This is a genomic window from Glycomyces tenuis DSM 44171 (genome assembly GCF_000427885.1).
Classification (GTDB): Bacteria; Actinomycetota; Actinomycetes; order Mycobacteriales; family Micromonosporaceae; genus Glycomyces; species Glycomyces tenuis.
Genome location: NZ_KE386601.1, coordinates 1 through 50,064, shown reverse-complemented (window position 1 = coordinate 50,064; position 50,064 = coordinate 1). Strand labels below are relative to the sequence as shown.

The following is a 50,064-nucleotide window of genomic DNA, read 5'->3' as shown; positions in this document are numbered from 1 at the left end:
CCGGCTCCTGACCGGCATGGAGGACCTGCGGCTCACCGACGACGAGAGCGTGCCGCTGTTCGACCGCCTCACCGCCGGGCCGCTCGCGCCGGTCCCCACCGGCCCGAAGATCTCGATCATCATGACGTGCTTCCGGCCCGGCCCGGAACTGCGCACCGCGATCCGATCGGTGCTGGAGCAGACCTGGCAGAACTGGGAGCTGCTGCTGGTCGACGACTGCTCCGGCCCCGAGCACCGGCCGCTGCTCGCCGAGTGCGAGGCCCTCGACCCGCGCATCAAGCTCCTGGTGCTCCCCCGCAACTGCGGCACCTACGTGGCGCGCAACCACGCGCTCGCCCAGTGCTCGGGCCGGATCGTCACCGGCCTGGACTCCGACGACTGGGCGCACCCGGCCTGGCTCGAGCGCCAGTCCCTGCCGATCCGGGAGGACCCGGAGATCATCCTCTCGATCTCCAGCGCCGTCCGGGCCTTCGACGACCTGACCGTGTGCCGCTCCTCCCGCTCCATACACAGCGTCCGCTCGACCTCGATCATGTTCCGCCTCGCGCCGGTCCGCGAGCACATGGGCTTCTTCGACGAGGTCCGCAAGGGCGCCGACACCGAGTTCCGCATGCGCTTCGCCTCCGTGTTCGGCGACCGCGCCGTCAAGCGGCTCACCGAGACGCCCATGGCGATCGTCCGCCTCTCGGAGGCCAGCCTCACCTCCTCGGAGTTCGGCATGGGCTGGATCCACCCCTACCGGTGGGCCTACCAGTCCGGCCAGAAGCACTGGCACCAGCAGATCCGCCGCGGCCGCAGCGAGGCGTTCATCCACCCCGGCCGCCCGGAGCGCCCGTTCTTCGCGCCCGCGTTCATCCGCAGCGGCGAGCGCGACCTCGGCCCCTTCGACGAGGTCCACGTCGCCGACTGCCGCTACGACAGCGACGCGCTCGGCGCCGCCCTGCTCGCGGCGGCCGCGGCCGCCGAGCGGGGCCGCAAGGTCGGGCTCCTGCACCAGGAGTCCCTGCTGCGCCCGCTGGGCAAGGACCGCCGCATCCGGCCCTCGGTGCTGGAGGCCCTGCACCGGCACGACATCGCCTACCTGTGCCCCTCCGACGAGTTCGACACCGCCCGGCTCGTCGTCGCCGAGCGGTCCCTGTGGGAGGGACGCGAATCCGAGTACGCCCTGCGGCACGGCGGCGAGGTCGAGTTCGGCTCCGGCAGCGCCGAGCCGCACCAGGACCGGCTGCCGACGCAGCGCCGCCGCCCCGCCGAGCCGTCCGAGCCCGCCGGCGCGATCCCGCCCCGCCGGCGGAGGTACCGCAGACTCGCCGGCATCGCCGCGACCGCCCTGCTCGCCCTGTACGCGCTGGCCGTCGTCGCCTGGCTCGCGCTCGGTTCCCAGGCCGGTCTCGCGGTGGGCTTCGCGGCCGTCGCCGCGACCCTGTTCGTCCTGTGCATGCTCGCCACCGAGCCCGGTTTCCGGCGGCTGCTCGGCCTCTTCCGCAGAAAGTTCGCCCGATGAGTCTCCGCCGCGCCGACGGACGCCCGACCCTGCTCGCCACAGCCCTCGCCGCGGCCGCCGCGCTGGCCGCGGCCGTCGCGGTCGTGGTGGCCCTGACGTTCCTGACCGGCCCGGAGGTGTACCTGCCGGCGATGGCCGCCGTGCTGGGGGTCGAGGTCCTCGTCGGGCTCTCGCTGCTGCTGCGGCGGCTGAGCCGGCGCCGCCCCGGCAGGCGCCTGCGCAGTGTCGCCAGCGGGCGCCCCGAGATGTCGCCCAAGCGGCGCCAGCGGGCCCTGGAGACGGCGCGGACGGCGGCCGGACGGGCCGAGCACGGCTTCCTGGCCGACTCGGAGAAGCTGCTCCAAGACGTCGCCGCCGACCCGGCGCAGCCGCGCGAGGCCCGCGAGATCGCGGCCCGGGCGCTGCGGACCGTCGTGACCGCCGCGGCCGCGCCGCGCCGCGAGGAGCACTTCGACGTCGTCATCGTCTCGAACTTCAACCTCCCCGGCGGCACGACCGCCAGCAACGCCAACGAGATCGGCCTCCTGGCGGAGGCGGGCAAGCGGGTCGGGCTGCTCCACCACCCGCTGTACGCCTCCAACACGGGGCGGCCGGTGAATCCGAAGATCGAGGAGCTGGTGGACGGGGAGTCCGTCCGCTACGTCCAGCCGCGCTCGAAGGTCTCCTGCGAGCTGCTCGTCATGCGGTTCCCGCCGTTCGCCGAGCGCCTGCGCGACGACCTGCCGTCCATCGAGGCGCGCGAGTCGATCCTCGTGGTGAACCAGGCCCCGATGTCGTACTACGACGCGGTCGGCGGACGCAAGCCGATCTGGGACCCCGCACTGGTGCACCGCACGCTGTCGGACTGGATCGGCCCGCACCGGTGGTTCGCGGCCGGACCGGCGGTCCACCGGGTGCTGGTCGAGCACCACGGCGAGGAGCTGCGGGACGTGGCGCTCGCCGCCGACTACTGGTACCCGACGCTCGACCTGGCGCGGCTGGGCCGCCGCGGGCCCGAGGCCCCCGAGGGCCCGGTGGTGATAGGGCGGCACTCGCGCGACCACCAGTCGAAGTGGCCCGAGCTCGCCGCCGACCTGCGCGCCTGCTACCCCGAAGGGCCGGACTGGGAGATCCGGGTGCTCGGCGGCGCCCGGGCGGCCGAGCGGATCCTCGGCAGGCTGCCGTCGAACTGGACCGTCCAGGGTTTCGACACGGCGCCGGTGGGCGAGTTCCTCACCGGGCTGGACTTCTACGCCTACTACCCGCACAGCGCGCTGCTCGAGGCCTTCGGCAGGGCCCCGGTCGAGGCGATGGCCGCGGGCGTGCCCACGGTGCTCCCGCCGGCCTTCGAGGAGGTGTTCGGCACCGGCGCGCTCTACGCGAGGCCGGAGGAGGCGCGGGAGCTGATCACCGCCTTGGCGGGGAACCCGTCGGAGTACACCGTGCAGCAGAAGCGCGGCATCGAGGCGGTGGAGCAGCGGTTCGGCTTCGAGGCGCACCGCGAGCGGTTCCGGTCGGTGGGCGTCGAGCTGTGACCGGAACCGCGGGGTGACGGTCTAGGCGGCGGGCCTGGTGATCGGCCATTCGGCCGGGTAGGGGAAGTTCCTGGTGAGGTTGAAGCAGCCTTCGTAGACCTCGTTGAAGTCGAAGTTCCACTGGCAGGTGATCTGGATCAGGTGCCGCCCGGCGAACAGGTAGTGGTTCTGCTGCTTGATCTCCTCGCCGATGTTGGCGTTGCGGTAGACGCCTTCGTAGCCGTTCACCAGCGTCGGGAGGTGCTTCCCGTGCGAGAGTGTGTTGCCGCGCTCGTCGTCGTAGGGCAGGATCAGCGCCACTTCGGCGTTGTAGTCGGCCGGCTCGGAGCCCTCCGGCAGGAGATAGGTGGTGACCCACAGGCGCGAGTCCGCGTGGCCGCCTTCGAGTGCGAAGCCGTAGGTGGCGTGGTCCTCGACGACCAGGGCGGGCCGTTCGACGTCGTCGGCGACGAATCCTTCGGGGGCTTCGAGTTCGAGTTGGAACACCTGCTCCACGGCCTCGTGGGCGGTCATGCTCGGGGACGGCTCGACGGCCTCCTCCGACGCGGAGGCGGCCGGGGCCTCGGGGTTCCCCTCGTTCTCGGCGGAGCATCCGGCGCCGAAGACGAGCATGACCGCCGCTGTGGCCGTCAACCGTCGCATGGGCATGGGGTTCATCCTCTCTGGGGGTCGCACAGACCCGATACTAGCAGGGGCGGGCACGCCTCAAGGGCCGTGAGCTTTGGCGATGCCATCCTCTGTACACATTCGGGAGCGCCCGGATCGGCGCATTCCACCCGTATCGATCAGATGGCGGGCAGGGCTTCGAAGAGGACCCCGGTCAGTGATCTCGCGTACGGTGTGCTCATGTGGTGCTTGTCTCGGTAGACGCTGATGTCGCCGACGATCACGGGGCACTTCCCGTCGAGGCAGAGCCATTGCTCGGTGTCGATGACCGTGGCGCCGGCGGCCTCCTGCGCTTCGAGGCCCGCGGCCCTGAAGTCCTCGTTGACGATCGCGTAGGGTTCCTCGCTCACGCAGGTCGAGACGGCGTCCGAGTTGAGCGAGATGCAGTCCGGACCGGAGAATTCGCCGGTGGCCCACGGGGTGTCGGTCAGGGCGACCGTCGTCCCGGCGGATTCGCCGATCCGCTCGAGCGTCTCGGTCCACCCGTTCGCCCACGCCGTGGCCTCGTCGCCGTTCGGCCCGGACAGGTCCACGGCGTCGGAGCTGCCGAGCACCACCATCTCCGGCTGGATCTCGTCGATCTCGTCGAAGACCTCGGCCTTCCAGTCCCAGCACTCGACGTATTCGCCTTCGTGCACATCGCTCTCCATGCGCACCGACACGGGGGTGCAGGAGCTCTTGGTCCGGTTGATCAGGCTCCAGCCCTGTTCCGAGGCGATCGCTTCGAGCGCGGGGAACCATTGGGCCGCATGGGAGTCGCCGAAGAGCACCACCTGCGTGTCCGAGTCCGTGTCACCGTAGGCGCAGCCTTCGGGCAGCTCGACCGTTCCGGTGTCGAGGTGGCATCCGTCTCCATAGGTGACGGGCCGGTCGGCCTCGGTCTCGGATAGGGGCGGGGTCAGGCCCTCGGGCGTCTGCTCGATCTCCAGGCCGTCGCTGAGCTGCTGCTCGAGGGCGGTGAGGTCTTCGACCTCTTCGACCGCTTCGAGGTCGACCGGGCCGCTCTCCTCGGCGGTCTTGGAGAAGCCGAGGGTGAGGGTGAGGATCATGGCGACCGCGAGCAGGGAGCACAGGACGCCGGTGGCCAGGCCCATGATGTTGCCCTTGAGGAGCTTCGCGGTGCGGAAGGGCGTCTCGATGTACTCGTAGGAGAGCTGGGCGACCGCGAAGGTTCCGGCGAGCAGGACGACGTTGAGCAGCAGGCCCGGCTCGGCGCCGATCGCCAGGGGGCCGAGGATGAGGATCGGCCAGTGCCACAGGTAGAGGCTGTAGGAGATCTTGCCGACGAACTGGAACGGCCCGGTCGCCAGCAGCGATGAGACGAGGTTCTCGCCGCGGGCGGTGCCGGCGACGATGACGAGCATCGTGCCGAGCACCGGCAGGAGCGCGGTGTAGCCGGGGAACGGCGTCTGTTCGGTGTAGAGCACCCCGGAGGCGACGATCGCGGCGAGGCCGACGACGCCGAGGGCCAGGGCCGCGAGCGACGGCAGCTTCTTCCAGGTCTGGAGCGTCAGCGCCAGGAACGCGCCGCCGGCCAGCTCCCAGGCGCGGGTGTGGGCGGCGTAGTAGGCGGTGGACTGGGCGGCGTCGGTGATGAGCACCGAGGCGATCAGGGACAGGACGAAGATGACGACGCAGACGGTGATCGCGAGGTTGAGCATCCGGCGCGGCGCGCGTTTCATCGCGAGCAGCAGGCCGAGCAGCAGCAGCGGCCAGACGACGTAGAACTGCTCTTCGACGGCGAGGGACCAGTACTGCTGGAACGGCGAGGGCATCTGCCCGGCGTTGAGGTACTCGGCGCTCTCGGCGACGAAGCGGTAGTTGATGACGTAGACGATCACGGTGAACGCGTCCTGCATCACCGCTTCGAGGCGGGTGACGGGGAACCACAGCCACGCGGCGAGGGCGGTGACGATGGTGACCGCGCTCGCGGCGGGCAGGATGCGGCGCGCGCGCCGGGCGTAGAAGCCGGAGATGGAGATCCTGCCGGTGTCGAAGACCTCCTTGATCAGCAGCGAGGTGATCAGGAAGCCCGAGACGACGAAGAAGACGTCGACGCCGACGTAGCCGCCCTCGGCGAAGGAGAAGCCCGCGTGCGAGAGCAGGACCAGGACGACGGCGATGGCGCGAAGCCCCTGGATGTCGGGCCGGAAGCCGGTGCCCTCCCAGCGTTCGGGGCGCCGCTGCGGCCTGGGCGGGGCCGGGGCGGGCGCCGGTTGGAACGGCGGGCGCTGCGGGTACGGGCTCGGCGCGGTGGGCCTGACCGTCGAGGCCGGCCCGGGGGTGGTCAGCGGGAGGTGGAGGGTTTCCTCGTCGATAGCCGCCCCTGCGATGCCGCTATGGGGTCTCGGGGGCTGAGGCGAGGTCATAAAGCAACAGTCTCCATCTCGGGGCGGCGCGCGATGCGTCGGGACGCCGAGGCGCTCGGCGGTCCCGGGATGACTTCGACCGGTGCGGCGGCCGGGCCGCGGCGCGGTCGACACCGCAGACCGGGTCGTATCCCATCATCGTACAAACAAAGCGCGATGCGAACACGCCCGCGGTCTGTTGGCTCACAGGGCCTTCAGGACCCTGGGTTCGAGCTTGTAGAAGATCCAGCGGCCGAAGAACAGGAAGAACACCGCGAAGCCCACGGAGCTGCCGAGCTGGTACCAGTCCGGGTGGAAGCTGGGGATCCACACGGCCCGGTGCATCTGGAAGATGCCGACCAGCGGGTTCAGGCTGAAGATCCGGTAGATGAGCTCGTGGTCCTGCAGCGTCTCCGCCACCCGGGTGACCGGGAAGATGATCGCCGAGGAGTAGAACAGGATCCTGGTCACCAGGCTCAGGAAGCGCTGCACGTCCTTGTAGAGCACGTTCAGGCCCGCGAGGATGAACACGATGCCGGTCAGGAACATGGCCTGGACGAGGATGGCGGGGACGAGCCACAGGAGGTTGAGCCCGAAGGTGCCGCCGTAGGCGATCGCCATCGCGACGATGATCGGGAAGCCGACCACGTACTCGGCGAAGCGGGCGAAGACCTTGGAGACGGGGAAGACCTCGCGTGGGACCTTCATGACGGTGATCAGGGCCGCCTGGCCGCCGAGGGACTTGGTGCCTTCGTTGAGGGCGCTGGTGAACCACTGCCAGGCGAAGATGCCGCAGATGATGAACAGCGGGAAGCCGACGCCTTGGGGCAGGTCGCCCTCGCGGGCGAACAGGAAGCCGAACACGAACCAGTAGATCGCGGCCAGGCCGAGCGGCTCGATCAGCGACCAGACGTAGCCCATGACGGTCGACTGGTACTTGACCGCGAGGTCGCGCTTGACCAGGACCGACAGGGCGTGGCGGTGGCGCAGCAGCGCGGTGAAGCCGGTCGTGAGCGGGAACTTCCGCGTCACGCCCTTGGTCTGGGGCACCGGGGTCTTCGAGTGCGGGCTCTCGTCGCTGCGCGCCGAGTCCAGGAACGCCGGGAGCTCGGCGGTGTCGTCGATGTTGCGCCGGATCGGGGAGGCGCCGGCCATCGGCATGTCGCGGTGCGGCTCGGGGCGCGTCGCGTACGGGGCCTGCGGCATCGGCGGCGGGCCCGGAGGCGGGGGCCCGGGAGGCGTCTGCGGGGTCTGCGGCGGGTACTGCGGTGACGGCGGCGGGTAGTGCGGCGACTGGGGCGGCTGCGGCGGCTGGCCGTAGGGCCCGGGGGGCTGCCCGTAGGTGGTCCCCGGCTGCTGCTGGCGGTAGGGGTTGGGATTCGGAGGCGCGTTGTAGCCGCCGGGCGGCGGCTGCTGCTGCCCTTGCGGCTGGCCGTAGCCCTGCGCCGGATAGCCCTGCGGGGCGGCCTGCGGAGCGCCCCCGGGAGGGGGGCTCGCGTACGCCGCCGAACCGGAGCTCGTCGTCCCCGGCGTGTGTCCTGCCGGAGCGCCCGAGGGCCCGGTGCCGTAGCCGCCCTGAGGAGCCGAGGCGCCGGATCGGTCCTCCTCGCCGCTCCCGGGGTTGCCACCGGAGACTCCGTCGGGGTGCGGGCTAATCGAGCTCATGCATCATCTCCGTGAGGTGACGGCTGATGGCCACCGAATCCAGTTCACGATGTTCGAGAATCGTATAACGCCCGGGGCGGGTTCTCGGAGCGCACTCGATCGCAGTGGCGAGTTCCTCCACGGTGAGACCGAGCTCCTCCGGGGTGCGCGGCAGGCCGTGGCGGCGCATGGCGGCGGCCAGTTCCGCGAACAGTGTCTCGTCGCCTCGCAGCCAGGTGCAGAACAGCGCTCCGATCGCGCCCTGCTCGCCGTGGCCGGCCAGGCCGGGGTGGAGCGCCTGGAGGGCGTGGGCGATCTCGTGGCACCCGCCCGAGCAGGGCCGCGAGGACCCGGCCATGCCCATCGCCAGGCCGCCCTGGATGAGGGCGTTCGCGAGGCTGGCGAGGAAGTCGTCGTTGGCGATGGTGCCGGGGTGGCGCAGCACCGCTTCGGCGCCGGTGCGGGCGATCGCGAGCGCGAGGCCGTCGACGGCCTCGCCGGTGACCCGGTGCGAGAGCTCCCAGTCGGCCGTGGCCGAGAGGTTGGTGAGCGCGTCGCCCACGCCCGAGCGCAGCTGCGCGGCGGGGGCGCGGCGGATGAAGTCGAGGTCGGCGAGGACGGCCAGGGGCGTGTGGACGCCGTAGGAGATGGTGGCCTTCTCGCGTTCGAGCGAGGCGACCGGGGAGGCGAGGCCGTCGTGGGCGAGGCTGGTGGCGACGGCGACCATCGGCAGGCCCAGTTCGGTCGCCGCGTACTTGGCGGTGTCGATGAGGCGGCCGCCGCCGATGCCGACGAGGGCGTCGACGCGGTCGTCGCGCAGCCGCGAGGCGAGCTCGTGGGCGCTGTCGAGGGTGCCGGGCTTGATGGTGTGGACGACGGCGTCGGGCAGGTCGAGCCGGGAGGCGATCTCGGTGCCGAGGCCGGGGCCGAGGGCGACGGCGACGCGGCCTCCCGAGGAGATCCGGGTGTCGACGAGCAGTTCGGGGAGCCTGGCGAGGGCGCCGGGGGCGACTTCGACCGCGAGGGGCGCCAGGACGGTGCGGGCGAGCAGCGGCACTAGCGCCCCTTCACGATGGCTTCGGCCGCGGCCCAGTCGGCGTGGTCGTCGACCTCGGTCCAGGCGACGGGGCCGGTGGAGACGGTGCCGACCTGACCGGCTTCGGCGAGGAGCTGGTAGGCGTCCTCGTAGTAGAGGGTGTGGTCGCGGGTGTAGGTGGCCTCGAGGGCCTTGGTGAGGTCGTCGGCGAGGCCGGCGGGGATGAGGCTGACGCCGATGTACTCGCCGGCGGCGGCCTCGGTCGGCTGCTGCTTGTGGATGAGTTCGACGCCGCCGGGCCCGATGCGGACCTTCATGGCCTCCTCGGTGAGGGTCTTGTGGTCGTCGAGGGCGAGCAGGAGCTGCCCGGACTCCTCGGCGGCGTCCAGGAGGCGCTCTTCGATGCTGTAGGGGTGGACCGTGTCGCCGTTCACCAGGATCGCGCCTTCGGCGTAGTGCTCGCGGGCGGTCCACAGGGAGTAGGCGTTGTTCCAGTGGGGCTTGTCGTTGTCGACGAGGGTGACCGTGACACCGTAGCGGGCCTCGAGGGACGGGGCGTGCTCGCGGATCCTGTGGGCGGCGTGGCCGATGGTGACCGCGATGTCGGTGACGCGGACGGCGGCGAGCCCGGCGACGATCGTGTCGAGGATCGTCTCGGTCTCGGTGAGCGGGAGGAGGGTCTTGGGCAGCTCGTCCGTGTCGGGGCGCAGACGCTGCCCTTGGCCGGCGGCGAGGATGACGCCTTTCACTTGCATGTGCCTTCCACTCGAGTGTTCATGGCGGGTCTGAGTTTACAAGCCGCGAAAGGGGGGAGGCCCCGGCCGAGTGTGCGACAGCGCACTCGGCTGGGGCCTCCAACTGGGAAGGGACGGCTCGCGGACGCCACCCGGAGGGGACGTTCGCGCACCGCACCCTGCTCAACGAGCTTCCGGGCCCGGGGTTACGGCCTCACGCCGAGGCGGCCTGCTTGGCGAGGTTCTCCGAGAGGGTGTCGAGGAACTCGTCGGTGGTCTGCCATTCCTGCTCGGGACCGACGAGCAGCGCCAGGTCCTTGGTCATGCGGCCGCCCTGGACGGTGTCGATGACGACCTGCTCGAGGTCGGCCGCGAAGCCGGTGACCTCGGGGGTGCCGTCGAGCTTGCCGCGGTGGGCCAGGCCCCGCGTCCAGGCGAAGATCGAGGCGATCGGGTTGGTCGAGGTCGGCTTGCCGGCCTGGTGCTGGCGGTAGTGGCGGGTGACGGTGCCGTGGGCGGCCTCGGCCTCGACGGTCCGGCCGTCGGGGGTCATCAGGACCGAGGTCATCAGGCCGAGCGAGCCGAAGCCCTGGGCGACGGTGTCGGACTGGACGTCGCCGTCGTAGTTCTTGCAGGCCCAGACGTAGCCGCCCTCCCACTTGAGCGCGGCGGCGACCATGTCGTCGATGAGGCGGTGCTCGTAGGTCAGGCCCTTGGCCTCGAAGTCGGCCTTGAACTCGGCGTCGAAGACCTCCTGGAAGACGTCCTTGAACATGCCGTCGTAGGCCTTGAGGATGGTGTTCTTGGTGGACATGTACACCGGGTAGTTCCGCGAGAGGCCGTAGCGGAAGGAGGCGCGGGCGAAGTCCTCGATGGACTTCTTGTAGTTGTACATGCTCATGGCCACGCCGCCGCCCTCCGGGTAGCGGGCGACCTCGAACTCCATCGGCTCGGAGCCGTCGTCGGGGGTGAAGGTGACGGTCAGGGTGCCGGGGCGGTCGACCTTGAAGTCGGTGGCCTTGTACTGGTCGCCGTGGGCGTGGCGGCCGATGATGATGGGCTTGGTCCAGCCGGGGACGAGCCGGGGGACGTTGTTCATGATGATGGGCTCGCGGAAGACCACGCCGCCGAGGATGTTGCGGATGGTGCCGTTGGGGCTGCGCCACATCTTCTTGAGGCCGAACTCCTCGACGCGGGCCTCGTCGGGGGTGATGGTGGCGCACTTGACGCCGACGTGGTGCTCGGCGATCGCGTTCGCGGCGTCGACGGTGACCTGGTCGTCGGTGGCGTCGCGGTGCTCGATGGAGAGGTCGTAGTACTTCAGGTCCACGTCCAGGTAGGGGTGGATGAGCTCGTCTTTGATCTTGCTCCAGATGATGCGGGTCATCTCGTCGCCGTCGAGTTCGACGACCGGGCCCGCGACTTTGATCTTGGCCATGCGTTCGGTACCTCTCCTAGCGCTGCTCGGTGCGCTGTCCGTGATCGGCTCGGCGTCGCCCCCTCGGCGAGGCCTCCGAGTCGTGCGTGTGCTCGGCATCGCGAGATGCCCTGCTACTAACAGTACGAGCGTACTGGGGCTGTGCCGGCGGCGACAGGCAGGCCCGGGAGGCGATCGTCACAGCGTGGTATGGATGGACGGGGCCCGACCGGGCGAATCGGCGGCTCGCGGGCCTCGCCGCTCGCCGGACGCGCCCGCGCGGCGGTCGACTCCGGTGCTCCGCGACCGAGGAGAGCTGGAAGAACGCCGCCCGCAACGTAACGATTCCGTCTCAGGGCTGGCGTGTGGCATGTCACCGCAGGTAAGTTCGTTAACTAGAAACATTCTTTCCAGTTTGTTTCGGTCCGGTGTTCATCCGCATCGAACAGCGCGGCGGCCGACGCCGGACCGTACCCCGACTCACGCACGAAGGAGTGCCGGTGACAGTTCCGACCGCGCCCCCGCCGACGGACGCGGAGCCCGCCGCCGAGCGGCGGCGGCCCCCCGGCCAGAGCGTCCTCCGGCGCGTATGGACCTCATACGCCTTCCGACGCGTCTGCCAGTCCGTGTTCGTCATCTGGCTGGTCTCGACGATCACGTTCCTGCTCATGCACTTCATGCCCGGCGACCCGATCGAGATCATGGCCGGGCGCCTCAACAGCGCCGGGATGACGCACGACCAGGCCATGGCGACCGCCACGAACATGATCCACTACGACACCACCGCCCCGCTGTGGCAGCAGTACCTCGAGTTCCTCCAGGGCCTGGTCACCCTCGACCTCGGCAACTCGCTGACCAACCCGAGCAGCACGGTCTTCGAGCACGTCATGGAGTACCTGCCGTGGACGCTGTTCGCCGTCGGCGCCGGCGTCGCCCTCGCCGTCACCGTCGGCCTGACCGTCGGCATGATCATGGCCTACCGGCGCGGCTCGGCCTTCGACCACGTCATGACCTCGATCGGGTCCTTCCTCACCGGCGTCCCGAACTACATCCTCATCGCCGCGGTCGTCGTCATCGGCTACACCGTCCTGGAGATCCTGCCGTTCCTGGAGATGCGCGGGCGCGTCACCGCCGGCGTCGAGCCCGGCTTCAACGCCGTGTTCATCGGCGACGCCCTCTACCACGCGATCCTGCCGATCCTCGCCTTCTCGTTCACCGCCACCGGCTCCTTCATGCTCAACATGAAGGCCGCCACCACCGAGGTCCTCACCGAGGACTACGTGACCGTCGCGCAGGCCAGGGGCCTCAAAGCCGGCCGCATCGGGCGCGCCTACGTCGGCCGCAACGCCCTGCTCCCGGTCATCCCCCAGATCGCGCTCGCCGTCGGCACCCTCGTCGGCGGCTCGATCGTCATCGAGCAGGTCCTGGACTACCCCGGCGCCGGGCAGATGCTCATGAGCGCCATCACCAACCGCGACTACCCGGTCGTGCAGGCCGCCGTGATCGTCCTGGCGACCTCGGTCGTCCTCGCCAGCCTCACCGTCGACCTCGTCCTGTCGAAGGTCGACCCCCGCATCAAGACCGAGGAGGCCTGACCATGCTGGAAAGCGCAGCCGTCAGCACGGCGGACACCGCCGCCGCTCCCGCGCCCGAGGCGCGTCAGTCGGCCCTCGGCCAGATCTGGACCGGGCTGACCCGCTCCCCCGCCGGCTTCATCGGCTCCCTCCTGGTGCTCGCCATCGTCCTGTTCTCCTTCGTCGGCCCGCTGCTGATCGACCAGCACAACCCGACCGACGTCTCCAAGATCTGGCTCTCGCCCTCGGCCGAGCACTGGCTCGGCACCCAGTACGAGGGCAAGGACACCTTCAAGATCCTGGTCAACTCCGGTGCCGAGCCGATCTGGGTGGGCGCCCTGGCGGCCGTCATGGCCGTCTTCGTCGCCGTGACCCTCGGCTCGATCGCCGGCTACTTCCGCGGCCGGATCGACTCGATCCTGCTCCAGCTCACCGACGTCACCGTCACCATCCCGCAGTTCCTGCTGATGCTCGCCGTCGTCGCCTTCTTCGAGAACATCCCGCCCTGGGGCATCGCCCTCGTCGTCGGCTCCACCATGTGGGCCTTCCTGTTCCGGTCCATCCGGGCGCAGGTGATGAGCCTCAAGGAGCGCGAGTTCGTCGAGGCCGCCAGGCTCCAGGACCTCGGCGCGGCGCGCATCGTCTTCCGGGAGATCCTGCCGAACATGGCCGGGTTCATCTTCGTCAACTTCGTCATCGCGGTGAACCAGGCGATCTACGCCATCGTCGGCCTCTACGTCCTCGGGCTCATGCCCTCGGGCACCCCGAACTGGGGCCTGATGATCCACATCTCGTGGCGCGACAACTTCTATCTCAACCCGACCACGCTGCCGTACGTCATCGCACCGCTGGTCATGATCGTGCTCTTCACGATCGGGCTGGTCACCATGGGCCGCGGCCTCGACCAGGCCCTCAACCCGCGCCTGAGGGAAAGGTGAGACCGTGACAGAACCGATTCTCAGCGTCCGCGACCTCGAGATCGCCTACCGCACCGGCCGAAAGGAATCCGTCACCGCCGTCACCGGCGTCGACCTCGACCTGTACGAGGGCCAGTCCCTGGCGCTCGTCGGCGAGTCCGGCTGCGGCAAGACCACCCTCGGGCTCGGCCTGCTGCGCCTGCTCCCCGGGCCGGGGAGGATCACCTCCGGCTCGCTGGTGTACCGGCTCAAGGACGGCACCCGCGCCGACCTGCTCACGATGGGCAAGGAGCCGCTGCGGCGATTCCGCTGGAACGAGGCCGCGATGGTCTTCCAGGGCGCCATGAACGCCTTCAACCCCGTCATCAGGATCGTCGACCACTTCGCCGACACGCTCAGGGACCACTCCGGCGGGAAGCGCTGGACGAAGCAGGCCGTCGAGCGGCGCGCCGGCGAGCTGCTGGAGGCCGTCAGGCTCGACCCCGACCGGGTGCTGCCGTCCTTCCCGCACGAGCTGTCCGGCGGCATGAAGCAGCGGGCGCTCATCGCGCTGGCGATCGCCTTGAACCCGCAGGTGCTCGTCCTCGACGAGCCGACCACCGCCCTGGACCTGCTGACCCAGCGGCAGATCGTGCAGCAGCTCCACGAGCTGCGCCGCCAGTTCGGCTTCACGATGGTCTTCATCACCCACGACCTCGGCCTGGCCGCCGAGCTGGCCGACCGGGTCGCCACGATGTACGCGGGGAGGATCATCGAGACCGGCTCGGCCCGGGACATCTTCCACGCCCCGAAGCACCCGTACACGGCCGGGCTCATCAACGCGGTCATGCCGGTCAAGGACGCCGTGCCCGCCAGTGGGGCCACGCCGAGGCTCGAGTCGATCCCCGGCTACCCGCCGAGCCTCAAGGCCATGCCGGACGGCTGCGCCTTCCACCCCAGGTGCGCCTTCGCCACCGAGGAGTGCAAGGCCGCCCCGGTGGCCCTCGAGGTCCTCGCCGAACGCCCCGACGGCATGACGCATGCCGCGGCGTGCCTCCACCACGACCGGGTCCGTCTGGAACGCAAGACCGCGGGCGGCCAAGCGGCCTCGGCGGAGAAGGAGCCCACCAATGTCTGACGTGCCCACCCGCGGCCCCGAAACGGCGGGGTCCGAGCCGCTGCTGAAGCTCTCCGGTCTGGAGCAGGTCTTCGACACCGGGAAGGGCGAGGTCCCCGCCGTCGGCGGCGTCGACCTGGAGGTGCGACCCGGCAAGGTCCTGTGCCTGGTCGGCGAGTCCGGCTGCGGCAAGACCACCACGGCCCGCGCCGCCGCCGGCCTGACGAAGCCCACCGGCGGCACCGTCGCCTTCCGCGGCAAGGACGTCAGCCGGATGAGCTCGGCCGAGCGCCTCGCCTACCGCCGCGCCGTCCAGTTCATCCACCAGGACCCCTACGCCGCGCTCAACCCCACCCGCACCGTCTTCTCGACGCTCACCGCGGGCCTGCGCCGCCACAAGCAGGTCAGGTCCAAGGCCGAGGCCCGCGAGAAGGCCGGTGAGCTGCTCCGGCTCGTCGACCTCACCCCGCCCGAGTCCTACCTGGACTCCTACCCGCACCAGCTGTCGGGCGGCCAGCGCCAGAGGGTCAACGTGGCCCGCTCCCTGGCGATGAACCCCGAGCTGCTCATCTGCGACGAGTCCACGTCCATGCTGGACGTCTCGATCCGGGTGAGCCTGCTCAACACCCTCGGCAAGCTCCGCGACGAGCTCGACGTCGGATTCCTGTTCATCACCCACGACCTCGCCGTCGCCAAGTACTTCGCCTGGGACGGCGAGATCGCGGTCATGTACCTGGGGAAGGTCGTCGAGCACGGCCCCACCCCGGAGGTGATCGGGAACCCGCAGCACCCCTACACCAAGGCGCTCATCGGAGCGGTCTGCGAGCCCGACCCGGACCTGGCCAGGGCCAACCGGGCCGCCTCCGAGCTGCGGTCGGCCGACATCCCCAGCCTGACCGCGCTGCCGTCCGGCTGCGCCTTCCACCCGCGCTGCCCGGCCTACGAGCCGGGTCTGTGCGACGACGCCGAACCGCCGCTCATCCGGTTCGGGGGCCGCCCGGCGGCCCCCGGCGCCGCGGGCGGCCGGAGGCTGGCCTGCCACGTGGTCTCCCGCGACCACGGGCGGAGCCCCTCGGACGACCCTGCCGAGTCCGCCTTGGGCTCAGGCTCCCCTCGGGGCGCGGCATGGTCGGCCTGATCGCCAGATTCGGGCTCGGGTTCGGGGTCTTCCTGACTCTGAGCGCGGCCCTCCTCCTGCTCTACCTACCCGCGGGGACGGCGGAGTCCACCATCAGCACGCTGACGGTCGGGCTCGGGGTCTTCCTCGTCCTCATCTCTACAACAGCCCTTTACATGGAAAGGAAGAGGCGATGACCTCTCAGAATTTCGAGCTCTCCCGACGCCGCCTGATGCAGACGGTCGGCATCGGCGCGGGCGCCGTCGCCGCCACCAGCGTCCTTGGAGCCTGCCAGGCCGAAGGCGAAGACGAGGGGGCCAGCGGGAAATTCGTCTACGTCTACCCCTTCGACACCACCACGCAGCACCACAACGCCGCGATCAGCAACGCCGCGCTCCTGGTCGCCGCGCCGGTGGCCGAGCTGTTCCTGCCGCGCCCGGCGCTCGTGGACTGGGGCACCAACGAATGGATCCCTCAGCTCGCCGAGACGATCTCACTGGACGGCACCACGCTGACCGTGAAGCTCCGCGAGGGCCTCAAGTGGACCGACGACAAGGACGTCACCGCCACCGACCTGGTCGGCTCGATCAACCTGCAGAAGCTCAACGCCGCGCAGGGCACCATCGGCTGGGACCAGGTCGTGTCGGCGACCGCCGATGACGACCTGACGGTGACCGTGGTCTACACCGAGGTCTTCCCCGGCGTCGACCACGGCGTCCTGAAGACCCAGGTCCTCCCGCACGCCCGCTACGGCGAGTGGATGGACCAGGCCGCCGAGCTGGTGGCCTCGGGCGTGGTGCAGGGCGACCCCGAGCAGTCGGCGCTGTCCGAGCAGATCGCCGCCGAGGACTTCCTCGACGACGGGATGCCCGTCACCTGCGGCGCGTACAAGTTCGAGGAGATCGGCGAGACCGTCGTGACCTTCAGCGTCCACTCCGACGGCCTGTTCGCCGACCAGGTGAACTTCGACACCGTCGAGGTCCAGAAGGGCGACAACGCCGCGAGCGTGCAGATGCTGCTCAACCGGGAGGTCGACTACTCCACGCAGGTGCTCGGCGCGACCGACCGGCAGACCATCGCCGGAGTCGAGGGCCTTAAGGAGATCTCCACGCCCGGCTACGACGGCATCGGCCTCATGCTCAACCAGGGCCGCTTCCCCGAGTTCGCCGACGTGCGGGTCCGCAAGGCCTTCATGTACGTCTTCGACACCGAGATCATCGGCGAGATCGCCAAGGGCGCCGGCGGCTACTACATCCCCGCGACCTACACGGGCCTGCCCGACCCGCACGCCGAGGGCCTGTTCGACGACGTCGAGCTGGAGTACTACGCCAGCGACCACGACAAGGCCACCTCGCTGCTGGAGGAGGCCGGCTGGACCAAGGAGGACGACGGCTGGCACAAGCCGGACGGCGCCCTGGCCGAGTACGAGATCATCGGCATCGACGGCTGGACCGACTTCGCGCTGACCGGCGAGCAGGCGATGAGCCAGCTGAACGAGTTCGGCTTCACCATCACCTACCGGAACCTGCCCGACGACGGGAACCAGTGGGGCACCTGGGGCGCCGGCGACTTCGACATCGCGGTGCGCCAGTGGGCGAACCCCTTCGTGCCATACGTCTACGGCTCCTGGCAGATGGCCTGGTTCACCGACAACGCGAACACGGCCGACGCCCCCGGCATGGGCATCCCCACCGACGCGGTGGAGACGCAGACCCAGGGCACGGTCAACGTCGACGAGCTGTACCTGAAGGCGCAGAAGGGCACCGAGGCCGAGCAGGCCGAGGCGAACAAGCAGCTGGGCATCGTGTTCAACGAGACCCTGCCGCGCCTGCCGCTGTTCCTGAACCAGCGCGTCACCTACGCCATCGAGGGCGAGCGGGTCGAGAAGGTCGACTCGGGGGCCTACGAGCTCAACGACGTCTACTTCGACAACCCGATCATGATCCGGATCCTCGACGGCTCGATCGAGCCCGCCTGAGACGCGGGCGCCGACCCGTCGGGACGCTGCTCGACGACGCGATGCGGAGGCCGGGCGCCACTCGGCCTTCACACTCCATAAAGGAAATTTTCTGATGGGTCGGAAGCCGGACCCGGGCCGCTACAGCGGCTCGGGTCCCTCCGGTGCCGCGCGTGCACCGAGGCGGGTCTGCGCGGCACGGAACGCAACAGGGCCTTGCGGGGCATCACCCCGCAAGGCCCTGTTCGCGCGTTCGGGCTAATTGGCCTCTTCGGTCTCGCAGTTCTCGAGGACCGGGTTGCAGTCCGGCGAGGTCGTGTCGTCGCCTCCGCCGCCGCCGTCATCCTCAGTAGTGGCGTTGATCGTGACCTCGCTGCCCGGCGCGACCACGTTGCCGCTGGTCACATCGCCGTCGGGGCCGGAGACGGACTCGATGACCGTGCCCTCGGGGTCGCCCGCGATGGTCACGGTCAGGCCGTCGTTCTCCAACTGGCTCTGAAGCTGCTGCGGGGTCGTGGCCTCGTCCCACTCGATCACGACGCCGGTGACGTAGACCGTGACCGTCGTGCCCTCGTCGACCTCGGAGCCGGGGCTGATGTCCTGGCTGTCGACCACGCCCGGGGTGTCCCCGTCGATGACGTACTCGACGGCCATGTCGAGCCCGGCCTCGCCCAGCGTCTCTCCGGCCTTCTGCTCGGTCGAGCCGGTGACGTCGGGCACGACCACCACGCCGCCCTCGGAGACCGTGAGCGTCACCTCGGAGCCCGCCTCGGCCATGGTGCCGCCCTGCGGGTTCTGCTCCAGGACCGTGTTCGGCGGCTCGGTCGAGGACCGCGTCTCGCGGACGACGGTGAAGCCGTCCTCCACGAGGGCCGCCTCGGCCGACTCGAAGTCCTGCCCGACGACGTCGGTCACCTCGACCTCGGCGGGCTCGACCAGGACGGTGAGCGTCACCTCGGTGCCCTCCTCGGCCTCCTCGCCGGCCGGAGGGTCCTGGGCGACGACGTTGCCGATGTTCGGATCCCCGGCCTGCTCGGCCTCCTGCTCCAGCACCTCCGAGGCGACCGTGAAGCCGTCGTCCTCCAATGCCTGGGTCGCCTCTTCCACGGACATGCCGCTCACGTCCGGCACCGCCACCGCCTCGGGGGCCGACATGGCGCGCATGATGCCCCACGCGGCGAGGCCGACCAGCGCGAGCGCGGCGATCACCCCGAGGGCGACCAGCCACGGCTTGCCGCGGTTGGAACGCGGCTCGATCGGCGAGATCGGCTCGGTGGAGTCGGCGCCGCCGATGACCTGGGTGCGGGCGTCGCCGGCCATGACCATCGGCGCGCTGACCTCGCCGCCGCGCGCGGCGCGGATGAGGTCCTCGCGCATCTCCCCGGCCGAGCGGTAGCGGTGGTCGGGGTTCTTCGCCAGGGCCTTCATGACCACGGCGTCGACGGTCGCCGGGACGCTCGGGTTCAGCTCCGAGGGAGGGCGGGCCTCCTCCCGCACGTGCTGGTAGGCGACGGAGACGGGGTTGTCGCCGGTGAAGGGCGGGTGGCCGACGAGCAGCTCGTAGAGCACGCAGCCGACCGCGTAGACGTCCGAGCGGGCGTCCACGGTCTCGCCGCGGGCCTGCTCGGGAGAGAGGTACTGGGCGGTGCCGATCACCGCGGAGGTCTGGGTCATGGTGGCCTGGCCGCTGGCCAGGGCCCGCGCGATGCCGAAGTCCATGACCTTCACCTGGTTGGTGTCGGACAGCATGACGTTGCCGGGCTTGACGTCCCGGTGGATGATGTGGTGCTTGTGGCTGAAGTCGAGCGCCGAGCACATGTCGGCGACGACCTCGCAGGCCGTCACGGGGTCGAAGCGGCCCTCGGCCATCAGGACCTCTTTGAGGGTCCTGCCGTTGACGAACTCCATCACCATGTAGGGGATGCCGTGCTCTTCGCCGGTGTCGAACACGGCCACGATGTTGGGGTGGTTCAGCGAGGCCGAGTTCTGGGCCTCCCGCCGGAAGCGGACGAGGAACGATTCATCGCGAGACAGATCGGCGCGCAGCAGTTTCACCGCCACGTCGCGACCGAGCCGCAGGTCCCGACCTCGGTGGACTTCGGCCATCCCACCGTAGCCGACGACCTCGCCGATCTCGTATCTGCCGCCCAGGAGGCGGGGCTCTGTCGTCATCGCGTTATACGTCCTCGTGTTCCGTTCATCGCGGATCGATTCTAATCGCTGTGGATGGCCGTGAAGCCCGCTATTGGTCGTCGCAGATGGCGCCCGGCAGGCACGAGTCGAATCCGCCGCCGGTCCTGTCGTCCGTCTCCTCGTCAGAGGGCGAGTCGTCGGGTTCCGTGTCCTCGGGCGACTCGGGTTCGGACTCGGTGGTCTCGCTCGTCTCGTTGTCGGCCGGGTCCCCGGTGGGATTGTCGCCGCTCCCGTCGCCGCCGTTGCCGTTCAGCAGCAACAACCACACGATACCGCCTACGAGGACCAGCGCCACTATGCCCACTATGGCGCCCAGGAGGGCCTTGTTCGGTCCGGCGGACGGCGAGGCCGGGACCGGCGCGCCCATGTTGATCTCGCCGTACGGCGGGCCCGCCGGGGACTGCTCTGCGACGCCGGCGGGCGGGCCGCCCATGCCGACGACGCCCGCCCCGGGAGGCGTGGAGGCGAGGTTCGGCATGACCGAGGTCATAGGCGGGGCCGTCAAGGCGGCCCTGGCGGCCCCGGCCATGTCGGCGCAGGTCGCGAACCGCTGCGCCGGGTCCTTGGTCATGGCGCGCTCGACGAAGGCGCGCACCCCCGGCGGGATGTCGTTCGGCAGCGGCGGCATGGGCGTGCGGACGTGGTGCAGGGCCAGCTCGATCGGGTTCTCGGCGTCGAAGGGGCGCCGTCCGGTCAGGCCGTGGAAGGCGACGACGCCGAGCGAGTACATGTCGGAGGCGGGCAGCACTCCGGTGCCCTCGGCCTGCTCGGGGGCGATGTAGGAGGCGGTGCCCATGACCGCGCCGGTGGCGGTGAGGTCCCCCGCGGCCCCGGAACGGGCGATCCCGAAGTCGGTCAGGACGGCCTGGCCGTCACGGGAGCGCACCAGGATGTTGCCGGGCTTGATGTCGCGGTGGATGACGCCGTGGTCGTGCGCGTGCTGGAGGGCCTCGGCCACCGAGGCGATGATGGGCATCGTCTCGGCGGCGGGCAGGGCGCCGCGCTCGGAGAGCAGATCGGCCAGCGAGCGGCCCTCGATGTACTCCATGACCAGGTAGGCGGTGGTGTCGCCGCTGGGCAGCGGGGCCTCGCCGTAGTCGTGGACGCCTACGATGTGGGGATGGGAGAGCGCGGCCACGGTCTTGGCCTCGGCCGCGAACCGCTTGGCGAAGCCGGGCTCGCTCAGCAGTGCGGGCAGCAGCGCCTTGACGGCGACCTTGCGCTCCAGGACGGTGTCCTCGGCGCGCCACACCTCGCCCATGCCGCCCACCGCGATGCGCTCGTGCAGGCGGTAGCGCTGCCCGAGTAGCATTTCGGGGCTCAACACGGCGTGCTCCTTATATCTCGGGGGGGTCGACGGTTCAGTCTAGCTATTCGCCGCTCAGCGCCTGTTCCATGAGGTCGCCGGAGATCTCGGCGGCCTTGGAGGAGCCGCCGTCGCCGTAGGAGTCGAGGAAGACGCACACGGCGACGGAGTCGTCCTCGTCATCGCCCATGGCCCAGCCGTGGAACCAGCCGTGGTTGGCCTCGTCGCCGTCGGCCTCGGTGCTGTGCTCGGCGGTGCCGGTCTTGCCGCCGACGGTGAGCCCGTCGATCTCGGCGCCCGAGCCGGTGCCGCCGTCGACGACGGCCTCCATGATCTCGCGCAGCTCCTCGGCGGTGGAGCTGGAGACGGCGTCGCCGAGGGAGTCCTCGTCGCCACGCTGGACGGGCTCGCCGGCCGAGTTGGTGATCTCGGCGATCACCTGCGGGGCCATGCGCTCGCCGTCGTTGGCGATGGCGGCGGCGATGAGGGCGTTCTGCATGACGGTCTCGCGGACCTCCTGCTGGCCGATGCAGGCCTGGGCCCGGAAGGCCTCGGCGGACAGGTCGCCGGTCTCGGAGGCGACGCTCTGGGCCGTCGTGGAGTACTCCTCGCCGAAGCCGAAGGCCTCGGCCATCTCCCGGATGTCGTCGTCGTCGAGCTCTTCGACGCACAGCTGGGCGAAGGTGGTGTTGCAGGAGCGCTTGAACGCCTCTTTGAGCGTCAGCTCGTCTTCGGGGCACTGGTCGTCGGCGTTGGTGATCTCGTGGTCCGTGTCGGGGGCGGTGTAGCCGTTGCCCGCGGGGACCATTGACTCGGCGTCGCCGCCGTTCTCGATGAAGGCCGCGGCCACGATCGTCTTGAACGTCGACCCGGGCGGGTAGAAGTCCCTGAGGGCGCGGTCGAGGGCGGGGTTGTCCTCGTCGCCGTCGAGGGCGTTCTTGGCCTCTTCGGCGACGACGCCGTCGTTGGAGGAGACCTCGGTCGGGTCCCAGCCGGGGTAGGAGACCTGGGCGAGGACCTGCCCGGTCTGCGGGTCGACGACGACCGCGGCGCCCTGCGAGCCGGTCTCGGCGATGGCGTCGTAGGCGGCCTGCTGGAGCTCGGGGTCGATGGTGAGGTGGACGTCGCCGCCCGGTTTGGGCTCGCCGGAGGCGCTCGCCCAGAAGTCGTCGAGGAACAGCAGCGAGCTGGTGCCGTTGAGGACCTCGTTCTCGACCGCCTCGATGCCGCCCGCGCCGGTGCCGTAGATCCGCGACTTGTAGCCGGTGAGGTTGGCGAAGGCCTCGCCCGCCGGGTATTGGCGCTGGTAGTCGTAGGTGGATCCGGGTTCGGTCTCGACGGAGGTGGCGAGGACGGTGTCGCCGGCGACGATATCGCCGCGCGGGACCTCGTACTCGGCGATGGTGGTGCGCGTGTTGCTGAGGATGTCGTAGTCGTCGTGCTCGAAGAAGCCGACCCAGGTGACCTGGACGATGAGGGCTCCGAGCAGGACGAGCGCGATGACGCCGGTGCGCCGCATGGCGGGGTTCACGATTCGCCTCCCTTCTTGTCCTCGCCCCAGGCGGGCGGCTGCGGACGGTAGTCGAAGGCCGAGTTCGGCGGTGGCGGTGGCTGCGGTGAGGTCGTCCCCGGTCGGGGCGGGCCGCCGTAAGCGGAGTTCGGCGGCGGGGGGCTCGGAGGCGGGCTCTGCGGCGGGCCGCCGGGCTGCCGGTTCGTCGGGTGCGGGGGGCTCTGCGGGCCTCCGGCGGGCGGGCTCTGGGCGCCGTGCGCGGGAAGGTTCTGCTCGGTGCCGGCCGGGGTCTGGCCGCTCGGCTCCGCGCCGCCCTGGAGGGACGAGGGGATGATCAGCTCGGTGGGCTGGTCGCCGCCGGGGACGGGGCCGTCGTCGGCGACGCCCGCCGCGGCCTCGGCGGCGGCGCGCTTGGCGGCCTGCTCGGCGAGGAACTCCGGCGGGGCCTCGGTCTTCTGGAGACCGTAGGAGACCTGCCAGGGCTTGCGGGCGTCGTCGGAGACGCGCACGAGCATCGCGACCAGCAGCCAGCTGCCGACGAGCGAGGAGCCGCCCGCGGCGAGGAACGGCGTGGTCTGGCCGGTCATCGGGATGAGCCCGGTGACGCCGCCGGCCACGACGAACAGCTGGAAGGCCACCAGGAACGCCAGGCCGCCCGCGAGGACCTTGCCGAACAGGTCCCGGCACATGATGCCGGCCTTGAAGCCGCGCTGGACGAACAGCGCGTACAGCAGCAGGATCGCGACCAGGCCGATGAGCCCGGTCTCCTCGCCGAGGGCGGCGAGGATGAAGTCGGACTCGGAGGCGGGGATGAGGTTGGGGTTGCCCGCGCCCGGCCCGTTGCCGAACAGGCCGCCGGAGTTCAGGGCCGCGAGGCCCTGCACGAGCTGGTACGACGAGGGGTATTCGACGCCGTCGCCGAAGACGTAGTTGGGGTTCCACGGGTCGAGCCAGATCGCGACGCGCACCTGGAGGTGGGAGAAGAACGGGTAGAGCGCGACGCAGCCGCCGATGAACAGGGCGAGGCCGATGACGATCCACGAGGCGCGGCGGGTGGCGATGTAGAGGACGGCGAGGAACATCGCGAACAGCAGCAGCGAGGTGCCCAGGTCGCGCTCGAAGATGAGCAGGAGCAGGCTCGCGCCCCAGACGATGATGATCGGCCCGAGGTCCTTGATGCGCGGGAACTGGAGACCGAGGACCTTCGGACCGGCCACGGAGAGCACGTCCCGCTTGCGGATCAGGTAGACGGCGAAGAACACCAGCAGCATGAGCTTGGCGAACTCGCTGGGCTGCACCGAGAAGGAGCTGCCGAAGCGGATCCAGTTCTTCGAGCCGTCGGAGCCGGAGATCGAGTACGGCAGGAAGCCGGGCAGGGCGGCCAGGCCGATGCCGGCGAACAGCAGGATGTAGGCGTAGCCGCGCAGGATCCGGTGGTTGCGCACCAGCGCCAGGAACACGGCGAAGACCACGACGCCGGCCATGAAGTACATCAGCTGGCTGCCGCCTTGGCCCGCGAAGACGCCGGCGTCGGCCGGGAGCGGATCGGTGGTCGTCGCGGTGCGGTCGAGGCGGCGGATGTAGACGATGCCGATGCCCGACAGGAACGACGCGATCGGCACGAGCAGCGGGTCGGCGTACGGGGCGAGGCCGCGCATGATGCCCCACGCCGCCAGGGAGGTCAGGAAGGCCAGGGCGGGCATCATGAAGGTGACCGAGGTGGTCTCCTTCGTCAGCGCCAGGTCGATCGTGAGCTGGAAGGCGAACACGCCGAGCCCGGCGAAGAACAGCAGCAGCAGCTCGCTGCCGACGCGCTTGGGCATGCCGGACAGCGGGGTCAGCGGCGGCTCGGACGGCCCGGCCGGTTTGGCGGTGGCCGACATGGGCTGCGCCATCAGTCCCCCTCACGTCTCGGAAACGACGGGTGCGAGCCTACAGGGGCTCTCAGGTGTCGCGGCAGTCCGTGGAAGCCGCAGGCTGCGTATCGGCGGCGCCGTCCCCAGAGGAGCACAGATCCAGGAGGTTCTCGTTGCCCGAGGAGGAGTCGGTCAGTTCGGCCAGTTCGGACTGGGCGTCTTCCATGCTATCGGCGTCGATCCCGTCTTCCAGGTCCTGCCGGACCTCTTCGACGGCGTCCTCGACGGGCCGCTCGGACTCGATCTCGAGCCAGGCGGCCTCGACGCCGGCGACCTCGACCGGCACGCCCCGGAAGACGCTGATGTTGCCGCCGTCGGAGACGCCGATGAAGTACTGGGTGCGGAGCCACCACAGGCCGCCTCCGGCGGCCATGGCCAGGACGATGACGACGACCAGCAGGGTGCGCCACACCCGGCCGCGGCGCTTCGGCTTCGGTTCGGCCTCGCCGTCGGCGCCGTCGGGCTCGCCGTCCGATTCGGCGTCGTCGCCGCGTTTGAGGGCGGGCAGCACCGCCGTGTCCGATTCGGCGAGCCGGGCGTCGGCGGCGGCGCCGGCGATGATCGGGGCCTGCTCGCCGGGGTCGTCCTCGACGACGTCGGCGATCAGGACGGTCACGTTGTCGGGCGCGCCGGCCTCCAGGGCCTGGCTGACGAGCGACTCGACCGCTTCGGCGGGCGTGGCGGCGCTCTGGAGCGTCAGGGCGATGTCGGCGTCCGAGACCGGCCCGGTCAGGCCGTCCGAGCACAGCAGCAGCCGGTCGCCCACGACGCCTTTGAGGGTCTGGAACGCCGGTTCGACCTCCGAGGCGCCCAGGGCGCGCAGCAGGAGCGAGCGCTGCGGGTGCCGCTCGGCCTCCTCGGCGGTGATGCGGCCCTCGTCGACGAGCATCTGGACGTAGGTGTCGTCGACGGTGATCTGCTCGAAACCGCCCTCGCGCATCCGGTAGGCCCGCGAGTCGCCGATGTGCACCATGTTGAACCACTCGCCGTCGAACCACAGCGCGGTCAGGGTGGTGCCCATGCCCTCTTTGTTGGGGTCGTCGGCGACCATCCGCCTGATGGCCCGGTTGGCCTCGGCGACGGTGTCGGCCAGCTCGTCGGCCACCGACTCCTCCGGCGGCGGCTCGTCGAGCCGCGCCACCGTGTTGATGACGATCGCCGACGCCAGGTCGCCGGCGGCCATGCCGCCCATGCCGTCGGCCACGGCGATGAAATGGGAACCGGCGTAGACCGAGTCCTGGTTGCCTTGCCTCACCACACCGCGGTCCGAAATCGCCGCGTATCGCAGGTGCAAACTCATGAAATCAACCCGTCGCAGTGAGGCACTAGGCCCGCAGCTCGAAAGATGAGCGCCCGATCCGGATCGGGACCCCCAAGGGCACGGGGGTGGGTGTGGAGACTCTAGCGCGTCCCAGGTAAGTGCCGTTCGTGGAGCCCAAGTCCTCGACCATCCACTGGCCGTCCACCGGGACGACGCGGGCGTGCCGGTTGGAGGCGAAGTCGTCGCGGATGACGATCGTGGAGTCGGCGGCGCGGCCGATCGAGATCGGCTGGCCGGAGAGGGTGAACCGGCGCCCGGCCAGTTCACCGGTGGTGACGACCAACCACTGTGCCGCCTGCTGCGGGCGCTGGCGGCCGCCGGGGGCGGGCGGGGCCGAGACCGGGCCGGGGCCGCCGGCGGTGGCGGGGCGCCGCTGGGCGAGCAGGTCCCGCGTGATCGTCCGGGCCGCCGCGAACACGAAGAGCCACAGCAGCACGAGGAAGCCGTATCGGGCGACGGTCAGGACTATCTCGCTCATGCGACGCTCCCAATGGGCAGATGATCGGTCTCGAACACGGTAGCCCACGCGCGCACTGCGACTTGCACCTCGGGCGGCCCGGGCCTGGGGAGGGAAGGTCCACAGGGTCGCGTCGGGGGGCGAATCGCGGGGCCCGGGAGCGGCGTCCTCGCCGGGCCCGCTCGGCCCGCTAACCGGCCTGGAGCGTCAGGGAGGTGGTGCCTATCTGTATGACGTCGCCGGGCTGCATGCTGACGGTGGTGACGCGCTGGCCGTTGACCAGGGTGCCGTTCGTCGAGCCCAGGTCGGTGACCGAGACCTGGCGGCCGTCGAAGTCGACGCGGACGTGACGGCGCGAGATGCCCACGTCGGGCAGCCGGATCTGCGCCTGCTCGCCGCGGCCGATGACGGTCGCGCCGTGCGCCACGGAGAACTGGCGGCCGTCGGCGGCCACCAGCACCGGCCCGGTGGGGGCCTGCGGGTTGGCGGGGCCGTAGCCGCCGCCGGAGACCGGCTGCGACTGGTCGACGCCCTCGTTGAGGGCCGCGACCTCGGCGGTCACGCGGAACATGCCGGTGTCCAGTCCCTCGCCGCGCTCGATCTCGACGATGACGTCGCCGTAGACGGTCCAGCCGTTCTCGCCGATGAACTCGGCCTGGGACTGGGCCAGCTCCTGGGCCAGCGCGGCCGCGTACGGGGCGAGCCGGTCGTGGTCGGGCGGGGAGAGGTCGATGACATAGCGGTTCGGCACCAGGACCCGCCCGCCGGCCAGCACGGCCTTATGGGTCTCGGCCTCGCGCTGCATGGCGCTGGCGATCTCGACCGGGTGCACAACGCCCTTGAACATCTTGTTGAAGGTGCCCTCGAACAAGCCCTCCAGTTGTTTTTCCAAGCGTTGCAGAACGCTCACCGTATCCTCCTCGTTTGACGCCCACCAGGCGGTGACGCTGTCCCTTGAATTACGCGCGTCGACCTCCGATGGTATCGGCTGGTTTCACGCGGCGGCGAGCGGTTGAGAGGCAATGCTTCCGCGAGTCGCCCTCGGATCGTCTGTTCGGAGGAGTCCCGCGTGGGCGCGAGTGCCGGGCGCCCGTCCTCCGGCCGGTCCCGCTCCCGGTCGGCGGCCATGCGAAGAACGGGCGGGTTTGCGCTTGCCATCCGGGGCGCGTATGGTGACGCGGGTGACAGATCGCGACTTTGGTTCATTGATCCGCGACGTGCGCAAACGCGCGCACGTGTCGTTCCGCGAGATCTCCGATCAGGCCGGGGTGTCGAACCCGTACCTCCAGGGAGAGCGCGGTGTGCGGCGTCCGAGCTCGGCCGTGCTGCGGCAGCTCGCGGCGGCGCTGCGGATGACCACCCCCATCATGTACCTGCGCGCGGGACTCGGCTCCGACGAGGGCTCGGCGACGCCGCTGGCCATCGCCACCGACCCGGAGCTCACGGCGAAGCAGAAGCAGACCCTGACCGAGATCTACGACGCCTTCGTGCACGAGAACGAGCGCGCCGCGGGCGTGCCCGTCCAGCGCCGCTGACCTACGACTCCTCGAACGACCGGATCGCCTCGAGCGCCCGGTCGTTGTCCTCGGGCTTGCCGAGCGTGACCCTGACGCCGTCCTCGAAGGGCCGCACCAGGATCCCCTGCTCCTCGCAGTGCGCGGCGAACGGCGCCGAGGCCTCCCCGAACGGCAGCCAGAAGAAGTTCGCCTGCGTGTCGGGGATCTCGGGCACGATCTCGCGCGCGGCGGCCAGCGTCCGCTCCCGCTCGGCCACCACGAGCGCGACGCGGCGCCGCATCTCGTCCTCGGCCTCCAGCGCCGCGAGCGCGGCCGTCTGCGCCAGCACGTTGACCGCGAAGGGGATGACGCACTTGCGCACCGCCTGTGCCACCTCGGGCGAGCCGACCAGGTAGCCGGCGCGCAGCCCCGCCAGGCCCCACGCCTTCGAGAAGGTCCTGAACACGACCGCGTTCGGGCGGTCGGCGTAGCGCTCGACGGCGTCGGGCACGGCCGGGTCGGTCACGAACTCCCGGTAGGCCTCGTCGATGACGACCAGGACCGAGGGGTCGACCGCGTCGAACAGCTCGTCGAGCTCGGCGGCCGTGACGGCCGGTCCGGTGGGGTTGTTGGGACTGCACACGACCACCGCGCGGGTGTCGGGGCCGACGGCCTTGGCCATGGCGGCGAGGTCGTGGCGGTGGTCGGGCGTGTTGGGCACCTGGACGCTGCGCAGCCCGGCGACGGTGGCGGCGATCGGGTAGGCCTCGAACGAGCGCCAGGAGTAGACGACGTCGCAGCCGGGGTCGGCTATGGCCTGCATGAGGTGGCCGATGAGGGCCACCGAGCCGGTGCCGGTGGTGATGCGGTCGGCGTCGACGCCGAGGCGTTCGGCCAGGGCGTCCCGCAGGCGCACGACGGCGAGGTCGGGGTAGCGGTGGGTCTGGCCGATCGCGTCGGCGATGGCCTCGGGGACGCCGGGCAGCGGGCCGTAGGGCACCTCGTTGCTGGAGAGCTTGAGCGCTTCGGGCAGGGCCTTCCCCGGGACGTAGAGCGGGATGGACTCCAGGTCGGCTCGGATGGGCTTGGTCATGCGGCGGGCTCTTTCTCTTGCGGCACCTCGACGACGGCGGTGCCGGGGGATTTGTCGTGCAGGCACTGGCGGAACGGCCGGTCCCGGATGCACCATATCCCGTCGAGGATCCACAGGACCGCGCCGAAGGGGAAGCAGATCAGCGGGAGGGCGGCGTAGGACCAGCGCAGCAGCAGGCGGCCCCAGCCGAGGTTCATGGGCGCCAGGGAGACGACCTTGATGCCCATGACGCGCTTGCCGAAGGTCTGGCCGGTGTTGAGCGTCGAGGGGACCTCGTAGGCGAACCACAGGCCCAGGGCGATGAAGCCGATGATCCACAGCAGACCCGATTCGCTGGGGTACTCGATCTCGGAGGCGGGCGTGCCCCGCATCGCCTCCTCGAAGGCGGGCCGCAGCTCCTGCCAGTACTGGTAGACGAAGTAGCCGTTGACGACGATGTTGAGGGCGAAGACGCAGATGATGTCGATCAGCCGGGCGACGAGGCGCGAGCCGGGGTGGGCGAGGACGCGTCCGGCGAGGATGCGGTGGACGTCGCGATTGGAGATCCAGCCGACGGTGATGCCGAGGGAGCGGATGGGGACGGAGTCGGGCGGCTGGGTGACGCCGGGCGCGCGCTGGACGATCTTGGGCGGGCCTTCGGGCCCGAAGCCGGAGCCGGACAGGGGCGGATACTCGGTGGTGTCCGATGTGGCCGGCTCGGCGGAGGGCGGGGACGGCTCGTCGGGTTCGGGCCGCTCGGGGGGTTCGACGTCGGCCGGGACCGGCTTGCCGACCCAGGCGGAGCCGTCCCAATAGCGTTGTGTGGCTGGGTCGGCGGGGTCGTTGTACCAGCCCGGTTCGATCGTGGTCATTGAGGCCCATTCTTGCAGCCCGAGCCGAGACTTCCCAGCGAGTTCGCGCACAGATGATTCAAAGGCCGAACGGGGCCGGGTGCGGGGCGCCGCTCGGAGGGGTGGAGGGCGCTGCGCGCAGTGATACGGCCCAGTCGGTGTACTACCTCGACTGGGCCGCTCGTGTTACTCACTGCCACATCCGGACCGAGCTACCAAGCGTGAAGTCTTGACTAGCGGTGCCCTACTCCTAGGCGCTGGGCCCGCAGTGCCTCCCGACGGCTCTTGTCGCACGTGGGTACTCGGCGGCTGTGCGCGAATCCTTCGGAATCGTGGAGAACTCGCCTCCGTCGACCCCTCCGGATCCGTAACTCATTTCTACTCGCATACTGACGGGTAGTAAAGGGCTATCGGCAAAAAATCCGAGACGCGTTCGCACAAGACCGGCCGAAACGCCTCGGGCGCCGGACTTCCCGCCGCCGCTCAGAGACGGGCCGCGCCCGCTCCCCGCCCCGCTCCGAGCGGGTGCCGCCGCCCCGGACGGGCCGGACTCGGGCCCCGATCTCGGGGCGTCCGCGCCTCGGCTTCCGGCCGATCCGCCGAATCGGCGTATCGGGTGCCGGGATTGGACTACCTTGCGTGGAATGAGCGCCGCGAGGCGGCTCGGACCCGGCTGAGGAGGGCGCCATGACCACCCAGAACCCGTTCCCCGAACGGCCCGATCACGACCCCGACCGCGGGGAGGGCCACTTCGACTCGGGCTCCCACGGCGGCGGGCCGGTCCCCCCGCCTCCGCCCGCGCCGCCACCGCCGCCCTCGGAGTACGGCGGCGACACCCGCCGCTACGGCGCGGAGCCGCGCAACGGGCTCGGCACGGCCGCGCTCGTGTGCGGCATCGTCGCGCTGGCGCTCGCGCTCATCCCGGCGCTCAACCTCTTCACCTGGCCGCTGGGCGTGCTCGCGATCGTCTTCGGCGCCGTCGGCTGGGGCCGCGTCAACAAGGGGCAGGCCACGAACAAGGGCCAGGCGATCACCGGCCTGGTGCTCGGGATCGTCTCCTTCTTCGCGTTCTGCCTGATCTACCTGCTGCTCGGCGCGGGCTCCAGCGAGTACTACAGCGTGGCGCCGTTCTAGACGTCGAGCCAGACGCCGCGGCGCATCACCGAGACGAGCCGCAGCTCGTCGTCGAGCACGACCGCGTCCGCCAGCTTGCCCGCTTCGAGCGAGCCGACGTCGTGCAGGCCGAGCAGCTCTGCGGGCGTCGCCGCGGCCATCTGCGCGGCGGCCTCCATCGACTGCCCGGCCAGGGTCACCGTGTTGCGCACCGCGTCGAGCAGCGTGATGGTCGAACCGGCGATGACGTCGGTCCCGGCGACGGTCGCGACGCCGTCCGACACCGACACCTCGTGCCGGCCGAGCTGATACGAGCCGTCCGCCAGCCCGGCGGCGTCCATGGCGTCCGAGACCAGGATCGTCCACCCCGGCAGTGAGACGTCGAAGGCGAACCGCATCGTGCCGGGGTGCAGGTGGACCGGGTCGGCGATGATCTCCGAGAAGATCCGCTCGTCGGCGATGAGCGCCGGGATCGGCCCCGGGTCGCGGTGGTTGAAGGCGCGCATGGCGTTGAACAGGTGCGTCGCCGCCTGGGCGCCCGCGTCGATGCCCGCCGCCGTCTGCTCGTAGCTGGCGTCGGTGTGCCCGATGGAGGCGACCACGCCCCTGGAGTCGAGGAACTCGATCGCCTCGATCGCGCCGGGCAGCTCGGGCGCGATCGTCACCATCTTCACCGCGCCGTCCCCGGCGTCGATGAGCTCGCCGAGCTCGGCGGTGTCCGGGTCGCGCAGGACCGAGGTGACGTGCGCACCGCACTTGGCCTCCGAGATGTAGGGGCCCTCGTAGTGGACTCCGGCGAGCGTCCCGTCGGCCACCAGCGGCCGCATCGCCCGTGTCGCGGACAGCAGGAACTCGTGCGTCGAGGACACCATCGAGGCGACGAGCGTCGTCGTCCCCCTGGAGGCGTGGAACGCGGCCGCGCCGCGGGCCGACTCGGGGTCGCCTCCGGCGAGCGAGAAGCCGCCGCCGCCGTGGCAGTGGACGTCCACGAAACCGGGCAGGACCCATCCGGTGGGCTCCCCGTCGCGCTCCTCGACGGCCGCGATGCGGTCGTCCTCGACGACCACCGTCCCGTTCACGACCCCGCCGGGCGTGACGACCCGGCCCACCTTCGGCAGCATGACGCCTTCCACTGGCTCTCCCTCGAATTCGATCCGGCGTGTGACAGCTCACGCCCGTGCGGCACAATAACCTGAGCGCTCGAGCCTCCAACGGGCACGGTGCGCGCATCAGGGACCGTGTTTCGAACACTATCTTGCAAGCCGCGGCCTTCCGCCGCGAAACCGACCCGAGGAGCACCGTGGACCGCTACGCGAGGTGGAACACCTTGCTGGAGATCCTCGCCGAGACCGGACGCATCACCGTGGAGGACGCGGCGAGCCGGCTCGGCGTCTCGCAGGCGACCATCCGCCGCGACTTCGACCAGCTCTCCCAGCAGCAGATGATCACCCGCACCAGGGGCGGGGCCGTCGCCGGAGGCATCTCCTACGACCTGCCGCTGCGGTACAAGACCGCCCGCCACGTCGAGGAGAAGCACCGCATCGGCACCGCCGCGGCGGGCCTGGTCAGCCCCGGCCAGGTCATCGCGCTCAACGGCGGCACGACGATCACCGAGGTCGCCAGGGCGCTGGCGACCCGCACCGACCTGGTGGCGACGCCGGGCTCGACCGGCCTGACGATCGTGACGAACGCGCTGAACATCGCCAACGAGCTGATCGTGCGCCCGCACCTGAAGGTCGTGGTCGTCGGCGGCGTGGTGCGGCCCCAGTCCTACGAGCTCATCGGGCCGCTGGCCGCGCCGATCCTGCGCGAGATCACCCTCGACATCGCCTTCCTCGGCGTCGACGCCATCGACATCAAGCTCGGCGCCACCAGCCACCACGAGGGCGAGGCGGCGATCAACGCGCTGATGGCCGCGCGGGCGCGGAAGGTCGTGGTGATCGCGGACGGCTCGAAGATCGGCGGGCACGCCTTCGCCCGGATCTGCGCCACCGACCGCGTCCACACGCTGGTGACCGACGGCAACGCACCCGCCGAGCAGCTCAGGGCCTTCGAAGAGATCGGCATCCGCGTCATCGTGGTGTGAGGCGCCGCGCGGGTCCCGGCGCTCAGCGGGGGGCGGCGGGATCCGGCTCCGGCTCGAACAGGCTCGCGTTCTGCTGCGGCTCGAACGGCTGGATCTCCTGGACGGGGTCCTCGGCCGGCCGCTCCTTGGGGCGGCCGAGCCGGTCCAGGGCCGCGGCGATCACCAGGCCGAGCACGAGCATCCCGAAGCCGAGCAGGCCGGACCACTGCTGGAAGCGGTCGGTGTCGCCCGCGTCCGAGGCGTAGCTGCCCCACAGGACGTAGACCGTCCAGACCAGGACCGTCGCGATCACGGTGCCGAACACGGCGCCGCGCCTGCCGCGGGGGCTGGTGCCGGCGAGGAACACCGCGATGAGCACGAACAGCTCGAGCGTCACGAAGAAGCTGAACGGGAGCGCCGCGAAGGCGAACATCCCCTCGCCCTGCTCCTCGGTGTCGCGGAAGACCGTCAGGAGGAAGCCGGCGCAGGCCGCCAGGAACGAGGAGGCGAAGACGGCGCCGATGAAGGCGAACACCGTGGCGGCGCCGCGCTCGCCGGAGCCGTCCACCGCGTCCCGCACCGCGCTCATGCGGTCGCGCAGGCCCGGCACGAGGCCGAGCAGGCCGCCGCCCACGGCGACGACGGCGGCCCCGGCCAGCAGCCAGACGCCGCCCGGCGAGTCCCACACGGCGGGCTCGGAGGAGCCGTAGCCGAAGATCCCGTCCTCGACCAGCGGCGCGGTGGCGAGCACCCCGGCCGCGACGGCGATGCCGGCGAGCCACGGCGGCACGCGCAGCGCCAGCACCAGCAGCACGAAGACGAGGGCGGCGGCGGCAGCGGCGGCGGCGGTGAAGCCCAGGCCGATCCACGGGTCGGAGCCGACGAACAGGCCCGGCGCGGAGGCCGCGAGCGCCGCGAGCGCCGGCACGGCGAGGTTCACCGCGCCGAAGCGCAGTGACAGGCCCATCGCGACCGCGACGAGCAGGACCGGCGCGAGGAGCGCCATGTGCTCGTCCACGGCGTCGGTGATCGAGGCGTCGCCGAAGATCTCGTCGCGCCGCTGGTAGACCATGAACAGCGCGTTCGCGGTCAACAGCACCAGGACGGCCTCCCAGATCAGCTGGAAGACGATGCGGTCGCGCGGCGGCTTCGGCTCGGCGAGGTCGAGCGGAGCGGCCTCCACCTCACCGCGGTCGGAGGCGAACGGCACGGTCGCCGAGGTCTCGGGCTGGAAGGGCGCGGCCTGCCCGCCCAGGTCGCCGTTGCCGACGCTGGGAAGCGTCTGGGCCGGCGCGGCGGTGAGCTTCTGCGTCTGGTCGAGCTCCTCGCCGTCGCCGTCGCGTTCGGGGGGTACGTATGTCATGTGCTTGGTCCTCTGTGTGGAGATTAAGAGGCGGAAGTGGTCTGAATCGGGGTCTCAGCGCAGGTAGCGACGGTCGGCGTCATCGTAGCGAGCACCGTCGTAGCCGTCGCCGGGATGGGTTTGACGCAGGTCGTCGAAGGCGCCGGAGGCGCCGAACGGATCGGCGCCGACGCGCGGCATGCTCCCGGTCGTCGCCCACGGGTCGCCGCCGCTGCCGACGGCCGCGAGGTCCTCGTCGTACTCCTCGTAGAGCTCGTCCCGCTCCTGCGGCGCGGCCGGCTCGTCCTCGCGCAGGTCCGACACCTCTCCAGCGCGGCTGGAGGAGGCGACGTCGGCCTCGTCGGGCGTGTTCATGGCCTCGACGAGGCGGGTGACGAGGAATCCGGCGACGATGGCGCCGAGCCCGATCCACCCGGCGTCGAAACTCCAGCCGCGCGATTCGGCCAGCCACATGAAGGCGAGCAGGAGCGTCGAGGCGAACACGGTGCCGCAGACGCCGCCGCGCCGCCCCAGCAGGCTGGTGCCGCCGAGGAGGGCGGCGCCGACGGCCAGGACGGACATGAGGATCGGGTCGGGCAGGGCCGCGGCGCCCTGCGCGGGCGCGCCGGCCCACGCGGCGGTGACACCGGCGGCGCCGGCGAGCGCGGCCGACAGCAGCGTGCCGAAGAAGACCAGGCCGCCGCGCCCGTGCCGCTCCCCCACCGGGGTGTCGCGGATCGGCGCGAGCCGCGTGCGCACGCCGGTGAAGGAGCCGACCAGGCCGAGGAACACCGACAGCCCGACGCCGGCGGCCACGGCCGCGACGACGCCGGTGGTCGGCAGTTCGGCGAGCATGAACGCCGCCGGGTCGCCGGAGGTGCCGGCCCACAGGCCGATCGCGCCGCCGACGGCGCCGCTGGCGGCCCAGCCGGGCACGCGCAGCCACGTGCACAGCGTCGCGAGGACGACGCCGGCGAAGACGGCGGCGCCCAGGCCCATGCCGATGGAGACGACGGTGCCCGAGCTGGAGGCGTCGATGAACATCCACGCCGACAGGAGCGCTATCGGGCCGACGGCGAGGTTGATGGCGCCGACGCGCAGCGAGACGGCGGCGGCCGTCGCCGCCAGGACGAGCGGCGCGAGGGCGGCCATGAGGCCGTTCCAGGAGCCTTCGGCGAACGGGCCGCTCGAGGCCCGGGTGAGCGCGAACAGGACGCCGCCGGCCAGCAGGAGCAGGCCGATCTCCCAGACGACGTGGACGGCCATGCGGTCGGACGGGGGGTCGGAGTAGACGTCCAGAGATGAGGTCGAATCGCGATCATCGCTTCGACTTGGGGTCTCGAACTTCATTAGCGCACCTCATAACGCGCATATGCGGGATGTACCGGATGGGGAAGGCCGGGGTTCGGCTATCCGGACGAGTGGTCCTCGTCCTCCTGCGAGGGGGGAATCCTGCAGGAGTGCTCGAGCCAGAGCGCCGCGGCGGTCAGCGCCGCGCACGAGACGGCGCCGAGGACGGCCCCCGGCAGGTCGTCGGAGGCGGCTTGGAGGCGGTCGCTCTGCACCGCGAGCCAGATGGCGAACCCCAGGTAGGCGCCGAAGAAGGCGGCGCCGCCGATGGCGGCGGCCTTCGCGAGGACGGCGAACCTGGCGATCTGTAGTGCGTGCTCGGGGCCGCGGAGGGTCCCCGTCCGCGATCGGGCCTCGGCCCCGTCCGCGGTCTCGGCGCGCGCCTGCCGCGCGCCCGGGTTCAGCGTTTTCTTCGTGTTCCACGCCAGCCAGGCCAGCAGTACCGCCAGGGCGAGGATGGCGACGGAGTTGTACCAGGCGAGGTCGGGTGCTTGCTGGTAGTAGCGAGCGACGAGGAGCATCGTCAGCGCGGCGCCGCCGAGGGCGCACACCCCGATCGTGGACGGTGCCGTCGGCCGCAGGCTCGGCTGGGGACCGTGCTTGTCGTCACTCATGATGCTCCGACCATAGCGGGTGCAGCCTGCGCAATGCGCGCGCGTCCGCGGCGAGGCTCTCGTCGCGCAGCAGATCGCGCACGCGGCCGGTGCCGGGGAGCTCGGCGTCGCGGTCGATCGCCAGCCAGGGCACCAGGACGAACGCGCGCAGGTGGGCGCGCGGATGGGGCAGCTCGAGGCGGGGCTCGGCGCGGTGGACGGGCCGGCCCTCGTCGTCCCAGACGGCGATGAGGTCGACGTCGAGGGTGCGCGGGCCGTAGGGCCGCTCGGGGTCGCGGACGCGCCCGGCCCCGATCTCGAGGTCTCCGGCGAGTTCGAGCCACTCCTCGGCGCCCCGGTCGGGGTCGGAGGCGATGGCGGTGACGTTGTAGTAGGCGGGCTGCTCGTCGTCGCCGCCCCACGGCGGGGTCTCGTAGAGGTCCGAGACGGCCTCGGGGCGGATCGCGGCGACGGCCGCGGCGAGATTGGCCTCGCGGTCGCCGAGGTTGGAGCCGAGGCTGAGGACGACGCGGCTCATCGCCGTGCCCGTTCGATGGTCACCGAGACGTCGGCGAACTGGTGCGCGATGGGCGCCTGCGGCTTGTGGACGGTGACTCGGGCGCTGCGCACGCGCGGGTCTTCGAGGCAGGCGGCGGCGAGGCGCTCGGCGAGGGTCTCGATGAGCTTGCACGGCTCCCCGGAGACGATGTCGGCGAGCGTGTCGGCGAGCGCGCCGTAGTCGACGGTGTGCGCGAGGTCGTCGGTGGCGGCGGCCTTCGCGGTCGAGGCGGTCAGCGCGACGTCGACGATGAAGTCCTGCCCCGCCTCCCGCTCGTGGTCGAACACGCCGTGGCGGCCGTGCACCCGCAGGCCGGACAAGGTGATGACGTCGGTATCCACGCCACCGACCCTACGTCATTCGCCCTCCTCCTCTTTCGCTTCGGCGCGGCTGCGGGCGACGAGCCATGTCGCGACGGCGAGGATGGCGCCGGCCAGGACGATCGGGATGATCTGGAGGTTGTGGTCGAGCCAGGACAGGAGCTTGACGTATTCGGCGGTGGGGTCGGCCAGGACGACGGCCACGAACACGGCGGCGACGATCCCGGCGGCGGTGAACAGCGCCGAGCGCCACCACACGCCGAGGCCGAAGCGGCGGTTGAGCACCTGCGCGGCGGTGAAGATCCGGTTGGCGCGCAGGATGCGGATGGAGCCGATGACGTAGAGCAGGCGCAGGATCTGGCCGCCGCCGGTGGCGACGACGAGGCTGAGGAGGGTGAGCGCGCAGACCAGCAGCATCCATTTGTGGCGCGCCAGCCAGCGGAGCTTGTGCTCGGCGGCGAGCAGGAGGATGAGCGCTTCGGCCCACAGGACGGCGCCGGCGGCCCAGCCGACGATCTTCCCGGCCAGGGCGAGTTCCCCGTTCGACCAGATGGTCAGGAACACCGCCGGTATGGAGGCGCAGACGGCGATCACCACCGGGAGGGTGAGCCGTCCTTCGATGTGCTGGGCCAGGGCGGTGAGCCGCTGCAGGCGCCGTCGGAGGGAAGGAGGCACCTCACCAAGTTACCGAAGCGGCGCAGGCGTGACGCATCCCCAGGCCACGCCATTTTGAGTATCGTTGCGGTATGCGCAAGTCCACCGTTCGGCCCCGCTCGGAGCGCGGGCGGCTCTCGCCGGAGCGCCGACGCTCCGATCTGGAGCGGCTGCGCACCGAGCGGTTCGACGTGCTGGTGATCGGGGGCGGCGCGACCGGCGCGGGCGCGGCGGTGGACGCGGCGGCCCGCGGCCTGCGGACGGCGCTGGTGGAGGCGCGGGATCTGGCCTCGGGGACCTCGTCGCGGTCGAGCAAGCTGGTGCACGGGGGTCTGCGCTATCTCGAGCAGCTCGAATTGGGGCTGGTGCACGAGGCGCTGACCGAGCGGGGGCTCCTGGCGGGGCGGCTGGCGCCGCACCTGGTGCGGCCGGTGCCGTTCCTGCTGCCGGTGAAGGACGTGTGGGAGCGGCTGTACTACGGCTCGGGCGTGGCGGCCTACGACGTACTGGCGACGGCGCTCGGCTCCGAGCGCAACATGCCGTGGCACCGGCACCTGGGCCGGGAGGCGACACGGCGGGTGTTCCCGGATCTGGCCGCCGACGTGCGCGGCGCGATCCGGTACTACGACGGGCAGGTCGACGACGCGCGGCTGGTGGTGACGCTGGCGCGGACGGCGGCCTCGCTGGGCGCGGCGGTGGTGCCCTCGGCCGAGGCGGTGGGCTTCGTCCGGGAGGGCGGGCGCGTCGGCGGCGTCGAGGTGCTGGATGTGGAGACCGGTGAGCGGCACCGCGTGCGGGCCTCGACGGTCGTCAACGCGGCGGGGGTGTGGAGCGACGAGCTGGCGCGGATGCTGCCGGAGCCGATGGGGATGGCGGTGCGGGCGTCGAAGGGCGTGCACCTGGTGCTGCCGCGGGAGGCGATCGACGGGGACGCGGGCGTCATCACGAGGACGAAGTGGAGCGTCCTGTTCATCATCCCGTGGGGCGGGCACTGGATCATCGGCACCACGGACACCGACTGGCGTCTCGACCTGGCGCACCCGGCGGCCTCGGCCGGCGACGTGGCGTACCTGCTCCAGCAGGCGAGCGAGGTCCTGCGGCGGCGCCTGGACGTGAGCATGGTGGAGGGCGTCTACGCGGGGCTGCGGCCGCTGCTGCGCGGGGAGACCGAGGAGACCTCGAAGCTGAGCCGGACGCACGCGGTCGTGGAGCCGGAGCCGGGCGTGCTGTTCGTGGCGGGCGGGAAGCTGACGACGTACCGGGTGATGGCGCGGGACGCGATCGACCGGGCCGCCGCGCGGCTCGGCGGGGCGGTGCGGGGCAGTGGGACGCATCTGCTGCCGCTGCTGGGCGCGGACGGCTTCGCCTCGTACTGGGACCGCCGCTCGGCGCTGGCGCGCCGCCACGGGGTGCCGGTCCGGGCGGTGGAACGGCTGCTCGGGCGCTACGGGAGCCTGGCGACGCGGGTCCTGCGCTCGGTCGCGGAGCGGCCCGAGCTGGGCCGTCCGCTGCCGGGCACCGACGAGTACCTGCGGGCCGAGGTGGTGTTCGCGGCCGGCGAGGAGGGCGCGCTGCACCTGGACGACGTGCTGACGAGGCGGCTGCGCCTGTCGATCGAGACGGCCGACCGGGGGACGCGGGCGGCGATGGACGCGGCGTCGCTGGCGGGCGAGGTGCTCGGCTGGGACGAGGTGCGCCGGGCCGAGGAGGTGGGGGTCTACCTCCAGCGGGTGGAGGCCGAGCGGCGCTCGCAGCGCCAGCCCGACGACGACGCGGCGGAGGCGGCGCGCCTGGCCGCGGTGGAGATCCGGCGCCTCGTCCCGCTCTCCGAGTCCACATGAGGGTCCCTCAGATCATCGGGCGTTCTTGAGTAGGGTTGGCCCTGCCCCCCATGGAATGAGGACGCCCATGAAACGCATCTCCAATACCGCCCATGTCCTGAACGCGCTGCTGGCCCCCGTCTCGGGCGGGCGCAAGCACCCCGAGCGGGCCTGGCGGAAGGTCGTCGAGCAGGCCGAGGCGAACACCGGCGGCACGCGAGCGGGCAGCGAGTCCTTCATCGATGGCCTGCGGTTCCGGTTCGAGTGCTTCAGCGAGCTGAAGCTGTCGCCGCTCGGCTGGCAGGGCGTGCTCTCCGAGTCGCGCGGGCGGCTGGAGAACCGCTTCCGCATCCAGAAGCTGATCGCCGAGCACCCCGAGATCGCCGACGAGCCGATCGAGGCGCCGATCTTCGTGACGGGCCTGCCGCGCACGGCGACGACGTTGACGCACAACATCATCGCCCGCTCCGAAGGGCACCGCGGCCCGCTGCTGTGGGAACTGCACTGGACGGACCTCGAGGTCGACGCGGCAACCCGCGCGAAGCGGATCAAGGCCGACCAGAAGCAGACGGATTCGCTGCAGAGGCTCTCGCCGATGTACGACCTGATGCACCCGCTGCGCGCCGACAAGCCCGAGGAGTGCGTCTACATCCTCCCGCACGGCCTCCACAATCTGGTCCTGGCGACCATGCCGCGCTACCGGGCCTTCCTCGACGAGCACGACTTCACGGACGACTACCGGTACCTCAAGCAGGCGCTCCAGGTGCTCCAGCACGGTAGGCCGCGCAAGCGCTGGATCCTGAAGACGCCGGAGCACCTGTTCCACCTCGATCTGCTGATGAAGGTCTTCCCCGACGCGAAGGTGGTCTGGACGCACCGGGACCCGGTGACGGTGATGGGCTCGGTGTGCTCGCTGGTGGAGACGACGCACCTGCTCTACGTCAAGCGCCCGGATCTGAAGGCGATCGGCGAGATGTGGCTCGACCTGCTGACCTCGGCGGTCGAGCGGGGCCGCGCGGCCCGCCCGCACCTGCCGCCGGGCTCGCTGATCGACGTGCACTACGCCTCGATCGCCTCGAACCCGTGGGAGTACGTGCCGAAGCTGTACGAGCAGCTGGGCGCGAACTGGACGGGGCAGGACGAGGCGAAGCTGGACAAGATCATGGAGCGCCCGATCCGCGACCGCAGGCACGAGTACTTCCTGTCCCGGTACAGTCTGGCGCCGGACCGGGTGGAGGACGCCTTCGGCGACTACACCCAGTTCGTGACCTCCCTCAACCGCTGAGCGGGCGGCTCCGAGCTCGACTGTGGTCGCTCACGAGATTCGGCAGCAGGTCGAACCCGCAAAAGGTTCGGCCTGTTTCGCCAGGCAGGTCCGGTGGGTCCTTCGGGGCGGCCGTCGAGTCGAGGACGACGGCGGTGATGGGCGGGCGGGCTTTCGGCATGCCCGAGATCAGACGCCGGAAGGTCGCCGACGACCCGAGACCTGAGCCTGCCATGTCCTGAACGAGGACACCCGGGGACGCCATGTGATGTATCAGGACATAGGAAACGGCCCGAACCTGTGGGGGTTCGGACCGTTCATCGTCTTCAACAGCTCGGACCTGCCAGGCCGCCGGTGGGCCGGTTCCACGACCGGCGGTCGGCGATCCCGGGCGCGGCCCCCGCGCCGCGCGGGCCGGCCGAGGCGGTCAGCGGAGTTCTCTGAGCTGCTCGATGACGCCGACGGGGGTCTCCAGGCCCGCGATGCCCTGAACAGGGGTCGACCCCTCGACGCGGATGAGCACCTTGTAGTCGGGGAAGTCGGGTTCGTGGACATCGCCTTCCGGGCTCATCCACTCCAGGACCGTGATCTTCGCCCCGCCTTCGTCACTGAGCCAGTAATCGCCCTTGTACGTGCTCTCCCGGCCCTCGAACTGGCGTCCCAATGAGGATTGAAGTGCCTTCGCGACCGGGAACGGGTCGTCGGTCCTGATTCCGTACAGGATTTCCATGTCGGTGTCGCTTTCTCTCACGTCTTGCGGGGCAGTTGTTCATACGGTGGAACCAGGTTCATGACCGGTGCCAGGGGCCGGTCGCCCGCGAATTCCTTGTCTCGGTACGGCATGAAGCCGAGCGGACGGCCTGCGGTTTTCTGGAGTTCGTCTCGCAGGTCCTTCAGCCCGAGCCTGTCGAGCTGGGCATCCGTCAGCTCGCCGGTCCGCCTGTCACCGTTCCTTCCCCCCGCGCCGGCCTTGATCGCGTCGTCCACGAGCTTCGGGTCCACGATAGCGAGGTCGAAATCGCTCTTCTTGGGCGTCCCGTCAGGGTTCTTCCCTCCGTCGAACGGATGGCCCTTGGTCGGACTCCTGCCGATCGTGGCACTGCCCCCCAGCAACGGGATGGCGTCCGGGTACCCGGCCTTCTCAAGGCCCTCCTTGAACTTCTTGGCGAACGCCTCGAATTCCGCTTGGTCCTTGAATCCCGCCGGCGGCCTCTTGACCGGCTCGTTGATCTTGTCCTGTTCCCGATTCGGATTGTTGGGCGGTCGATTGTTCCCTTGGTTGCCGCCTCGGCCGCCTCTTCTCCGCTTCTTCTTCGGAGGCGCCTGCCAGGCCCTTTCGGCGAGGCTTCTGAACGGTTGGGCGGCCTGCCCGGTGGGAGAGGGGGAGCGCCCCCTTTTGTTGTTAGGCACTGAGCAACCTGTCGATAGCCATTCCGATGAGCTGGTCGATGATCATCCCGGTGATCTGCTTGAAGATCGGGATCTGCGCCAGCGAGGCGCCGAAGGTGACGGCGGCGGTGGCGATGGCCTGCGCGATCTGGAAGGCCAGGAGCGCCAACTGGACGATCACCTGGATCTTCAACGCCAGCACCAGACCGGCGGCCATGGTCAGCCCGACGTTGACCTCGTTGTTCGGGTCGATGGCCTCGGCGATGCTCCGGACCGCGGACTCGGGACCGTCCCACTCGGCTCTGAACGCGTCGATCTGGGCGCCGAGGTTGTTGTCCACCAGGGTGCTCGCCGCGGCATCGAGTGATTCGAGCCGGTCGGAGATCTGGTCGGCCATGGCGGTCCACTCACCGGCCAGATTGAACAGGGACTCCTCGTCCGATTCGGGCCATTCGTAGCCGAGCATGCCCAGCAGTCCGATGAGCTCCGAGGGGAGTTGCATACCCAAGAGAGTGCGCTCCTTGTGTCAAGGGATGGTTCAGGGTCGGGCCGGTCACGTCGATTTGAGGTCGCCCTGAAGCTTTTTGAAGCTCTCGCCGATCTCGCCGTCGGCGGTCTCGTGGTCGTCCCCCATCTCGCGGACCGCCTGCGCGAGGCCGGTCAGGTCCTCGATGTTGGCGGTGAGGCATTCGGTGAACTTGTCCACGCACAACTGGTGCCCGACACCGACCAGCGAACCGATCGTGTCGCCGCCGAAGGCGTCCGCGTACTGCTCGACCATCCCGATGAACTGGTCGAGCATCGCCTGCACTTCGTCCTTGGCGACGTCGAGCTCGTCGGCGGACTGCCGCATCGTCTCAGGTTCGACTTCGAAGCCCGACATGGTCATCGGCCTCCCTGGAGCTTGCTCATGAGCGCGCCGATCGAGTCGTTCATGGCCTGGAACTGCCTCAGCGACGCGTCCTGCATCTGGGCGAACTTCTCGTTCATGGCCCCCATGTCGGGGGCGGGTCCGCCGGCGACGGTCAGCTCGCGCCGCTGGTCGAGCGCTTCGTTCAACCCCGACTTGAGGTCCTCGACCAGCACCTCCGGGCCGTCCTTCAGCGCGCTGAGGCTCATCTTGATCCGCTCGAACCGGCCGTCGGTCCCCAGGGTGATCTTGATGCGTCCGTCGGCCGCCTCGGTCATGATCGGCTCAGTTTGGCCGCCGAGCGATTCGGGTCTCTGCGAATAGGTCGCGCGCAAATCGGCGAGCTGCTGCCCAATCTGGTCTTCTCCGAACATTCGGACCTCCTGCCTCAGCAAGATACATGACAGACATTGACATTAGCCCGGCCCCAGTGCGCCGGGCCGCCGCACGGGGAGCGCTTCCTGCTTGCCTCCCTTGCGCAGTGGCGAACTGCACACCGGCCCCGCCACGCACGGAGGGCTCACACGGCGAGGACGCTCGACTCCTGGGCGCCCTGCTTCGGCATGGTCACCTGCCGCTCTGGAGTTTGCCCAGGACCTGGGTGATCGAGGCCTCCATGGCCTGGAACCGGGCGAGCGAGGACTCCTGGATCTCGGTCAGCGACTTGTCGACGGCTCCCAGGTCGGGGACGGGCTCGTCGGTGCCGACCATCGCGGCCCGCTGGTTCAAGGCGTCGTTGGCCGCGAGCAGCACGTGCTCGGCGATGAAGTCGGAGCCCTCCTTGAACGCCTTGGGATCCACTCTGATCTTGTCGACCCGGCCGTCGACACCGAGGGTCACGCCGATGAGGCCCTTCGCCGACTCGCCCGTCACCGGCTCGGCCTGGCTCTCCTCGGGTGCGGCGGTCACCTGCGCCAGAGCCGCCCGCGCCTCCGCCAGTCGTCGTTCGAACTCGTTCTGTTCGGGCATCGAGGCTCCCGTCGCCGCTTTGAATACGAAACGAAGCCACGATATCCCGCACAAACCGGCCGGACTCGGTCAGGACGCCCGACGCTGGAACGGTGCCGCGTTCAGGGCTTCGGGGATCCGCTGGCACCCCTTGACAAGCTATTCATGCCTTTTGCGTGAGCATGAGACGTCCGGGGTCATGAATCAGGAGGGCGGTCGCTGTTCGCGATGCCGGTGGCGACCGCTTCGTGACCTCCCTCAACCGCTGAGCGGACGGCACGGCTCCATCGGCTAGACTCGTCTTCCGTCGCCCCAGTAGCTCAGGGGATAGAGCGTCGGTTTCCTAAACCGTGCGTCGCAGGTTCGAATCCTGCCTGGGGCACTTTCGCCACCCGCAGACACCAGCCAAAACGGCCCCTGACCAGGGATTTCCCGGTCAAGGGCCGTTGTTGTCGCTAGGGGTATGGGTCCGGTTGAGTCCGGCTCGGGACGGCCGATTCCGGCTCCTCGGTCAGAATATGGTCAGATTTCTAACCGGCCTCTCCCCCGCCTTCACCTGCCGATTCGCCCTGTTCTTTCCGCTCCGCCTCTTCCTCGGCGAGAGCCTGGAGAAGTCGGCGCTTGGCGCGTTTGGCATTGCCGTCGATGCACTTGGCGTAGACCCTGAGCAGGGTTTCGATGCTGTGTCCGGCCCACTCGGCGATCTGGGCAGGGTCGATGTTGGCCGCGAGCCAGCCGGAGACGCAGGCGTGCCGGAGGCTGTACGGCGTCGGCGCCAGGCCGCGCTTCAACTCGGCGGCCGTCAGCGCGTCCGCCCGGATCTGTCGCCAAGCCTTGTTGATGCGGTCGGGTGACAGGACGCCGTGTCGGGAGCCGACGAAGAGACGATCGCCGGGGCCGTAGCCGAACTTGCGGATGTGCTCTCGCAGGTACACGACCAGCCTCGGTTCGATCGGTACGGGACGCACGGTCTTCTCTGAGCGGTGCTTCAGGCGTCGGCGGCTACGGCGCTTGCTGCGATCGTCGTTGAATCTGGTCGGCGCGTGGGAGTCGGCGCGGTGCAGCCGGAACTCGCCGAATTGCTTGCCGTCGTCCTCGTCCTCGGGCGGCAAGTCGACGTTGTCGCGTTCAACGGCGATGGCCTCCTCGGGGCGAAGCCCGGCGAACCGCATGGTGGCGAAGACCGCCACAAGACGCGGTCCAATCTCGCTGTGCTCCGCAGCGGCCGTCAGCAGACGCTCGATCTGCTCTTGGTTGGGTACGACGGCAGGGTCAACGGTGTCGTCGCTCTGCTCGCGCTTCCATGACACGGTCTTCAACGGGTTGACGCGCATCAGGTGCAGTTCCATCGCGTACTTGAAGATCGTGTGGACTGTGGTGCGGCGGCGGTTGGCGTAGTTCGCCGACGCGGCCTTCCCGTTCTGCTTCCGGCTGAGTCGCTCGAGAATCCCGCGTGCCAGGGCGGGGCCGGTCTGCTCATCTTCGAAGGCGGACAGCTTGACCGTGTTCTCTTCAAGCCATGCGATCGTAGCTTTGTGCTGCTCGGGCAGAGCGTCACCCTGGATCCGCTCCCCGAACGCCCACTGTCGCAGTGCGGCGCGGAGCTCGTCATCCGTGGGCCGTTGTTTGGTGGAGGTCAGCAACGCCAGCGTGGCTTCGCTCAGCCCTTCGGCGATGCTCTGACGTTGCCGCCCGCCGATCTCCGCCCATCGTGCCTCGGTGTACTGGAGCGTGAGCTGGTACCAGGTCATCGGGTTCTGCTCGGTGAGCTTCGACTGAGGCAGCCCCGAGTCGACGTCGAACTTTTCGCCGTTGCCGAAGGCGACCACAAGCTCTGACTTGTAGGCGTCGGCGGCGGTCTTGCCGTGGAACGGCGCGCGGTGGCGCTCACCGTCGACCGTCCAACGAACGGTGTAGGTCTTGCCTTTCTTCCGTTTGGTGATCTCGTGATCCCAGAAGGTGACCTTACGGCTCCAGCGCATCAGGCATTCACCTCCATGAGGCAGTCGAGCCACTTCTCGAAGTCGGCGCGGCGGACTCTGACTTGCCCGTTGGGCAGTTTGAAGTGCTTCGGGGCGCGGCCCTTGTTCTTCCAGTCGTTCCAGGTCGACTTGGAGATGTCGAGCTCGTTGAAGATGTCTTGAAGGGTCATCAGATTGGTTGACTTCGGTCGTGTGGGTGTCGGGTGGGTCGTCCCTCGTGACATGCTGGTGTTTCCTTCCTTCTTGGCGGACGGGAGGACGAGGGCCGGTGGCGGTTTACGAGGCCAAACCACCGGCCATCGCCGTGTCTGGGTGCAGGTCGTAGCGGGGCGAGGGTGATCGTCCACGGCCGCCCTTACTGCGGGGTCGGGGCTGCTCGCGCAGGTAGCCGTGGTCGACCAGGGTGGCGACGGCGGCGCGGACCTGGTCGGCGGTGCGCAGGCTGCGGCGGCCGCGCACGCCTCGGTACATCTCGCGCACGCTCATCCCCTGGCTTCCGTGGCGGGACAGCCAGTCGAGCAGTTCGGCGGCCGGGCCGGTGGCGGCGTCGACGCCCATGTAGGCGAAGGTGGCGATGGCGTGGTCGGCGAAGTAGTAGCCCAGCACCGTGGCGCGGTCGATGGTGTCGGCCTCGATCGGCGTGGCGTGGCCGGAGATCGGGTATTCGGCGAGGTGCAGCAGCCCGGCGAGGCGCACCACCGCGCCGGTCCACTTGTTCGCCCAATTCAGAATCGGCTCCCACTCACCGCCGGGGCCAAGCCGCGGTTCCCGCTCCCGTTCGAGGTCGACCACGCGCACCCGCGCCTCGGGCGTCAGCTCCAACACGGCGGCCTCGGTGCGGTGGTGCATGGCGTGGACGATCCCGGCGAGTTTGTTCGCGTAGGCGGTCTTCACAGCGCCGGGGATGGCGGGCGGGCAGGGGTTCCGTGTGCCGACGGTGGAGCGCGGCAGCGAGTACAGGAACCGGGCCATGAGCCCTCGGTCTTCGAAGCCGGGCATGCGCGCGGCCTCGCGCAACACCTCGGGTTGGACGGCCAGTCCGAGCGTGAGGGCCGGGTTGGGGATGTATTCGGCCGGCGCGGACTTGCGAGCCACGCGTAGCAGGTCTCCGGCGTGGCCTTTGAGGAACACGTCCAGGTCGGGCACGCCGGAGTAGCGGCCTGCGATGGTGGCGAAGATGCCGCCTTCGGCCGACAGGATCGCCAGGCGGCCGGACTGCTCGGCGAGCAGGGACTTGGCGGCCTCGGGCGTGATGTCGTCGGCTACGAGCTTGGGCTCGACAGGGATGGCGATGGCCTCGGCGTCGAGCGCGGCCCTCTTGGCCCCGTTGATCGCGTCCGGGTCGCTGGGCGACTTGGAGGCGGCGGCCGTGGCCTGCTCGGCGGCCCGCTTGGCGATGTCGGCCTCGATGACGGCCTCGATGATCTGGGGCCGGATGGTGTCGGCCAGCTCGGCTTCGGCGTCGAGGATCGGCCGGATCATCGCCGCGAACACACTGGATTTGCGGTTGCCGGGCGGGAGCGCGCAGCAGGTGAACAGGTTGGCCGGTTCGACCCAGTCGGGCCCGGCCTGGACGGCCAGGCGGCCTTGCATCGCGGTCGACAGCGCCGCGAGCGCGACCGATCCGGCCAGGTCGGTCGGCGTCTGGGTGGCGTCGGCGACGTGCTCGACCATGTCGCCGACCCAGTCGGGCAAGGCGACAGCAGGGAAGGCGGGCAGGTGCCCGTGCTGTCCGAACGGGATCGGGTCGGGCCATGCCTCGCGGGTGGTGGCGCTGTCGAGGACGGCGCGGCCGGTGGCGAGGACGTCGGCGAGGTCGGCGCCGGAGGCGGCGTTCGCGCTCAGTCGAGCGGCCAGCGCCGTGACCTCCCGTCGCTTGGCGGCCTTGGCGACGATGTCGGCGTAGTAGGTGCCGTTGGCGGCGGTCGGGACGGCCGCGCACAGCTCGTGCAGGTAGGGGCCGCCTCCGGCCTTGGTGAGGGTGCCTTCGTCGGCCAGGCGGGCGGCGATGGCCACGGGATCGGTCGGGTGGCCCTCGGCGTGCTGGGCGGCGATGGCCTCCCAGATCAGCCCGTGGCGCGGGACGTCGAACGAGGCGGCGTCGACGGCAGCGGCGATGGCCGGGACGGTGTCGGCGGCGAGCATCGCCGCGCCAAGCGTCGAGCGCTCGGCCTCGTGGATCGGGTCGGTGTGCTTTCTCATGGCGTGGTGCTCCTTCGGTCTCAGCGGTGGTTGGTGCCGCGTCGGTGTTCGGCGCGGGCTCGGTCGTAGAGGCGGCGTCCGAGGCGGACGCGGTGGCCGGTGCCGTGGCAGCCGTTGCAGTAGCCGTAGGCGTTGCGGCCGTCGCCCCGGCACCACCAGCAGGTGCCGAACGGGAACGCCCAGCAGCGGAGGACGTAGATGGCGGCGGCGAAGGCTAGGAAGGCGATAGCGGTCAGGGAGAGGGTCACGAGCGGTCCTTTCGAGTGGTTTTCGGGTGAGGTCGGGGAAGGGTGCTAGCTGCTAGCACCCTGGTCAGTGCGGGTTTTTGGCGCTAGCGGGCCTGCTATCGATAGCAGCGGGCCCGCTAGCGCTAGCGGCCCTTATCGGCCTCCCGAGCGGCCGCCTCGGGCGGTGTCGAGGTCGGCGCGGGCTAGGCCGCGCCGGTTGACGGCCTTGCCCTCGATGCGGCGGAAGACCCCCTTGGAGGCGAGCCCGTAGGGCTTGACCGCGCCCGTCAACTGCTCGGTCTTGTCCTCATCGGCCAGGGCCGCCCACGGCCCGTAGACCTCGGGGCGCAGGACCGCGAGGCGGTCGACCAGCTCGGCGTTCCACACGTTCGCCTCACCGGCGGGCCACACGGCCGCGAGGTCGTCGAGCAGGTCATGGGCGGGCTTGGCGGCCTCAGTGGTCTCGCCTGCGGCGTGCCCGGCGAGCGTGCCGCGGGCGATGCGCAGGGCACGGGCTCTGGCGGCGATGGCCTCACCCTTGGGGCCGTCGACGAACGCGCCCTTGACGATCAGCGGCTCGTCGGCGGCGCCGACGAGGTAGAACACGCCCCGGTCGCGCTTGGTGAACATCGTGGCCCTCACGCCGTTCTTGTAGGCCGACGTCCCGAGGATCATGTCGTTCTCGACCTGGCCCATCACCCGCAGGCACGCCCGCGTTCCCACGTTCGCCGAGACGCCCGTGGGTAGTGAGTCCTTGTCGGGGCGCTGGGTGGCGAGGAGAAGGATCACGCCGAGTGCGCGTCCGAGCTTGACGATCTTCTCGGCCAGCTCGGCGGCCTCCTTGCCGTACTCGGGGTGGCTGAACAGCTCCTGGCACTCGTCGATGGCGACCACAAGCGGGTGCAGCCCCAAGTCCTTGCGGCTCGCCAGCTCCGGGGTGACCTTGTTCTCCGGGCACAGGTCCCGAGGGAGGTTCTTGATGATGCGGACCCGCCGCTTGCACTCGGCCCGCAGGTCACGCAGGGCGATCAGGGCGGCCTCGATCTCCTCGTCGTCGAAGCCGCTCGCGTAGCGGGTGGCGTACTGCTCGGCGAAGGCGAGGTCACCGGTGCCTTTGAGCTCGAAGACCTGGACCTCGGCGCGCTCGTCGAGTCCGGCGGCGAGGACCGGGAGCATGAGCAGGAAGGTCTTGCCCATGCCGGGGATCGAGCCGATGAGCCAGTTGGTGAACATCAGCTCACCGGTCACCGCCTGGCCTCTCGGGTCGATGCCGATGGGGAAGGGCCGGAACAGGTCGACCGTGCCCGATTTGACCAGCGGCCAGGTCACGGGCTTGGCGTCGGCCAGGTCGGCGTCGCCGACCCACAGGATGAGGCGGTGCGGGCCGGGGCTTACCCCTTTGGTGTTGACACCGTCCTATGCGGCGATGGCGAGGCTAGCTTGCCGTTGTTCGTAGTCGATCGGTGAGATCTGGCCCAGAGACGAGTGTCTCCGGGTCGTGTTGTAATCGGTGATCCAGGACTCGACCTGGAAGCGAGCCTCCAATGCGTTCGCGAAGGTCCGGCGTCCTTGCAGGACTTCTCGTTTGAGCGTGGCGTTGAACGATTCGGCGAGGGCGTTGTCAGCCGAGGATCCGACCCGGGCCCGCGATTGCATGACGCCAAGTTCGTTGCAGCACTT

General features: G+C 70.4%; 46 protein-coding genes, 1 tRNA gene and 1 pseudogene. 14 read left to right on the top strand and 34 right to left on the bottom strand.

What is annotated here, in order from left to right:
• Together YWW_RS34570 and YWW_RS33105 are read left to right on the top strand one after the other, a co-directional pair.
• Positions 1 to 1,504 (top strand): glycosyltransferase family 2 protein (locus tag YWW_RS34570; protein WP_162146007.1); only part of this gene is annotated, 1,504 nt, incomplete at its 5' end.
• Complete coding sequence (locus YWW_RS33105; RefSeq protein WP_051326316.1) at positions 1,501 to 3,018, top strand: glycosyltransferase family protein; 1,518 nt, start codon at positions 1,501 to 1,503, stop codon at positions 3,016 to 3,018. The genes YWW_RS34570 and YWW_RS33105, both read left to right, overlap by 4 nt.
• Before the next feature lie 21 nt (positions 3,019 to 3,039).
• On the opposite strand, the gene YWW_RS0125495 is transcribed toward YWW_RS33105, so the two are convergent.
• From YWW_RS0125495 to YWW_RS0125470, 6 genes are all read right to left on the bottom strand, one after another.
• On the bottom strand, positions 3,040 to 3,666 hold the full coding sequence (locus tag YWW_RS0125495) for a hypothetical protein (protein ID WP_026932289.1): 627 nt from the start codon (positions 3,664 to 3,666) through the stop codon (positions 3,040 to 3,042).
• A 137-nt stretch (positions 3,667 to 3,803) separates the two neighbouring features.
• The gene (locus tag YWW_RS33100; protein WP_051326315.1) at positions 3,804 to 6,053 is read right to left on the bottom strand and encodes an acyltransferase family protein; all 2,250 of its coding nucleotides are present in this window, start codon (positions 6,051 to 6,053) and stop codon (positions 3,804 to 3,806) included.
• A gap of 183 nt (positions 6,054 to 6,236) precedes the next feature.
• Positions 6,237 to 7,697: an ABC transporter permease gene (locus tag YWW_RS37900; RefSeq protein WP_281171025.1), complete on the bottom strand. Its 1,461-nt coding sequence runs from the start codon at positions 7,695 to 7,697 to the stop codon at positions 6,237 to 6,239.
• A complete protein-coding gene (locus YWW_RS0125480) occupies positions 7,684 to 8,733 on the bottom strand; it encodes an iron-containing alcohol dehydrogenase family protein (protein ID WP_026932287.1) in 1,050 nt (349 codons plus the stop codon). The genes YWW_RS37900 and YWW_RS0125480 overlap by 14 nt, the downstream gene beginning before the upstream one ends.
• Positions 8,733 to 9,467, bottom strand: coding sequence for a phosphocholine cytidylyltransferase family protein (locus YWW_RS0125475; protein WP_245595502.1), 735 nt, complete (start codon positions 9,465 to 9,467; stop codon positions 8,733 to 8,735). The genes YWW_RS0125480 and YWW_RS0125475 overlap by 1 nt, the downstream gene beginning before the upstream one ends.
• Before the next feature lie 193 nt (positions 9,468 to 9,660).
• Complete coding sequence (locus YWW_RS0125470) at positions 9,661 to 10,884, bottom strand: NADP-dependent isocitrate dehydrogenase (protein ID WP_026932285.1); 1,224 nt, start codon at positions 10,882 to 10,884, stop codon at positions 9,661 to 9,663.
• Between the two features lie 479 nt (positions 10,885 to 11,363).
• On the opposite strand from YWW_RS0125470, the gene YWW_RS33095 reads away from it, so the two are divergent.
• The 6 genes from YWW_RS33095 to YWW_RS0125440 are packed head-to-tail and all read left to right on the top strand — an operon-like array spanning position 11,364 to position 17,545.
• On the top strand, positions 11,364 to 12,458 hold the full coding sequence (locus YWW_RS33095; RefSeq protein WP_051326314.1) for an ABC transporter permease: 1,095 nt from the start codon (positions 11,364 to 11,366) through the stop codon (positions 12,456 to 12,458).
• A gap of 2 nt (positions 12,459 to 12,460) precedes the next feature.
• Positions 12,461 to 13,375 carry an ABC transporter permease gene (locus YWW_RS0125460; protein WP_026932284.1) on the top strand — a complete coding sequence of 305 codons (915 nt, stop codon included), beginning with the start codon at positions 12,461 to 12,463 and terminating at the stop codon, positions 13,373 to 13,375.
• Between the two features lie 4 nt (positions 13,376 to 13,379).
• Complete coding sequence (locus tag YWW_RS33090; protein WP_051326313.1) at positions 13,380 to 14,471, top strand: ABC transporter ATP-binding protein; 1,092 nt, start codon at positions 13,380 to 13,382, stop codon at positions 14,469 to 14,471.
• Positions 14,464 to 15,588 carry an ABC transporter ATP-binding protein gene (locus tag YWW_RS33085; RefSeq protein ID WP_081687776.1) on the top strand — a complete coding sequence of 375 codons (1,125 nt, stop codon included), beginning with the start codon at positions 14,464 to 14,466 and terminating at the stop codon, positions 15,586 to 15,588. The genes YWW_RS33090 and YWW_RS33085 overlap by 8 nt, the downstream gene beginning before the upstream one ends.
• On the top strand, positions 15,576 to 15,764 hold the full coding sequence (locus YWW_RS0125445) for a hypothetical protein (RefSeq protein ID WP_026932283.1): 189 nt from the start codon (positions 15,576 to 15,578) through the stop codon (positions 15,762 to 15,764). The genes YWW_RS33085 and YWW_RS0125445 overlap by 13 nt, the downstream gene beginning before the upstream one ends.
• Entirely contained in the window at positions 15,761 to 17,545 is a 1,785-nt protein-coding gene (locus YWW_RS0125440) for an ABC transporter substrate-binding protein (protein ID WP_026932282.1), read from the top strand. Before YWW_RS0125445 ends, YWW_RS0125440 begins: the two co-directional genes overlap by 4 nt.
• Positions 17,546 to 17,782: 237 nt before the next feature.
• Here the strand turns inward: YWW_RS0125440 and pknB are convergent, their stop codons facing one another.
• The 7 genes from pknB to YWW_RS0125405 form a co-directional block, all read right to left on the bottom strand.
• Complete coding sequence (pknB, locus tag YWW_RS33080) at positions 17,783 to 19,696, bottom strand: Stk1 family PASTA domain-containing Ser/Thr kinase (RefSeq protein WP_081687775.1); 1,914 nt, start codon at positions 19,694 to 19,696, stop codon at positions 17,783 to 17,785.
• 70 nt (positions 19,697 to 19,766) lie between these two features.
• Positions 19,767 to 21,044: a serine/threonine-protein kinase gene (locus YWW_RS33075; protein WP_081687774.1), complete on the bottom strand. Its 1,278-nt coding sequence runs from the start codon at positions 21,042 to 21,044 to the stop codon at positions 19,767 to 19,769.
• Between the two features lie 43 nt (positions 21,045 to 21,087).
• Positions 21,088 to 22,554 (bottom strand): penicillin-binding transpeptidase domain-containing protein, encoded by a 1,467-nt coding sequence (locus YWW_RS0125425; protein WP_026932281.1) that lies wholly within the window; start codon positions 22,552 to 22,554, stop codon positions 21,088 to 21,090.
• Positions 22,551 to 24,428: an FtsW/RodA/SpoVE family cell cycle protein gene (locus tag YWW_RS33070; RefSeq protein WP_051326311.1), complete on the bottom strand. Its 1,878-nt coding sequence runs from the start codon at positions 24,426 to 24,428 to the stop codon at positions 22,551 to 22,553. The genes YWW_RS0125425 and YWW_RS33070 overlap by 4 nt, the downstream gene beginning before the upstream one ends.
• Before the next feature lie 49 nt (positions 24,429 to 24,477).
• Complete coding sequence (locus YWW_RS33065) at positions 24,478 to 25,749, bottom strand: protein phosphatase 2C domain-containing protein (RefSeq protein ID WP_081687773.1); 1,272 nt, start codon at positions 25,747 to 25,749, stop codon at positions 24,478 to 24,480.
• A 25-nt stretch (positions 25,750 to 25,774) separates the two neighbouring features.
• Positions 25,775 to 26,248 (bottom strand): FHA domain-containing protein FhaB/FipA, encoded by a 474-nt coding sequence (locus YWW_RS0125410; RefSeq protein ID WP_026932280.1) that lies wholly within the window; start codon positions 26,246 to 26,248, stop codon positions 25,775 to 25,777.
• A gap of 169 nt (positions 26,249 to 26,417) precedes the next feature.
• On the bottom strand, positions 26,418 to 27,137 hold the full coding sequence (locus YWW_RS0125405; RefSeq protein ID WP_026932279.1) for an FHA domain-containing protein: 720 nt from the start codon (positions 27,135 to 27,137) through the stop codon (positions 26,418 to 26,420).
• A gap of 259 nt (positions 27,138 to 27,396) precedes the next feature.
• On the opposite strand from YWW_RS0125405, the pseudogene YWW_RS33060 reads away from it, so the two are divergent.
• A pseudogene (locus YWW_RS33060) lies at positions 27,397 to 27,738 on the top strand (helix-turn-helix domain-containing protein); the annotation flags it as partial.
• Positions 27,739 to 27,763: 25 nt separating this feature from the next.
• On the opposite strand, the gene hisC reads toward YWW_RS33060, so the two are convergent.
• Together hisC and YWW_RS0125390 are read right to left on the bottom strand one after the other, a co-directional pair.
• On the bottom strand, positions 27,764 to 28,816 hold the full coding sequence (hisC, locus tag YWW_RS0125395) for a histidinol-phosphate transaminase (protein ID WP_026932278.1): 1,053 nt from the start codon (positions 28,814 to 28,816) through the stop codon (positions 27,764 to 27,766).
• Positions 28,813 to 29,667, bottom strand: coding sequence for an RDD family protein (locus YWW_RS0125390; RefSeq protein WP_035701551.1), 855 nt, complete (start codon positions 29,665 to 29,667; stop codon positions 28,813 to 28,815). Before YWW_RS0125390 ends, hisC begins: the two co-directional genes overlap by 4 nt.
• 666 nt (positions 29,668 to 30,333) lie before the next feature.
• Here YWW_RS0125390 and YWW_RS0125385 point away from each other — a divergent pair.
• Positions 30,334 to 30,780, top strand: coding sequence for a DUF4190 domain-containing protein (locus tag YWW_RS0125385; protein WP_026932276.1), 447 nt, complete (start codon positions 30,334 to 30,336; stop codon positions 30,778 to 30,780).
• Here YWW_RS0125385 and nagA read toward each other — a convergent pair.
• Entirely contained in the window at positions 30,777 to 31,892 is a 1,116-nt protein-coding gene (gene nagA / locus YWW_RS0125380; RefSeq protein ID WP_245595501.1) for an N-acetylglucosamine-6-phosphate deacetylase, read from the bottom strand. The two genes, YWW_RS0125385 and nagA, sit on opposite strands and share 4 nt — an antisense overlap.
• 167 nt (positions 31,893 to 32,059) lie before the next feature.
• Between nagA and YWW_RS0125375 the strand changes: the two genes are divergently transcribed.
• Positions 32,060 to 32,845, top strand: a complete 786-nt coding sequence (locus YWW_RS0125375; RefSeq protein ID WP_026932274.1) for a DeoR/GlpR family DNA-binding transcription regulator — start codon at positions 32,060 to 32,062, stop codon at positions 32,843 to 32,845.
• Positions 32,846 to 32,867: 22 nt separating this feature from the next.
• Here YWW_RS0125375 and YWW_RS0125370 read toward each other — a convergent pair whose 3' ends face one another.
• The 6 genes from YWW_RS0125370 to YWW_RS33055 are packed head-to-tail and all read right to left on the bottom strand — an operon-like array spanning position 32,868 to position 37,663.
• Positions 32,868 to 34,187, bottom strand: a complete 1,320-nt coding sequence (locus YWW_RS0125370; RefSeq protein ID WP_026932273.1) for a hypothetical protein — start codon at positions 34,185 to 34,187, stop codon at positions 32,868 to 32,870.
• 54 nt (positions 34,188 to 34,241) lie between these two features.
• Positions 34,242 to 35,516, bottom strand: a complete 1,275-nt coding sequence (locus YWW_RS0125365) for a hypothetical protein (RefSeq protein ID WP_026932272.1) — start codon at positions 35,514 to 35,516, stop codon at positions 34,242 to 34,244.
• Between the two features lie 59 nt (positions 35,517 to 35,575).
• On the bottom strand, positions 35,576 to 36,130 hold the full coding sequence (locus YWW_RS0125360) for a DUF3180 family protein (protein ID WP_026932271.1): 555 nt from the start codon (positions 36,128 to 36,130) through the stop codon (positions 35,576 to 35,578).
• Positions 36,123 to 36,647: a 2-amino-4-hydroxy-6-hydroxymethyldihydropteridine diphosphokinase gene (gene folK / locus YWW_RS0125355; protein WP_026932270.1), complete on the bottom strand. Its 525-nt coding sequence runs from the start codon at positions 36,645 to 36,647 to the stop codon at positions 36,123 to 36,125. Before folK ends, YWW_RS0125360 begins: the two co-directional genes overlap by 8 nt.
• Complete coding sequence (folB, locus tag YWW_RS0125350) at positions 36,644 to 37,009, bottom strand: dihydroneopterin aldolase (protein WP_026932269.1); 366 nt, start codon at positions 37,007 to 37,009, stop codon at positions 36,644 to 36,646. Before folB ends, folK begins: the two co-directional genes overlap by 4 nt.
• Before the next feature lie 15 nt (positions 37,010 to 37,024).
• A complete protein-coding gene (locus YWW_RS33055; RefSeq protein ID WP_051326309.1) occupies positions 37,025 to 37,663 on the bottom strand; it encodes a hypothetical protein in 639 nt (212 codons plus the stop codon).
• A 71-nt stretch (positions 37,664 to 37,734) separates the two neighbouring features.
• Here YWW_RS33055 and YWW_RS0125340 point away from each other — a divergent pair, with 71 nt between their 5' ends.
• A complete protein-coding gene (locus tag YWW_RS0125340) occupies positions 37,735 to 39,483 on the top strand; it encodes a glycerol-3-phosphate dehydrogenase/oxidase (protein WP_026932268.1) in 1,749 nt (582 codons plus the stop codon).
• 67 nt (positions 39,484 to 39,550) lie between these two features.
• Positions 39,551 to 40,747, top strand: coding sequence for a sulfotransferase family protein (locus tag YWW_RS0125335; RefSeq protein WP_026932267.1), 1,197 nt, complete (start codon positions 39,551 to 39,553; stop codon positions 40,745 to 40,747).
• Between the two features lie 406 nt (positions 40,748 to 41,153).
• Here YWW_RS0125335 and YWW_RS0125330 read toward each other — a convergent pair whose 3' ends face one another.
• The 6 genes from YWW_RS0125330 to YWW_RS0125305 all read right to left on the bottom strand — a co-directional run bounded on the left by YWW_RS0125330 (position 41,154) and on the right by YWW_RS0125305 (position 43,994).
• Positions 41,154 to 41,456 (bottom strand): hypothetical protein, encoded by a 303-nt coding sequence (locus YWW_RS0125330; protein WP_155830408.1) that lies wholly within the window; start codon positions 41,454 to 41,456, stop codon positions 41,154 to 41,156.
• A 17-nt stretch (positions 41,457 to 41,473) separates the two neighbouring features.
• Positions 41,474 to 42,136 (bottom strand): hypothetical protein, encoded by a 663-nt coding sequence (locus YWW_RS0125325; RefSeq protein WP_026932265.1) that lies wholly within the window; start codon positions 42,134 to 42,136, stop codon positions 41,474 to 41,476.
• A complete protein-coding gene (locus tag YWW_RS0125320; protein ID WP_026932264.1) occupies positions 42,129 to 42,623 on the bottom strand; it encodes a WXG100-like domain-containing protein in 495 nt (164 codons plus the stop codon). Before YWW_RS0125320 ends, YWW_RS0125325 begins: the two co-directional genes overlap by 8 nt.
• 45 nt (positions 42,624 to 42,668) lie before the next feature.
• Positions 42,669 to 42,998 carry a WXG100 family type VII secretion target gene (locus YWW_RS0125315; RefSeq protein WP_035705108.1) on the bottom strand — a complete coding sequence of 110 codons (330 nt, stop codon included), beginning with the start codon at positions 42,996 to 42,998 and terminating at the stop codon, positions 42,669 to 42,671.
• A gap of 2 nt (positions 42,999 to 43,000) precedes the next feature.
• Complete coding sequence (locus YWW_RS0125310; RefSeq protein ID WP_026932262.1) at positions 43,001 to 43,399, bottom strand: hypothetical protein; 399 nt, start codon at positions 43,397 to 43,399, stop codon at positions 43,001 to 43,003.
• Positions 43,400 to 43,592: 193 nt separating this feature from the next.
• Positions 43,593 to 43,994 carry a YbaB/EbfC family nucleoid-associated protein gene (locus tag YWW_RS0125305; protein ID WP_026932261.1) on the bottom strand — a complete coding sequence of 134 codons (402 nt, stop codon included), beginning with the start codon at positions 43,992 to 43,994 and terminating at the stop codon, positions 43,593 to 43,595.
• 288 nt (positions 43,995 to 44,282) lie between these two features.
• On the opposite strand from YWW_RS0125305, the gene YWW_RS0125300 reads away from it, so the two are divergent.
• Positions 44,283 to 44,355 (top strand) — tRNA-Arg (locus YWW_RS0125300).
• 148 nt (positions 44,356 to 44,503) lie between these two features.
• Here the strand turns inward: YWW_RS0125300 and YWW_RS34565 are convergent.
• The 6 genes from YWW_RS34565 to YWW_RS33040 all read right to left on the bottom strand — a co-directional run.
• Complete coding sequence (locus YWW_RS34565) at positions 44,504 to 45,955, bottom strand: tyrosine-type recombinase/integrase (protein WP_026932260.1); 1,452 nt, start codon at positions 45,953 to 45,955, stop codon at positions 44,504 to 44,506.
• Positions 45,955 to 46,125, bottom strand: coding sequence for a helix-turn-helix transcriptional regulator (locus tag YWW_RS35530; protein WP_081687770.1), 171 nt, complete (start codon positions 46,123 to 46,125; stop codon positions 45,955 to 45,957). Before YWW_RS35530 ends, YWW_RS34565 begins: the two co-directional genes overlap by 1 nt.
• A gap of 106 nt (positions 46,126 to 46,231) precedes the next feature.
• The gene (locus YWW_RS0125285; RefSeq protein ID WP_026932259.1) at positions 46,232 to 48,157 is read right to left on the bottom strand and encodes a YfjI family protein; all 1,926 of its coding nucleotides are present in this window, start codon (positions 48,155 to 48,157) and stop codon (positions 46,232 to 46,234) included.
• Positions 48,158 to 48,177: 20 nt separating this feature from the next.
• Entirely contained in the window at positions 48,178 to 48,405 is a 228-nt protein-coding gene (locus tag YWW_RS0125280; RefSeq protein ID WP_026932258.1) for a hypothetical protein, read from the bottom strand.
• Positions 48,406 to 48,537: 132 nt separating this feature from the next.
• Positions 48,538 to 49,713: an ATP-binding protein gene (locus YWW_RS33045; RefSeq protein WP_051326308.1), complete on the bottom strand. Its 1,176-nt coding sequence runs from the start codon at positions 49,711 to 49,713 to the stop codon at positions 48,538 to 48,540.
• Between the two features lie 87 nt (positions 49,714 to 49,800).
• Positions 49,801 to 50,064: integrase core domain-containing protein (locus tag YWW_RS33040; protein WP_035705106.1), on the bottom strand; the 264-nt coding region annotated here is incomplete at its 5' end.

Excerpts from the sequence above, each read along its gene's own strand:
- YWW_RS0125460 (WP_026932284.1), top strand. The coding sequence starts at position 12,461 with ATGCTGGAAAGCGCAGCCGTCAGCACGGCGGACACCGCCGCCGCTCCC.
- YWW_RS0125330 (WP_155830408.1), bottom strand. The coding sequence starts at position 41,456 with ATGGAAATCCTGTACGGAATCAGGACCGACGACCCGTTCCCGGTCGCG.
- YWW_RS33105 (WP_051326316.1), top strand. The coding sequence starts at position 1,501 with ATGAGTCTCCGCCGCGCCGACGGACGCCCGACCCTGCTCGCCACAGCC.
- YWW_RS0125445 (WP_026932283.1), top strand. The coding sequence starts at position 15,576 with ATGGTCGGCCTGATCGCCAGATTCGGGCTCGGGTTCGGGGTCTTCCTG.
- YWW_RS0125340 (WP_026932268.1), top strand. The coding sequence starts at position 37,735 with ATGCGCAAGTCCACCGTTCGGCCCCGCTCGGAGCGCGGGCGGCTCTCG.
- YWW_RS33085 (WP_081687776.1), top strand. The coding sequence starts at position 14,464 with ATGTCTGACGTGCCCACCCGCGGCCCCGAAACGGCGGGGTCCGAGCCG.
- YWW_RS33100 (WP_051326315.1), bottom strand. The coding sequence starts at position 6,053 with ATGACCTCGCCTCAGCCCCCGAGACCCCATAGCGGCATCGCAGGGGCG.
- YWW_RS0125410 (WP_026932280.1), bottom strand. The coding sequence starts at position 26,248 with ATGAGCGAGATAGTCCTGACCGTCGCCCGATACGGCTTCCTCGTGCTG.
- YWW_RS0125360 (WP_026932271.1), bottom strand. The coding sequence starts at position 36,130 with ATGAGTGACGACAAGCACGGTCCCCAGCCGAGCCTGCGGCCGACGGCA.
- YWW_RS0125285 (WP_026932259.1), bottom strand. The coding sequence starts at position 48,157 with ATGAGAAAGCACACCGACCCGATCCACGAGGCCGAGCGCTCGACGCTT.
- YWW_RS0125475 (WP_245595502.1), bottom strand. The coding sequence starts at position 9,467 with ATGCAAGTGAAAGGCGTCATCCTCGCCGCCGGCCAAGGGCAGCGTCTG.
- YWW_RS0125335 (WP_026932267.1), top strand. The coding sequence starts at position 39,551 with ATGAAACGCATCTCCAATACCGCCCATGTCCTGAACGCGCTGCTGGCC.
- YWW_RS34565 (WP_026932260.1), bottom strand. The coding sequence starts at position 45,955 with ATGCGCTGGAGCCGTAAGGTCACCTTCTGGGATCACGAGATCACCAAA.
- YWW_RS0125370 (WP_026932273.1), bottom strand. The coding sequence starts at position 34,187 with ATGACATACGTACCCCCCGAACGCGACGGCGACGGCGAGGAGCTCGAC.
- YWW_RS0125305 (WP_026932261.1), bottom strand. The coding sequence starts at position 43,994 with ATGCCCGAACAGAACGAGTTCGAACGACGACTGGCGGAGGCGCGGGCG.
- YWW_RS0125495 (WP_026932289.1), bottom strand. The coding sequence starts at position 3,666 with ATGCCCATGCGACGGTTGACGGCCACAGCGGCGGTCATGCTCGTCTTC.
- YWW_RS0125470 (WP_026932285.1), bottom strand. The coding sequence starts at position 10,884 with ATGGCCAAGATCAAAGTCGCGGGCCCGGTCGTCGAACTCGACGGCGAC.
- YWW_RS0125440 (WP_026932282.1), top strand. The coding sequence starts at position 15,761 with ATGACCTCTCAGAATTTCGAGCTCTCCCGACGCCGCCTGATGCAGACG.
- YWW_RS35530 (WP_081687770.1), bottom strand. The coding sequence starts at position 46,125 with ATGACCCTTCAAGACATCTTCAACGAGCTCGACATCTCCAAGTCGACC.
- YWW_RS0125385 (WP_026932276.1), top strand. The coding sequence starts at position 30,334 with ATGACCACCCAGAACCCGTTCCCCGAACGGCCCGATCACGACCCCGAC.
- YWW_RS33065 (WP_081687773.1), bottom strand. The coding sequence starts at position 25,749 with ATGAGTTTGCACCTGCGATACGCGGCGATTTCGGACCGCGGTGTGGTG.
- hisC (WP_026932278.1), bottom strand. The coding sequence starts at position 28,816 with ATGACCAAGCCCATCCGAGCCGACCTGGAGTCCATCCCGCTCTACGTC.
- YWW_RS37900 (WP_281171025.1), bottom strand. The coding sequence starts at position 7,697 with ATGAGCTCGATTAGCCCGCACCCCGACGGAGTCTCCGGTGGCAACCCC.
- folK (WP_026932270.1), bottom strand. The coding sequence starts at position 36,647 with ATGAGCCGCGTCGTCCTCAGCCTCGGCTCCAACCTCGGCGACCGCGAG.
- YWW_RS33070 (WP_051326311.1), bottom strand. The coding sequence starts at position 24,428 with ATGGCGCAGCCCATGTCGGCCACCGCCAAACCGGCCGGGCCGTCCGAG.
- YWW_RS0125390 (WP_035701551.1), bottom strand. The coding sequence starts at position 29,667 with ATGACCACGATCGAACCGGGCTGGTACAACGACCCCGCCGACCCAGCC.
- YWW_RS0125315 (WP_035705108.1), bottom strand. The coding sequence starts at position 42,998 with ATGTCGGGCTTCGAAGTCGAACCTGAGACGATGCGGCAGTCCGCCGAC.
- pknB (WP_081687775.1), bottom strand. The coding sequence starts at position 19,696 with ATGACGACAGAGCCCCGCCTCCTGGGCGGCAGATACGAGATCGGCGAG.
- YWW_RS0125310 (WP_026932262.1), bottom strand. The coding sequence starts at position 43,399 with ATGTTCGGAGAAGACCAGATTGGGCAGCAGCTCGCCGATTTGCGCGCG.
- YWW_RS0125365 (WP_026932272.1), bottom strand. The coding sequence starts at position 35,516 with ATGAAGTTCGAGACCCCAAGTCGAAGCGATGATCGCGATTCGACCTCA.